The 57,671-nt window shown below is 32.7% G+C and carries 55 protein-coding genes, 2 tRNA genes and 1 pseudogene (1 of these 58 running past the window's edge); 33 read left to right on the plus strand and 25 right to left on the minus strand.

All coding sequences use genetic code 11. The features are described 5' to 3' along the window. Positions 1–337 precede the first annotated feature (337 nt). The 3 genes from B6S12_RS11640 to B6S12_RS03615 form a co-directional block, all read right to left on the minus strand. Entirely contained in the window at positions 338–1,708 is a 1,371-nt protein-coding gene (locus B6S12_RS11640; protein WP_111229448.1) for a methyl-accepting chemotaxis protein, read from the minus strand. Beyond that, positions 1,683–2,189 carry a PAS domain-containing protein gene (locus tag B6S12_RS03610; protein ID WP_111229449.1) on the minus strand — a complete coding sequence of 169 codons (507 nt, stop codon included), beginning with the start codon at positions 2,187–2,189 and terminating at the stop codon, positions 1,683–1,685. Before B6S12_RS03610 ends, B6S12_RS11640 begins: the two co-directional genes overlap by 26 nt. Before the next feature lie 215 nt (positions 2,190–2,404). After that, a complete protein-coding gene (locus tag B6S12_RS03615; protein WP_111229450.1) occupies positions 2,405–3,487 on the minus strand; it encodes an FUSC family protein in 1,083 nt (360 codons plus the stop codon). Between the two features lie 375 nt (positions 3,488–3,862). On the opposite strand from B6S12_RS03615, the gene B6S12_RS03620 reads away from it, so the two are divergent. From B6S12_RS03620 to lpxD, 10 genes are all read left to right on the plus strand, one after another. Beyond that, a complete protein-coding gene (locus tag B6S12_RS03620) occupies positions 3,863–5,572 on the plus strand; it encodes an ABC transporter ATP-binding protein/permease (RefSeq protein ID WP_111229451.1) in 1,710 nt (569 codons plus the stop codon). An 11-nt stretch (positions 5,573–5,583) separates the two neighbouring features. After that, positions 5,584–6,516 carry a glycosyltransferase family 2 protein gene (locus tag B6S12_RS03625; protein WP_111229452.1) on the plus strand — a complete coding sequence of 311 codons (933 nt, stop codon included), beginning with the start codon at positions 5,584–5,586 and terminating at the stop codon, positions 6,514–6,516. Next, positions 6,513–7,628 carry a glycosyltransferase gene (locus B6S12_RS03630; protein ID WP_111229453.1) on the plus strand — a complete coding sequence of 372 codons (1,116 nt, stop codon included), beginning with the start codon at positions 6,513–6,515 and terminating at the stop codon, positions 7,626–7,628. Before B6S12_RS03625 ends, B6S12_RS03630 begins: the two co-directional genes overlap by 4 nt. Then, the gene (locus B6S12_RS03635) at positions 7,625–8,773 is read left to right on the plus strand and encodes a glycosyltransferase (RefSeq protein ID WP_111229454.1); all 1,149 of its coding nucleotides are present in this window, start codon (positions 7,625–7,627) and stop codon (positions 8,771–8,773) included. Before B6S12_RS03630 ends, B6S12_RS03635 begins: the two co-directional genes overlap by 4 nt. Positions 8,774–8,812: 39 nt before the next feature. Next, a complete protein-coding gene (locus B6S12_RS03640; RefSeq protein ID WP_111229455.1) occupies positions 8,813–9,586 on the plus strand; it encodes a HesA/MoeB/ThiF family protein in 774 nt (257 codons plus the stop codon). After that, positions 9,586–10,194: a dethiobiotin synthase gene (bioD, locus tag B6S12_RS03645; protein WP_111229456.1), complete on the plus strand. Its 609-nt coding sequence runs from the start codon at positions 9,586–9,588 to the stop codon at positions 10,192–10,194. The genes B6S12_RS03640 and bioD overlap by 1 nt, the downstream gene beginning before the upstream one ends. A gap of 81 nt (positions 10,195–10,275) precedes the next feature. After that, complete coding sequence (locus B6S12_RS03650; protein WP_111229457.1) at positions 10,276–11,580, plus strand: aminotransferase class V-fold PLP-dependent enzyme; 1,305 nt, start codon at positions 10,276–10,278, stop codon at positions 11,578–11,580. Positions 11,581–11,647: 67 nt separating this feature from the next. Next, entirely contained in the window at positions 11,648–13,339 is a 1,692-nt protein-coding gene (locus tag B6S12_RS03655) for an acetolactate synthase large subunit (RefSeq protein ID WP_111229458.1), read from the plus strand. Positions 13,340–13,341: 2 nt separating this feature from the next. Further along, positions 13,342–13,812: an acetolactate synthase small subunit gene (gene ilvN, locus B6S12_RS03660; RefSeq protein ID WP_111229459.1), complete on the plus strand. Its 471-nt coding sequence runs from the start codon at positions 13,342–13,344 to the stop codon at positions 13,810–13,812. An 8-nt stretch (positions 13,813–13,820) separates the two neighbouring features. Next, the gene (gene lpxD / locus B6S12_RS03665; RefSeq protein WP_111229460.1) at positions 13,821–14,807 is read left to right on the plus strand and encodes a UDP-3-O-(3-hydroxymyristoyl)glucosamine N-acyltransferase; all 987 of its coding nucleotides are present in this window, start codon (positions 13,821–13,823) and stop codon (positions 14,805–14,807) included. A gap of 12 nt (positions 14,808–14,819) precedes the next feature. Here lpxD and B6S12_RS03670 read toward each other — a convergent pair whose 3' ends face one another. From B6S12_RS03670 to B6S12_RS03700, 7 genes are read right to left on the minus strand one after another with little or no spacing between them, the layout of a single operon-like run. Then, entirely contained in the window at positions 14,820–16,019 is a 1,200-nt protein-coding gene (locus B6S12_RS03670) for a potassium/proton antiporter (protein WP_111229461.1), read from the minus strand. A gap of 9 nt (positions 16,020–16,028) precedes the next feature. Further along, positions 16,029–16,487, minus strand: a complete 459-nt coding sequence (locus B6S12_RS03675; RefSeq protein WP_111229462.1) for a low molecular weight protein-tyrosine-phosphatase — start codon at positions 16,485–16,487, stop codon at positions 16,029–16,031. After that, positions 16,487–17,515 (minus strand): aspartate-semialdehyde dehydrogenase, encoded by a 1,029-nt coding sequence (locus B6S12_RS03680; protein ID WP_111229463.1) that lies wholly within the window; start codon positions 17,513–17,515, stop codon positions 16,487–16,489. The genes B6S12_RS03675 and B6S12_RS03680 overlap by 1 nt, the downstream gene beginning before the upstream one ends. 9 nt (positions 17,516–17,524) lie before the next feature. Further along, a complete protein-coding gene (locus tag B6S12_RS03685; protein ID WP_111229464.1) occupies positions 17,525–18,829 on the minus strand; it encodes a sigma-54-dependent transcriptional regulator in 1,305 nt (434 codons plus the stop codon). Positions 18,830–18,841: 12 nt separating this feature from the next. Further along, positions 18,842–19,228: a hypothetical protein gene (locus B6S12_RS03690; protein ID WP_111229465.1), complete on the minus strand. Its 387-nt coding sequence runs from the start codon at positions 19,226–19,228 to the stop codon at positions 18,842–18,844. A gap of 7 nt (positions 19,229–19,235) precedes the next feature. Beyond that, complete coding sequence (gyrA, locus tag B6S12_RS03695) at positions 19,236–21,722, minus strand: DNA topoisomerase (ATP-hydrolyzing) subunit A (RefSeq protein ID WP_111229466.1); 2,487 nt, start codon at positions 21,720–21,722, stop codon at positions 19,236–19,238. Positions 21,723–21,777: 55 nt separating this feature from the next. Continuing rightward, positions 21,778–22,506, minus strand: coding sequence for a hypothetical protein (locus tag B6S12_RS03700; RefSeq protein WP_111229467.1), 729 nt, complete (start codon positions 22,504–22,506; stop codon positions 21,778–21,780). A gap of 90 nt (positions 22,507–22,596) precedes the next feature. Here B6S12_RS03700 and B6S12_RS03705 point away from each other — a divergent pair, with 90 nt between their 5' ends. The 3 genes and pseudogenes from B6S12_RS03705 (at position 22,597) to B6S12_RS03715 (ending at position 24,179) form a co-directional block, all read left to right on the plus strand. Beyond that, complete coding sequence (locus B6S12_RS03705) at positions 22,597–23,085, plus strand: peptidylprolyl isomerase (RefSeq protein WP_111229468.1); 489 nt, start codon at positions 22,597–22,599, stop codon at positions 23,083–23,085. A gap of 251 nt (positions 23,086–23,336) precedes the next feature. Beyond that, the gene (locus tag B6S12_RS03710; protein WP_111229469.1) at positions 23,337–23,768 is read left to right on the plus strand and encodes a hypothetical protein; all 432 of its coding nucleotides are present in this window, start codon (positions 23,337–23,339) and stop codon (positions 23,766–23,768) included. After that, positions 23,765–24,179, plus strand: a pseudogene (locus tag B6S12_RS03715) (type II toxin-antitoxin system VapC family toxin). The gene B6S12_RS03710 and the pseudogene B6S12_RS03715 overlap by 4 nt, the downstream one beginning before the upstream one ends. 23 nt (positions 24,180–24,202) lie before the next feature. On the opposite strand, the gene B6S12_RS03720 reads toward B6S12_RS03715, so the two are convergent. Genes B6S12_RS03720 through B6S12_RS03735 form a run of 4 tightly spaced genes read right to left on the minus strand, consistent with a single transcriptional unit; the run spans position 24,203 to position 27,517 of the window. After that, entirely contained in the window at positions 24,203–25,201 is a 999-nt protein-coding gene (locus B6S12_RS03720) for a hypothetical protein (protein WP_111229470.1), read from the minus strand. A gap of 42 nt (positions 25,202–25,243) precedes the next feature. Then, entirely contained in the window at positions 25,244–26,557 is a 1,314-nt protein-coding gene (locus B6S12_RS03725) for a UDP-N-acetylmuramoyl-L-alanyl-D-glutamate--2,6-diaminopimelate ligase (protein ID WP_111229471.1), read from the minus strand. Beyond that, entirely contained in the window at positions 26,554–27,282 is a 729-nt protein-coding gene (locus tag B6S12_RS03730) for a hypothetical protein (protein WP_111229472.1), read from the minus strand. The genes B6S12_RS03725 and B6S12_RS03730 overlap by 4 nt, the downstream gene beginning before the upstream one ends. Beyond that, positions 27,272–27,517 carry a NifU family protein gene (locus tag B6S12_RS03735; RefSeq protein WP_111229473.1) on the minus strand — a complete coding sequence of 82 codons (246 nt, stop codon included), beginning with the start codon at positions 27,515–27,517 and terminating at the stop codon, positions 27,272–27,274. Before B6S12_RS03735 ends, B6S12_RS03730 begins: the two co-directional genes overlap by 11 nt. 247 nt (positions 27,518–27,764) lie before the next feature. On the opposite strand from B6S12_RS03735, the gene B6S12_RS03740 reads away from it, so the two are divergent. The 4 genes from B6S12_RS03740 to B6S12_RS03755 all read left to right on the plus strand — a co-directional run bounded on the left by B6S12_RS03740 (position 27,765) and on the right by B6S12_RS03755 (position 31,395). Continuing rightward, a complete protein-coding gene (locus tag B6S12_RS03740) occupies positions 27,765–28,496 on the plus strand; it encodes a fumarate reductase cytochrome b subunit (RefSeq protein WP_111229474.1) in 732 nt (243 codons plus the stop codon). Between the two features lie 12 nt (positions 28,497–28,508). Beyond that, complete coding sequence (locus B6S12_RS03745) at positions 28,509–30,482, plus strand: fumarate reductase flavoprotein subunit (protein WP_111229475.1); 1,974 nt, start codon at positions 28,509–28,511, stop codon at positions 30,480–30,482. Continuing rightward, positions 30,479–31,225 (plus strand): fumarate reductase iron-sulfur subunit, encoded by a 747-nt coding sequence (locus B6S12_RS03750; protein WP_111229476.1) that lies wholly within the window; start codon positions 30,479–30,481, stop codon positions 31,223–31,225. The genes B6S12_RS03745 and B6S12_RS03750 overlap by 4 nt, the downstream gene beginning before the upstream one ends. A gap of 82 nt (positions 31,226–31,307) precedes the next feature. Then, a tRNA-Ser gene (locus tag B6S12_RS03755) sits at positions 31,308–31,395 on the plus strand. Between the two features lie 1,812 nt (positions 31,396–33,207). On the opposite strand, the gene B6S12_RS03760 is transcribed toward B6S12_RS03755, so the two are convergent. From B6S12_RS03760 to B6S12_RS03775, 4 genes are all read right to left on the minus strand, one after another. Then, positions 33,208–33,903: a TonB family protein gene (locus B6S12_RS03760; RefSeq protein ID WP_111229477.1), complete on the minus strand. Its 696-nt coding sequence runs from the start codon at positions 33,901–33,903 to the stop codon at positions 33,208–33,210. After that, positions 33,869–34,252 carry a TonB system transport protein ExbD gene (exbD, locus tag B6S12_RS03765; protein WP_111229478.1) on the minus strand — a complete coding sequence of 128 codons (384 nt, stop codon included), beginning with the start codon at positions 34,250–34,252 and terminating at the stop codon, positions 33,869–33,871. Before exbD ends, B6S12_RS03760 begins: the two co-directional genes overlap by 35 nt. Next, a complete protein-coding gene (exbB, locus tag B6S12_RS03770) occupies positions 34,245–34,673 on the minus strand; it encodes a TonB-system energizer ExbB (RefSeq protein WP_111229479.1) in 429 nt (142 codons plus the stop codon). Before exbB ends, exbD begins: the two co-directional genes overlap by 8 nt. Before the next feature lie 120 nt (positions 34,674–34,793). Continuing rightward, complete coding sequence (locus tag B6S12_RS03775) at positions 34,794–35,378, minus strand: ribonuclease HII (RefSeq protein ID WP_425454653.1); 585 nt, start codon at positions 35,376–35,378, stop codon at positions 34,794–34,796. Positions 35,379–35,570: 192 nt separating this feature from the next. On the opposite strand from B6S12_RS03775, the gene B6S12_RS03780 reads away from it, so the two are divergent. The 14 genes from B6S12_RS03780 to B6S12_RS03840 all read left to right on the plus strand — a co-directional run bounded on the left by B6S12_RS03780 (position 35,571) and on the right by B6S12_RS03840 (position 50,431). Then, positions 35,571–36,389 carry a plasminogen-binding N-terminal domain-containing protein gene (locus B6S12_RS03780; protein ID WP_111229480.1) on the plus strand — a complete coding sequence of 273 codons (819 nt, stop codon included), beginning with the start codon at positions 35,571–35,573 and terminating at the stop codon, positions 36,387–36,389. A gap of 19 nt (positions 36,390–36,408) precedes the next feature. Then, positions 36,409–37,788: a glycolate oxidase subunit GlcD gene (gene glcD / locus B6S12_RS03785; protein ID WP_111229481.1), complete on the plus strand. Its 1,380-nt coding sequence runs from the start codon at positions 36,409–36,411 to the stop codon at positions 37,786–37,788. A gap of 147 nt (positions 37,789–37,935) precedes the next feature. Further along, complete coding sequence (fabZ, locus tag B6S12_RS03790; protein ID WP_111229482.1) at positions 37,936–38,397, plus strand: 3-hydroxyacyl-ACP dehydratase FabZ; 462 nt, start codon at positions 37,936–37,938, stop codon at positions 38,395–38,397. Then, positions 38,394–39,197, plus strand: a complete 804-nt coding sequence (gene lpxA, locus B6S12_RS03795) for an acyl-ACP--UDP-N-acetylglucosamine O-acyltransferase (protein WP_111229483.1) — start codon at positions 38,394–38,396, stop codon at positions 39,195–39,197. The genes fabZ and lpxA overlap by 4 nt, the downstream gene beginning before the upstream one ends. Continuing rightward, positions 39,190–40,461 carry an ATP-dependent Clp protease ATP-binding subunit ClpX gene (gene clpX, locus B6S12_RS03800; protein WP_111229484.1) on the plus strand — a complete coding sequence of 424 codons (1,272 nt, stop codon included), beginning with the start codon at positions 39,190–39,192 and terminating at the stop codon, positions 40,459–40,461. Before lpxA ends, clpX begins: the two co-directional genes overlap by 8 nt. A gap of 22 nt (positions 40,462–40,483) precedes the next feature. Continuing rightward, positions 40,484–41,518 carry a rod shape-determining protein gene (locus B6S12_RS03805; RefSeq protein ID WP_111229485.1) on the plus strand — a complete coding sequence of 345 codons (1,035 nt, stop codon included), beginning with the start codon at positions 40,484–40,486 and terminating at the stop codon, positions 41,516–41,518. 3 nt (positions 41,519–41,521) lie between these two features. Further along, positions 41,522–42,349: a rod shape-determining protein MreC gene (gene mreC / locus B6S12_RS03810; RefSeq protein WP_111229486.1), complete on the plus strand. Its 828-nt coding sequence runs from the start codon at positions 41,522–41,524 to the stop codon at positions 42,347–42,349. Positions 42,350–42,485: 136 nt separating this feature from the next. Beyond that, positions 42,486–43,634: a hydrogenase small subunit gene (locus B6S12_RS03815; protein ID WP_111229487.1), complete on the plus strand. Its 1,149-nt coding sequence runs from the start codon at positions 42,486–42,488 to the stop codon at positions 43,632–43,634. 10 nt (positions 43,635–43,644) lie between these two features. Then, the gene (locus B6S12_RS03820; RefSeq protein ID WP_111229488.1) at positions 43,645–45,378 is read left to right on the plus strand and encodes a nickel-dependent hydrogenase large subunit; all 1,734 of its coding nucleotides are present in this window, start codon (positions 43,645–43,647) and stop codon (positions 45,376–45,378) included. 11 nt (positions 45,379–45,389) lie between these two features. After that, positions 45,390–46,064 carry a Ni/Fe-hydrogenase, b-type cytochrome subunit gene (gene cybH, locus B6S12_RS03825; protein ID WP_111229489.1) on the plus strand — a complete coding sequence of 225 codons (675 nt, stop codon included), beginning with the start codon at positions 45,390–45,392 and terminating at the stop codon, positions 46,062–46,064. Next, a complete protein-coding gene (locus tag B6S12_RS03830; RefSeq protein WP_111229490.1) occupies positions 46,065–46,601 on the plus strand; it encodes a HyaD/HybD family hydrogenase maturation endopeptidase in 537 nt (178 codons plus the stop codon). Continuing rightward, positions 46,602–48,248 carry a protein hydE gene (locus B6S12_RS03835; RefSeq protein ID WP_245892514.1) on the plus strand — a complete coding sequence of 549 codons (1,647 nt, stop codon included), beginning with the start codon at positions 46,602–46,604 and terminating at the stop codon, positions 48,246–48,248. A 410-nt stretch (positions 48,249–48,658) separates the two neighbouring features. Beyond that, positions 48,659–48,826, plus strand: a complete 168-nt coding sequence (locus B6S12_RS11030; RefSeq protein ID WP_181450944.1) for a hypothetical protein — start codon at positions 48,659–48,661, stop codon at positions 48,824–48,826. 9 nt (positions 48,827–48,835) lie between these two features. After that, positions 48,836–50,431: a disulfide bond formation protein B gene (locus B6S12_RS03840; RefSeq protein WP_111229491.1), complete on the plus strand. Its 1,596-nt coding sequence runs from the start codon at positions 48,836–48,838 to the stop codon at positions 50,429–50,431. Between the two features lie 73 nt (positions 50,432–50,504). Here the strand turns inward: B6S12_RS03840 and B6S12_RS03845 are convergent, their stop codons facing one another. From B6S12_RS03845 to B6S12_RS03875, 7 genes are all read right to left on the minus strand, one after another. Next, a complete protein-coding gene (locus tag B6S12_RS03845; protein WP_111229492.1) occupies positions 50,505–51,872 on the minus strand; it encodes a phosphomannomutase/phosphoglucomutase in 1,368 nt (455 codons plus the stop codon). 12 nt (positions 51,873–51,884) lie between these two features. After that, positions 51,885–53,111, minus strand: coding sequence for an aminofutalosine deaminase family hydrolase (mqnF, locus tag B6S12_RS03850; protein ID WP_111229493.1), 1,227 nt, complete (start codon positions 53,109–53,111; stop codon positions 51,885–51,887). Continuing rightward, on the minus strand, positions 53,111–53,965 hold the full coding sequence (locus tag B6S12_RS03855) for a mechanosensitive ion channel family protein (protein ID WP_111229494.1): 855 nt from the start codon (positions 53,963–53,965) through the stop codon (positions 53,111–53,113). Before B6S12_RS03855 ends, mqnF begins: the two co-directional genes overlap by 1 nt. 9 nt (positions 53,966–53,974) lie before the next feature. Continuing rightward, positions 53,975–55,213 (minus strand): amidohydrolase family protein, encoded by a 1,239-nt coding sequence (locus B6S12_RS03860; RefSeq protein WP_111229495.1) that lies wholly within the window; start codon positions 55,211–55,213, stop codon positions 53,975–53,977. A 12-nt stretch (positions 55,214–55,225) separates the two neighbouring features. Next, a complete protein-coding gene (locus B6S12_RS03865; RefSeq protein ID WP_111229496.1) occupies positions 55,226–55,930 on the minus strand; it encodes an SIMPL domain-containing protein in 705 nt (234 codons plus the stop codon). Positions 55,931–55,999: 69 nt separating this feature from the next. Beyond that, positions 56,000–56,076: transfer RNA gene (locus tag B6S12_RS03870), tRNA-Arg, on the minus strand. A gap of 61 nt (positions 56,077–56,137) precedes the next feature. Continuing rightward, on the minus strand, positions 56,138–56,425 hold the full coding sequence (locus tag B6S12_RS03875) for an HU family DNA-binding protein (protein WP_111229497.1): 288 nt from the start codon (positions 56,423–56,425) through the stop codon (positions 56,138–56,140). 178 nt (positions 56,426–56,603) lie between these two features. On the opposite strand from B6S12_RS03875, the gene gap reads away from it, so the two are divergent. Both gap and B6S12_RS03885 read left to right on the plus strand, forming a co-directional pair. Then, positions 56,604–57,602, plus strand: coding sequence for a type I glyceraldehyde-3-phosphate dehydrogenase (gene gap / locus B6S12_RS03880; RefSeq protein WP_111229498.1), 999 nt, complete (start codon positions 56,604–56,606; stop codon positions 57,600–57,602). Next, positions 57,596–57,671, plus strand: partial view of a glucose-6-phosphate isomerase gene (locus tag B6S12_RS03885; protein WP_111229499.1) — the 5' portion only. It continues 1,193 nt past the right edge of the window; only the first 76 of its 1,269 coding nucleotides appear in the window; it begins with the start codon at positions 57,596–57,598; the stop codon falls past the right edge of the window. Before gap ends, B6S12_RS03885 begins: the two co-directional genes overlap by 7 nt.

Here is a 57,671-nt window from a genome sequence, read left to right on the forward strand (position 1 = left end):
ATTGCTGGAAAAGTGGATTCTAAAAATGAAACTTATTTAAGTGGAAATGTAGGGGTTAAGTATAGGTTTTAAAAAGCTAGCTAGAAATTAAAGAAATTTGTTTCTAGCTAGTTTAGAAGTTTTAATAAATTTAATTAAGGAATAAAATAAATATAATCCACAACATAAATAAATTCTCTTATTCCCTAAAAACTAAGAGAATTGATAGAATTAATCTTTTAAAGTGTGGGATTGTTTAACTTTTTGGAGGGGTTTATCCCTCCTATTTTTTACTTTTTAAAATTAGAGATTTACAAGTTTCTAGCACAAAAGCTAAAATTGTATCTTTGCAAAATCTTTATGCAATCACTAGCTGTTTGTAAATTTCTTGACTTCTTGTTTCAAAATCTTGATAGAAACTTTCAAGTTCTCTTAGTTTGTTGATATTTTCCTCTTTAGTTGCAAATTCCACAAATTCTCTAATACTGCTATTTAAACTAAAGACACTATTGCATACCTCATGACTAATTCCATTTTCATCATTCACTTCACAATAATCACTAATTGTGGGTTTTACTCCTGTGATGATTGTGGAATATGCACCCGATTTTTTAAGCACACAATCTAGCTTTAAAAGCATAATATAGGAATTTTTATGAGTTTGCAAAATAGTTTTTAACAAATGCTGTGCTTTTAAATCCATTTGTGAGAAAACAGATTGGAAACTTGTAAGCAAATCATTAGAAGAATGAGAAATTTTATTAATACTCTCCACTAAAGTTGCAATATCATTAATCTCTTGGTTAATGATTTTTGTTGTAGAAGAAATCTCTAGTGCTGTTTTTTGCGCTCTTTCTGCTAGTTTTCTAACCTCATCTGCTACAACTGCAAATCCTCTCCCATGCTCCCCTGCTCTTGCTGCTTCAATAGCAGCATTGAGTGCTAAAAGATTAGTTTGATCGGTGATTTCTTTAATTAAAGCCACAAAAGAATCAATCTCTCCAATACGATTTACAAAACTATCAAAGGCTTCTGAAGTTTGCTCCATCGTTAAAGTTAAATTTGAAAAATTATCTGAAATTGCTTCAATACTTGAAATTCCACTTTTAGATTGACTAGAAATATCTTTAGTATCTTCTTTTACGCCATTCATTGCACCAATTACTACATTAAGATCGCTTGATACTATTTTTAAATCTTCATCTAAACTTCTAGAGCTTCTTTTTGAAATATGATTAACAATCAAACCTTTAGCCCCCAATTTATCAGCTTCTTCCATAGATTTTGTAGCTTGATTGATTAATTTTCCTGCATAAGCAAAAGTCCCTCTTAAACCACCTACTGAAAGCTTTCTTAAATACCTGCCCTCACTTGCAGCATTGATTGTCATATAACTTCCCTTAACAAAAGTTTCTACTTGATCTGCTAAACGATTTAGCGACCAAGCAACCTCTCCAAGTCCGCTTTTATCTTTGATATTTACAATTCTAGCTTCCAAATTCCCTTCTGCCATTTGCTTAATACACTCTGCAATATCTTTGATACACTTATCGCGTCTATTACCTGTTATTAGTCCAATAGCACAAAAAATAATTCCTAAAATAAAAATAGCAAATTCTAATAAAAAATGAATATTTAACGCTTCTGCTACAAACAAAGCAACAAAAGTAATAATAAACCCTATACACATCAAACGGAATGAATTATAAAGATAAAATGTATTCTTCATAGCTTGCTCCTTCTTTTTTTAATAGTTCTTCTAAGAGTGTTTGGCTTTTTGCTATTCCACCTTCTTTTTCTGCACTAACAAGTTGTGAATAGATTTTTTCAATTTTTGAAATTGCTTCTTTTTTGGGCTTTAATCTTACAGAATGATAACCCACCACTTTTCCTTCTCCATTAAAAGAAGGACTAACAAAAGCAATCACCCAATAATAAGCACCCTCTTTAGAAAGATTTTTGACATAGGCCACAATCTCTTTGCCATTTTGGATATGCTCCCAAAGAAGCTTAAACACAATGCGTGGCATATCTGGATGTCGCACGATATTATGAGCTTTTCCTAAAAGCTCTTGCTCTTGATAGCCTGAAAGTTCTATAAAAACATCATTGCAATAAAGTATTTTTCCTTTCAAATCTGTTTTAGACACAATTAATTCACCCTCTGGAACATTCCTTTGTTCACTTGTTGGGATTATTTGTTGTTTCATAACTACTCCTTATCTTTAGCTTTAAAGTATCATAATCAATTTGAGGTTTTTAAGAAAGAGACATTTTATTTTACATGTATCAAGAAAGTATCAAGAATATATAAAGTTTATGTGAATTTCTACAAATCCAAATATGGTTAATGAAATTTTACTTTTTAATACTAAATATTATTTATGATTAAGTATATACTACCTAATTCATACATTAAATTAACTTAATCTTGTCCTATCCATTTAAATACTATTTTTCTTGTTACTTTATTTAAAATACTGCGTAAAGCACCCCAATGCATAAACGCTCCACCAAGCAATCCTATAAGGCTTCCTATCACAATATCTTGCACTCTAGCCCTAATAATAATATCTGGATTGTAGTTCATAAAACTTGTAATTTCTGCCAAGTAAGTAGAATAAGGAGTTAAAAAAATCATAGCAAGTGCATAATTTCTCACCACTAAAAATTCCGCACAAAACATAAGCACCATCATCAAAATTGCAAACACTAAAGGTTCAAAAGTAAAATGCAAAAGAAAATAAGCTAGACTAACTCCAATAATTGTTCCAAAAATCCTTTGGAGTTGTTTTACCCAAATTTGCTTAAAAGTAATTGCAGTCATCACAGCAGCACAAGAGATTCCAACCCAATAGCCACGATCTAGCTCTAAACAACTTTGCAAAAACATAGAAGCTCCTACAAAAAATGCAATAATAATAGGATCTACAACAATTACCCCAAACCCAAATTCTCCCACCTTTGGAATAGGTTTTGTAGGATGTTTAAAAAGATAAATCACACTTAGCGCATAAAGTAAAACCATAATATTTGCAACCATTGTCCCTAAAGCAACAAGCCCAATAGCAAAGGGATATTCTTCAAGAGAAAAAGGAATATAAGTGCCTAAAATCGTAGCAAAAGTAAAAAAGAAAAATCCAGGAGCCCCTATACTAAAATAACGCACCACTTGTGCACTCACTAAAGTTACTAGAAATACAATTAAAGGAATAAAGCTAGGAAAAGCCTGCCCTATTAAGCCTAGAGTAAAACTCACAATAATCCCAAAAGCACACGACATACTTAAAATCATTTTATGATAAATTGGAGTATCTGGCACATACAAAAAAATCATTGCCCCTATCACACTCACAAGCCCATATTGAGGATAGCCAAGTTTTGCAGAAATATAAAGCAAAATCGCAACGCAAAGTCCTGCAAAAAATGGCATTTGCCAAAGCCTATCGCTTTTATTCCAAGTAAAAATCAATTTTATTTCATTTTGCATTTTTTGCACAAAAGACATCTGGCTTCCTTAAGTAAATTTTTTGAGATTTTTTCAAGAATCTTAGCATATAAATTTGTTTTTATTTCTAAGAAAAATAATAATAGATATATAAAAATAACAATAGGCAACAAACAATTCTTAAACTTAATGTAAAATTCAACAAAGCCTAGATACACCAAAACACTACACACCACAAAGAAAATCCACAAAAAGCTAAAAGTGCAAAAAATATAGATTATGGCGTTGGTGCGTTAGGGATTATCACAATTAGAGAAAAATAAATGCATTATTAGTGATTAAGATTGCAACAAGACAAAATACTTATACTTAGCATTTATATTACAAAAATTTAATCAATTTTATTTTATAATGTTAAAAAACTATAGGTTAGCTATGATTTCGCAACTAAAAATAATTTTATCTAAAAAAGATAGGCGTTATGTCTTTTTCTTACTTTTTATGTCTTTAGTGATTTCTTTAATTGAGCTTGTAGGTATAAGTGCAATTGCACCTTTTATTTCCATTGCAAGTGATTTTTCTCTCATTACTTCAAAACCTTATTTTGCATATTTTTATCATCTATTTTCTTTCCAAAATCCTTATGATTTTGTAGTTTTCTTTGGTGTGGCACTTTTGATTTTCTATGCTTTTAGAAGCCTTATTAATCTTTTTTACCAACATCTCTTAGCGCGTTTTACTTTTTTCCGCTATCACTTGATTGTAGGGCGTTTATTTGTAAATTATCTAGGTATGAATTATCAAGATTTTATTACAAAAAATACAAGCCATCTCACTAAAACCATCACCACAGAAGCCCATAATTTTACAATTTTACTCTCTGCTTTTTTATTTATGACTTCTGAAGTTTTTGTAGTTTTATTACTTTATGGAACTTTATTGTTTGTAAATTTTAAAATTACTCTAGGACTTACCTTAATTCTTGGTGTCTTTGGACTTTTGATGAGCAAACTCATCTCAAGACGCATTAAAAGTCAAGGTAAAGAAAGAGAATTTTACCAAAAGGGATTTTTTGAAACACTCACAAGCAGTTTTGGAAATTATAAAATTATCAAACTCCAATGCAATGATGCTGTAATCTTAGAAAAATTCAACAATTCTTCTTATGGTTATTCTTTAGCTAATATCAAAAATCAAACTTTTTTCCACATTCCACGCCTTTTATTAGAAGCACTAGGATTTTGTATGATGATTTTAGTAGTGCTTTATCTTTTTATTAGCCAAAATGGCAATATTAGTGGCTATTTGCCCTTGCTTTCTATGTATGTTTTGGCACTCTACCGCCTTTTGCCCTCCATTAATCGTATTTTAGATTCTTATAATAAAATTCTTTTTAATTTCCGCTCTTTAGAGATTATCTATCAAGATGTGCTATTGCAAACCAAACAACTGGGCGAAGAAAAAATTGACTTTAAAAATGAAATCAAACTTATAGATGTTAGCTTTGCCTACACGCAAGGAAAAGAGATTTTAAAACATTTAAATCTTAATATCAAAAAAGGTTCTAAAGTGGCATTTATAGGAGAATCTGGAAGTGGCAAAAGCACTTTAATTGATTTAATCATTAGCCTTTTAGAACCTAAAAGTGGAAAAATCCAAATTGATGGTGTAGATTTAGAACCCAAAAATCTTAAAAGTTGGCGTAAAAAAATAGGCTATATTCCACAAAATGTGTATCTTTTTGATGGGGATATTGCCCAAAATGTAGCTTTTGGGAGAGAATTTGATGAAGAAAAAATCATCTCTTGTTTAAAACTTGCAAATATCTATGATTTTCTAGCCAAAAAAGAAGGGATTTATACGCAAGTAGGCGATGGAGGTATTGCACTTAGTGGCGGACAAAAACAAAGAGTGGCCATTGCTAGAGCACTCTATGGAGATCCTGAAATTTTAGTTTTAGATGAGGCTACAAGTGCGCTAGATAACCAAACCGAGCAAAAAATTATGGATGAAATCTACCAAATTTCCAAAAATAAAACCTTGCTTATCATAGCCCACCGTCTAAGCACAATTAAAAATTGTGATATTATCTATAAAATCCAAAATGGTTTGCCACAAGCCATTAGCTATGATACGCTAACTTAAAGGAGTAGATTATGGATTTATCTCATTTTGGAAATCTCCCAAAAGTTAGCGTGATTTTAACCACATTTGAGAGAGAATATTTCTTCACAGAAGCCATTGAAAGCATACTAGATCAAGACTATCCTAATCTAGAAATCATCATTAGCGATGATGGCTCTAGCGATAATACCTTTAGCATTGCTAGTGAGTATGCTAATGATTATCCTTTCATCAAAGTTGTGCAAAACTCACGCACCAAAGGTTCAGCAGGCAATCGCAATAACGGATTAGATTATGCAAGTGGGGAATTAGTAATGCTTTTAGATGATGATGATTTGCTTTTTAAAGAAGCCATTTCGCAAATGATGGAAGTATATCTACAAAATAATGGAAAATATGGGATTATCACTGCAAATTGCACTAGAAGTGATGATGGCTCACTTTCTGGAAAAGGCGTTATTGAATCGCGAGAAATTAGCTTTGTTGAAGTGCTTTGTGGAGAGTTAAAAGGAGAGTTTATTACTCTTTTTAGGCGTAATTTACTTGGAAAAAGACGCTTTAATGAAAACTTACAAAGAGGTAATATGGGACTTTTATGGCTAAAACTTCATAAGCAAAGCCCCTGTTTTTATCTCCATCGCCCTTTAAAATTTTATAGAATTCACGCAGAATCTCTTACGCAAAACCTAAAATACAAACCCTTAGAAATGGTAAAAAACTACGAACAAGATATTTTACTTTTTTACAAAGAACGCATTAAATACTGCCCTAAACATCTTGCAGAACTTTGTGCGATCGCTGCACTCCTTTATAGACAAGGAGGAGACTATAAAAGATCTTTTAAAAAAATTATTCAAAGTCTCTTTATCTATCCCAATCTACTTGCCCTTAAAGCCTTAGGTTGCCTTGTGCTTCCTGATTATTTCTTGCCTCACTTAAATATCAAGCAAAGAGTAGAAAAATGAGTAATTTTAGACTTCTTCTATCTATCCGTTCTTTAAATTTTGGTGGAGCAGAGAGACAATGGGTTCTTTTAGCCAAAGAACTTGCCAAAAAAGAAGGAATCACACTACTTCTTTGCACGCTTTATGGAGGAGGCACATTAGAAGATGAAATTAGCGGTATCCCTCATATTTGTATCCACAAAAAAGGCAAGGGGGATTTTTTATTTTTAATGCGTTATAGAAAAGTGATTAAAGATTTTAAACCTGATTGCATTTATTCTTTTATGCCTGATATGAATCTTTTTAGTCTTTTTGCAAGTTTTGGATTAAAAACTAAGCGTGTATGGGGTTTTAGAACAAGTGGGATTAATCTTGCAACACTTAGCTTTTTTTCTAAAATCTATTTTTATACACAAAAATTTTTTAGCTCCTATGCTGATAATATTATTTGCAATTCTAAAGATGCTATTAGTTTTTACACACAGCATTCTTATACAATGACAAAAGCAAAAGTAGTTTATAATGGCATAGATACAAAAAGATTCTGCCCCAAAAACACAAAAGAACTTAAAACCTCCCTCAAAATCCCAAGCAACGCCTTTGTCTTTGGAATTTGTGCTAGAATGAATGTAGCCAAAGATTATCCTTTGTTTTGCAAAGGAGCAAGAGAGATTTTAGAGCAAAATACAGATGTTTTTTTTATCTCTTTAGGAAAAAAGGATACGAAAATTCTAAAAACTTGTTTGGAAATTTTAGGAGATTTTCAAGAAAGATTTTTATTTTTAGATACGATTAAAAATGTAGAGGATTATTTGCCACTTTTTGATTGCATTGTATCCACTTCCATAAATGAAGGATTTTCAAACTCCATAGCAGAAGCAATGAGTGCTGGAGCTTTGCCTATTATTTCACGCGTGGGTGAGAGCGAAATGATTGCAGATTTTAACCAACCCTACTCTTTTAGCTTTGAAAAGCAAGATTTACAAGGCTTTATAAACTGCCTAAACTCTCTTTTACAACTAAAAGACACACCAACCTTACAAACCCTAAAACAACACGCACGCACACATATTATAGATAATTTTTCTATTCCCAAAATGGTAGAAAATACTTTGGAGATTTTAAAAAAATGAAACTTACAATCTTACTCTATTCTTTAGGTGCAGGTGGGGCTGAACGCATTACTTCTTTGCTTTTAGAAGAGCTTTGCAAAGAATATGAGATTACTTTGGTGCTTTTAGAAGATATTTTACACTACCCTCTTCCTAAAGAAGTTAAAAAAATCATTTTAGGTAAAAACAAAATGCAAGAAAATGGCATTAAAAAACTTCTTAAAATCCCATTCTTAGCTTATAAATATTCCAAAATCCTTAAAGATTCCACCCATTCACTCTCTTTAATGAATCGCCCAAACTATATCAATATTCTTGCTTCATTTTTAGCTAAAAAACCTAAAATCTTCATTAGTGAGCGTTCTTTCCCTAGCGAACAATATGGCTATAAAAATCTAAATTCCAAAATCAATAAATTCTTAATAAAAACCCTCTATCCCTTTGCTTATAAAATTTCTGCAAACTCTCCACAAACTCTGCAAGATTTGCAAGAAAATTTCAAAATCCATGAGAAAAAACTCACTTTCTTGCCCAATCTTTTTAATCTTACAAAAATAGAACAACTCTCCAAAGAAAATACGCAAGAAAAAAACTTAGTTCTCCAAAAAAAGAAAGAAGGAAAATTTATCTTTTTAAACATAGGTAGGCTAGATTGTGGCAAAAACCACGCACTTTTAATTGAAAGTTTCTCAAAACTCAAACAAAAAGACAAAGCCCATCTTTTCATTATCGGAGCAGGAGAACTTAAAAATAAATTAGAAGAACAAATAAGCACCCTAGGTTTAAAAAACCATATCTCACTTTTGGGTGCTTTAAAAAATCCCTATGCACCGCTAAGCTGTGCAGATTGCTTTGTATTTGCCTCAAACCATGAAGGTTTTCCTAATGTTTTAGTGGAATCTTTAGCACTTGGTGTGCCTATTATTACCACAGATTGTGCTCCTAAGATGATTTTAGAATGCAAAGAAGATTTTTTACAAAGCTCTAAAATTAGCAAATGTGGCATTACTGTGCCTTTAGGAGATACTTTACAAATGTATATGGCAATGGATAAAGTTATGCAAGAACCTTTATTTATTCAAGAAAATATAAAAGAAAGTGCTAAAAGATTTAGCTTGCCACATCTTTTGCCACTTTATAAACAATGGCTTGAAATAAACCTTTAAGTATTTCTTGCTACAATTCTTACAAAAAAGGTAAAAATTATGATTTTTTCAACCGAACAATTAGAACGCTATAATAGAAATATCCTTCTAAGTGGCTTTGGAGAAGAAGGACAAGAAAAACTCCATAACGCAAAAGTCTTAGTAATCGGTGCTGGAGGGCTTGGCTCTCCTGTGCTTTACTATCTAGCAGCTGCTGGAGTTGGCACTCTAGGAATTTGTGATGGAGATGTGGTGGATCTTTCTAATTTGCAACGCCAAATTATCCACACTACAAATGATTTAGATAAACTAAAAGTAATCTCTGCTAAAGAAAAACTCTCAGCCCTCAATCCAGATTTAAAAATCTTCACTTATAAAGATAGAATAAATTCTAAAAATATTTTAGAACTTTTAAGTGATTATGATTATGTGATTGAAGCAACAGATATATTTAGCTCAAAATTTCTCATTAATGATGCTTGTGTTTTAGCCAATAAAACTCTTATTCGCGGGAGTGCTTTACATTTTTGCGGACAGCTTATGAGTATCAAGCCAAAAGAGAGTGCTTGTTATGCTTGTTTGTTTGATACTCCACCCACTGGAGAAGTCCCAACAGGAGCAAGTGTGGGAATCTTAGGAGCCGTTGCAGGACTTTTTGGAACATTACAAGCCAATGAAGCTATTAAAATCATCACAGGAGTTGGAACCCCTTTATACAACCAAATTCTAACTTGTGATGTAAGAGAAATGGATTTTAGAAAAATTGCTATCAAACGCAATGAAAATTGTCGCGTTTGCGGTCAAAAAGGCATCACTTCTTTAAAGGATTATTGATGCAAGTTTTTATAGCAGGCTCGCATACTGATGTGGGTAAAACCTCTGTAAGTGCAGCTTTATGCTATGGATTTGAACTAGATTATTTTAAGCTTATCCAAGCAGGCACACCAACAGATAGCCAAAAAATCGCAACCCTTTGTAAAAATACAAAAATCTACCCACAAGGACAATTTTTAAAAACCCCTGCAAGTCCTCATATAGGAATGCTAAAAGAAAATATTAACTATGAGGGCTTAAAAATCCCCTTGCCAAATTCTAATAATCTTTTAGTTGAAAGCGCGGGAGGACTTTTTACCCCACTAGATTTTAAATATTGTATGATTGATTATGCAAAAGAACACAAACTTAGCACAATTTTAGTAGGAGGCTACTATCTTGGTGGGATTAATCATATTCTTTTAAGTATCCATGCTTTAAAAAGCTATGGCATAGAGCTTTTAGCACTCATTATTAGTGGGGAGCAAAATCCTAAAATGGATCAGTTTATCTCCCAATATGCTGGTGTAAAAATCGCCCATTTAAATACCTATCAAGAAGATTTTTACACTAAATCCTTAGAATTGAAAAAGGAACTAGAACATCTTAATATTTCTTTATCTTCATAAATTTTGCATTTGTGAATTTATTAAAGCATTAGTTATGGTAGAATAAGGCAAAATTTCATATTAATTTCCAAAGGGAGTCATTTGAAAAACGAGTTTTTTAGCCCACTCTTACAAGAAAATTTAACCTCCAAGCAAAAAATTAAATTTCTTAGAAAAAATCGTATTTTAGCTAAAAATACAACCTATTTTGACTGGACTGCAAGTGGGCTTGGACTAAAAGTGGTAGAAAAAAGAATTGCCAAGCTTTTACCCTTTTATGCAAATACCCATTCTGATAATTCTCCCCATTCTAAATTAATGAGCGAACTTTATGAGGGTAGTAGAGAAAATTTAAAGCAAATTTTTGGACTTGATGAAAATTATGCACTGATTTCTTGTGGTTTTGGCTCAAGTGCAGCAATTAAAAAATTTCAAGAAATTATGGGAATTTATATCCCCCCAAAAGCTAAACAACATCTAAATATCAAAAAAGACAATTTACCCTTAGTAATCATAGGCCCTTATGAACACCACAGCAATGAGCTAAGCTTTAAAGAGGGATTATGCGAAGTGAAGAGAATCCCGCTTAATTTAGAAGGACTTGTGGATATAGAAACCTTAAAACAAACCCTAGAAGCAAACAAAGGGCGTAAGATTATCGCCTCTTTTTCTTTATGTTCTAATGTGAGCGGTATTTTAGTGCCTTTTTGGGAGATTTCTTATTGGATAAGAAAATATGGAGGAATTGTATGCTTTGATATGGCAAGCACTTCAAGCTATTTTAATATTCCCTCTTCTTTTTATGATGTAGCTTTTCTTTCCCCCCATAAGCTACTTGGTGGAATTGGTAGTAGTGGAATCTTAATTATTAGAAAAGAACTCATTGATAAAAGCCTCCCACCTACATTTTGTGGTGGAGGAGTGGTAGGCTATGTTTCACGCACCTCACAAATTTATCATTCCAAAGAAGAAATACGCGAAGAAGCAGGAACGCCTGGCATTTTAGAATTTTTGCGTGCTAATTTAGCCTATAGAGTAAAAGAAGAAATTGGAGAGGGGCTTATTTTAGAAAAAAAATCAAAATTAGCTAAGCCTCTAAGAGAATTTTTACAAAATGAATCTAAAATTACTCTTTATGGCAATGAAGCACACAATGCATTAGAAATTTTTTCTTTCAATATCAAAAACCACTCTCCTTATGAAATTGCAAAATTTCTAGGAGAAAAAGGAATTTTAGTGCGTGCTGGCTGTGCTTGTGCTGGTCCTTATGGACATGATTTATTAGGTTTAGAAGATAATGCGATTTTTAAAGAAAAACCCGGTTGGATTAGAATAAGTGTGCATTATACACACAAAAAAGAAGAAATTACTCATCTTTGTGATTGTTTGAAGGCTTTTTTAATTTAGCTTTCATTTTGGATAAAGTATTTTGTAGTAGAATACGAAATTTTACAAGTAAAATTGGGGTAAGAATATGCAATTAAATGGTTCTGAAATGGTAATACACGCCTTAAAAAATGAAGGTGTAAAAGTAGTATTTGGTTATCCAGGCGGTGCTGCATTAAATATCTATGATGAGATTTATAAGCAAAATTATTTTACACATATCCTAACAAGACACGAACAAGCAGCAGTCCATGCTGCTGATGGATATGCAAGAGCAAGTGGAGAAGTAGGAGTAGCTATTGTTACAAGCGGACCAGGCTTTACAAACGCAGTTACAGGAATTGCTACTGCTTATATGGATTCTGTTCCTCTTGTAATCATTAGCGGACAAGTGCCTACAAGTCTAATAGGCACAGATGCTTTTCAAGAAATAGATGCGGTTGGGATTTCACGCCCTTGCACAAAACACAACTATTTAGTAAAAAGTATTGAAGAATTGCCTAGAATCTTAAAAGAGGCTTTTTATATTGCAAAAAGTGGCAGACCTGGACCTGTGCATATTGATTTACCCAAAGATATTAGTGCAACCCTTGGAGAGTTTAATTATCCAAGCGAGATTAAATTACAAACTTATAAGCCTACTTACAAAGGCAATGCAAGACAAATCAAAAAAGCAGCCGAAGCTATTAAGGAAGCAAAAAAACCAATTTTATATTTAGGTGGAGGCTGTATTGCTTCAAAAAGTGCAGATCTCATTAAAGAGCTTTGCACTCTTACTCAAATTCCTGCAGTAGAAACACTAATGGCAAGAGGGATTTTGCCTAGTGGCTGTCCAAACTTACTAGGAATGGTGGGAATGCATGGAAGCTATTGTGCAAATATGGCTATGAGCGAAGCTGATTTAATCATTTCTCTTGGTGCTAGATTTGATGATAGAGTTACAGGAAAACTAAGTGAATTTGCAAAATATGCAGAAATTATTCATATTGATATTGATCCTAGCAGTATTTCTAAAATAGTCAATGCTACCTACCCTATTGTAGGTAATGTTAGCGATGTTTTAGAGGAGCTTTTGCCACTTTTAAGAGAATGCTATGATACCAATACTACTGCACTTTGGAGAGAAACACTTGCTCGTTATGATAAGCTTCACCCTCTAAGTTTTAAAGATAGTGATAATATCTTAAAACCTCAATGGGTTTTACAAAAATTGGGTGAAATTTTAGGCAAAAATGCAATCATTAGCACCGATGTAGGACAGCACCAAATGTGGGCAGCACAATTTTATCCTTTTTCTTTTCCTAGACAATTTGTTACAAGCGGTGGGCTTGGGACTATGGGATTTGGACTGCCTGCTGCTATGGGTGCTAAAAAAGCATATCCTGATAAAATATCCATTAACATTAGCGGAGATGGTTCTATTTTAATGAATATTCAAGAACTTATGACTTGTATGGTTTATGATATTCCAGTGATTAATATCATTCTTAATAATAACTATCTTGGAATGGTGCGTCAATGGCAGACTTTTTTCTATGATAAACGCTATTCGCAGACAGATTTGGAGCAACAACCCGATTTTGTAAAGCTAGTAGAATCTTTTGGAGGTTTTGGAAAAGTTTGCCACACAAAAGAGGAATTTATCAATGCACTTCAAGCTGCAATAGAAAGTAAAAAAGTTGCACTTTTAGATGTTAGAATTGATAGAATGGAAAATGTTTTACCTATGGTGCCAACTGGTGGAGCTTTATTTAATATGATGCTAGATTATAAGGAATAACTATGGAAACCAAAAGAACTATTATTGTAACTGTTCTTAATGAACATGGAGTTCTCTCTCGCATTAGCGGTTTATTTGCTGGAAGAGGATATAATATTGAATCTCTAACCGTTGCCCCTTTATTAGAGAGTAATCTCTCACGCATTAGCATTGTTACAAAAGGCGATGAAAGGGTTTTAGAACAGATTTTAAAGCAACTACACAAGCTTATCCCTGTTTTAAAAGTGTTAGAAGATGAACAAATTAATGAGCTAGAATCTCTACTTGTAAAATTTAGCAGTAGTGAAAATATAGCAGATTTAAATGCTATTTTTAGTGCTTATAATGGAAAAGTTTTAGAAGTAAATGAAAAAAATGCGATTTTTATGGCTTGTGATACTCCAAATCGCATCGAATCTTTACTAAAAGCTATCAAAGCTTATAGGCCAAAGGATATTACTAGAAGTGGAACTTTAGCTATTGAAACAAATTAGGAATAAACATGCTATTAATAGAACTTATTAACGATTTAAAAGCAAAAGGCTTAATAGAGCAAGTAATCTTTTATGAAGAAGAATGGAAAGAATACCAAAATACACACAAAGAAATTACCGCCATTGAATCTCCACAAGTTGCAGAGCATTCTCATATCACTTTTTTAGAAAAAGATAAATACAAAGAAGAGATTAAAAAAAGCAAGGCAGGAGCAGTTTTATTGCGTTCTTGCGACATAGAAGCACTCAATAAAGAAGCAATAGGTTTAATAAGTCCTGCTCCCTATCTTGCTATGGCTTATCTTACAAGATTTTTTCAAAAACCACTTTTTCATAAAAAAGAAGAGGCAATCATCTCAAGCAGTGCAGAAATCTTCCAAAATGTAGTGATAGGAAAGGGGAGTAGCATTGGTGCTGGAACGATTCTAATGGCTGGAGTGGTAATTGGAGAGAATGTAAGTATAGGAAAAAATTGCATTCTTTATCCTAATGTTTGTGTTTATAATGATACGCTCATAGGCGATGATGTAACAATCCATGCAAATAGTGTAATTGGAAGTGATGGCTTTGGCTATGCACACACACAAAATGGAGAGCATATTAAGATTTATCATAATGGAAGAGTTGTGCTAGAAGATTGCGTGGAAATTGGCTCTAATACTTCCATTGATAGGGCTGTTTTTGGGGAAACCCGTATTAAAAAAGGGGTTAAAATTGATAATCTCGTGCAAATTGGACACAATTGCATAATCGGGGAGCATAGTATTATTGTTTCTCAAGCTGGGATTTCTGGATCTACAACTACAGGACGCAATGTGGTGCTTGGAGGGCAATCAGGTAGTGCAGGACATCTACACATCGGAGAATTTACTCAAGTAGGAGCAAGAGGAGCTATCTCAAAAAGTCTTCCTCCTTTTGGAAAATTTTCAGGACACCCACTCTTGCCTATTAATGATTGGCTAAAATTACAAGCTAAACTTAAAAAACTCATTTAAGGCTCATAAGCCTTAGTTTTTAGAAATTTTTAATATTTTTGCCACCCATTTAAGACTCATTCCTTGCAACAATACAGAAAGAATAACAGCAAAAAAGACAATATTAAAAAACATAGAAGAAACTTCTAGCTGATAAGCATAGGGATAAGTAGCCAAAATAATAGGCACAGCACCTCTTAATCCAACCCATGAGATAAAAATCTTTTCTTTAGTATCATAAGGACTTCTACAAAGCGAAATAAACACACTAAGTGGGCGTGCTACAAAAATTAAAACCACTGATAAAATCACCGCTTGAAGCGTAACAGAACTAAGCTGCGAAGGAAACACAAGCAAACCTAAAACCAAAAATACAACAATCTGCATAATCCAAGCACTACTATCATGAAAAGCGATAATATTGTCTTTATGAGGAAAGATGTATTTATTAGTTAAAATCCCTGCAATATAAATGCTTAAATACCCATTTCCATAAAGTAAAGAAGAAATTCCAAATACAAGCAAAAGCCATGCAAGACTTAAAAGCGGATATAACCCTGCTTGTGCTATCTTCACTTTTGCACAAATTTTAGGAAAAAGATAGCCACAAACCAATCCAAAAATTCCACCTACAATAAATTGTGCAAAAAACTGAATCACCCACTCCAAAATAGAAGCCTCATGAGGCATAACAATTATTTGCAAAATAGTAATGGTTAAAAAAATTGCCATAGGATCATTGCTTCCAGATTCTAACTCTAATAGATAATCAATATTATTTTTTAATTTGATTTTAGAAGAACGCAAAACCATAAACACGGCTGCTGCATCTGTGGAGCTTACAATCGCACCTAAAAGTAAAGACTCTAAAAAGCTAAAATCTAGCATAGTATAAATACACAATGCCATAACCATTGTAGTTAAAAGCACGCCCAAAGTAGCTAACAAAATACCACTTTTAAGCACGGGTTTAATTTCTTTGTAATGTGTATTAAGTCCTCCACTATACAAAATAAACACTAAGGCTATTGTGCCTATAATTTGTGCTAAAATTGCATTAGAAAACTCAATACCTCCAATCCCCTCGCTTCCTAGTAGCATACCAATACCCAAAAACACAAGCAAAAGAGGAATACCAATTTTTTCAGAGATTTTAGAAGCATACGCACTAAAAAAGAGCACACCTCCTAATAGTGCCAAATAAAGATTAAGATTAGAAGCTAAATCTCCCAAAATTATCCTTTAAGTGAGAATTTTTTGCTTGAATAATTCTTGAATACTATTTTCTAGCATTGCATAAATCTTTTCAAACCCTTCTAAATTAGGATAGTAATAAGGATCGGGAATATCTTGTCCTTGAAGAGCAAAATCTCCCATTAAAACCACTTTTTCTTTTGGAAAACCAAGCCTTAAAATATCGCTCAAATTTTGCCTATCCATCGCCACAACTAAATCAAAGTCTAAATCTGTGTAGCTATTGATTTTACGCCCTCTTAAATGCGATATATCAATACCTTTTTGCTTAGCTATTAAAATAGACTTCTCACAAGGTGGCTCATTAATATGCCATCCACTTGTCCCAGCAGAATCTATTTTTAAATCTAGATTTTGTTTAGTAGCTAAATCCTTTGCAATCCCCTCAGCCAAAGGAGAGCGACAAATATTCCCCAAACATACAAATAAAATTGAAGCAATTCCCATTACTCTCCTTGCATTTTAATCCATTTTTGCGCAATTCTTACTGCATTTGTAGCAGCTCCTACACGCACTTGATCAGCCACACACCATAAATGCACGATATTTTTATCATAATTATCCACTCTAATACGCCCTACATAGGTTTCATCTGTATCTGTGGCAATAAGCGGCATAGGATAAGAATTTTCTTTTGGATTATCCATAAGCACCACAGATTCTGCATTTTTTAGCACCTCTTTAATCTCTTTAGCGCTCACTTCTTTATTAAATGCAATAGTAATAGACTCACTATGGCTTCTTAAAACTGGAACCCTCACACAAGTTGCACTCACAGCAAAGCTACTATGCATAATCTTATTGGTTTCATTGACCATTTTCATTTCTTCTTTTGTGTAGTCATTATCCAAAAATACATCAATATGCGGAATAACATTTAAAGCAATTCTATGTGGAAATGCCTTAGGCTCTACACTATCTAAACTAAAATCAAAAAACTTTTGCATTTGCATAATTAATTCTTCCATACCCTTTTTACCTGCACCCGATACGGCTTGATAAGTGCTAACATCTACCCTTTTAATCCCAAATGCTAAATGCAAAGGCGCTAAAACCTGCACCATTTGAATGGTAGAGCAATTTGGATTTGCAATAATGCCTTTTTTCTCCCATAGTGCAATATCTTCTTCATTCACTTCTGGAACTACTAAAGGCACATCTTTATCCATTCTAAAATGGCTTGTATTATCAATCACAACCGCACCTGCTTTTGCTGCACTAGGTGCAAATTCTGCACTTATGCTACCACCTGCTGAAAAAAATGCAATTTGTATATCCTCTTTTTCAAACACATCATGGGTTAGCTCCACCACTTTATGACTTTCTCCTTGAAATTCAATCTCTTTACCCACGCTTCTAGCACTCGCAAGTGGCAAAATTTTTGCCACTGGAAAATTTCTCTCTTCTAAGATTCTAAAAATCTCCTCACCTACTGCCCCAGTTGCACCCACAACCGCTACATTATATTTTCTCATTTTTACTCCTTACAATTTAATTTGATAGTGTTCCATTTTCTTGCTTAGAATTTCTTTTTTCATTCCTAAAATCTCACAAGCTCTATCTAAATCTGAATCGCTTGCTTTTAGAGCTTCAATAATAAGTTCTTCTTCTAGCGAAGCAATCTTCTTCTCTCCTGCACTCTCACGCGAGGTTAAAAATAAATCTTCTGGCAATATTTTATCTTCTTCACACAAAATTGCAGCTCTCTCTACTACCGATAAAAGCTCTCTAATATTTCCTGGCCACCTATAAGATAAAAGTTGCTCTTTAGCACCCTCACCCCAAGTTTTTTTACCCACGCCATATTGGCTATCTACCTGCTCTAGCTTCCATTCACTAAGAGGGATAATCTCTTCTTTTCGCTCACGCAAAGGGGGAATATGGATAGGAATGGTTTGCAATCTAAAATACAAATCCTCCCTAAACTCTCCTCTTTTAATCTTTTTTTCAATATCTGCATTTGTAGCAGCAATAAGGCGTATGTCTATTTTAATGGGCTTATTAGAACCAAGCCTTACCACTTCTTTTTCTTGTAGCACTCTTAAAAGCTTTGCTTGAAGTCCCATAGGCATTTCACCTATTTCATCTAAAAATACACTACCACCATTTGCACACTCAAACTTCCCTGCTCTTCCTTCTGTCGCATCTGTAAAAGCACCTTTTTCATATCCAAAAAGTTCCGATTCTAGCAAATTTTCTGGAATTGCTGCCATATTAATAGCCACAAAAGGCTTATCCAATCTTGTAGAATTTTGGTGGATATAATTTGCAAAAAGCTCTTTGCCTACTCCACTCTCCCCTAAAAATAACACAGAAGCATCTGTTTTAGCAGCTTTAGAAGCCAACTTTAAAGCACCCTCTAATGCAGGAGAAGTCGCAATAAAAGAATTTTTCTCTTTAGTTTTTTTGGTGCTTTTCTTTTCAGCCTTACCTATTACTTCTTTTGCTTTTTTGGCTCTATGAATTGCTTCTACCAAAGTTTCAATTTCAAAAGGTTTGGTTAAAAAGTCTTTTACACCAAGCCTAATAGAATCAATAGCTTTATTCAAAGTTGCATTTCCTGTGATAATCAACGCCTCATACTTGCCATTTAATTCACGCAAAAACTCTAGCCCATCCATTTGTGGCATATTAATATCCGTAATGATTAAATCCACAGAATCATCTAGCTTTTTTAAGGCATCTTTAGCACTTTTAAAGCTAATTACTTCAAATTCATCATATTCACCTAAAGCAATTTCAAGCGATTTTCTCATATTAATATCATCTTCAACAATGGCAAGCTTCATTTTTTCTCCTTTTTAGGGTGATAAATAATAAATTTTTGCAATCCCTCGCTCAAATTCCACATAAATGCGTGTAGGAGGAATACTTAAAACACTCACAAAATTCCCAACTAAATTCGTTGCTTTACTCCTATCTTCTAGCCTCACACCCCATTTAAAAAAGCACTCTAAAATCTCTTCTTTATAAGTTTTTAAAAACTCATTTTCGCTATTTGCCTCATGCAAAATCTCACAATTCCTATAAGGACTAAGCTTCCTTTTTCGCTCTTGCATGATGGGGGAAAAATAATAATCCTCATTTAAAATCACTCCATCTTTAATCGCTAGACGGTAGGAAAATATAAGCTCTCTTGCATTTAAAATCCCACCCACTAGCAGAAAAAGACAAAGAATTTTAAACATTACAAAACTACTCTCCTAAAAGCCCCATATCTTGATTTTGCTCTTCAATCTCCTCTTCTTCTTTTTCCTCTTTAGGACATCTAGCAATGGATACTACTTTTTCTTCAGCTACATTGACAATAATAACACCACTTGTAGCACGCCCCGCTTTTCTAATGGAGTGCATATCTACTCTTATCATTTTGCCACTTGAAGTTAGCACCATTAAATCCATATTTTCATCCACATTGACTACACCCACAAGCTTTCCAGTTTTTGGTGTGAGCTTCATAGCTATTACACCCTTTCCACCGCGTTTTGTGATTCTATATTCATTTGCCTCTGTGCGTTTTCCAATTCCTTTTTCACTTACACTTAAAATCTCTTCATTTTCACTAGAAATCACAGTTGCACCGATTACAAAATCTTTAGGCATTTTAAACTTGATAGCTGTTACCCCTCTTGCTACACGCCCAATCTCTCTTGCATCACTCACTCCAAACCTCACACACATTCCCTCATAAGTAACCACCAAAATTTCTTGAATACTAGGAGTGATGATTTTTGCAGTTACTACCTCATCATTTTCATCTAAATTAATCGCTCTAACTCCCACACTTCTAATGTTTTTAAACTCGCTTAAATTCGTGCGTTTAATAATTCCATTACGCGTAAAGAACGCAATAGACTTATCTTCATTAAAGTCTTTTGTAGTAATGGTTGCCATAATTTTCTCATCAGGAGCAAGATTGATTAAATTTACCACTGCTTTACCAATGGCTGTGCGACTTGCCTCTGGGATTCTATATACTTTTAACCAATAAAGTTGCCCTTTGTTTGTAACAAACATAATCGTATCATGCGTATCTGCAACAAAGAAAGATTCAATAAAATCATCATCATGCGTATTTGCAGAAATCTTACCCTTACCGCCACGATTTTGCTTCTCATAAGTCCTTACAGGCACGCGTTTTACATAGCCTCTATGGCTCATAGTTACCACTACTGGTTCATTTGGAATTAAATCTTCCATATCAATGCTTTCATAGTCTTCCTCAATAGCGGTTAAGCGTTTGGAGGTAAATTTGTTTTTAGATTCTTGAAGCTCTTCTTTAATAATTCCATTTAGCATTGATTCACTTTTTAAAATAGAGCTTAGATATTCAATTTCTTTTAATAGCTCTTGGTATTCATTTTCAATTTTATCTCTTTCTAAACCTGTTAATCTTTGAAGTCTCATATCCAAAATTGCTTGGGCTTGTATCTCGCTTAGATTAAATTTCTCCATCAGAGCATTTTTAGCCACTTTTGGATCACTACTAGAACGCACCAAAGCTACAATTTCATCAATATTTTCTAAGGCAATTCTTAAGCCCTCTAAGATATGTGCTCTAGCTTTTGCTTTTTCTAAATCAAAAATCGTTCTTCTAATAACAATGCTTTTTCTATGGGACAAAAACAAATGCAACAATTCTAAAAGATTAAAGATTTTAGGCTCTTTATTGTAAATTGCCAAAAGAATAATCCCAAAAGTGCTTTCCATCGGGGTAGATTTAAAAAGATGATTTAACACAATTTCACTCATTGCTTCTCTTTTTAGCTCAATTACAACCCTAATCCCTTCTCTATCTGATTCGTCTCTAACTTCAGAAATCCCTTCAATCACCTTATCTCTTGCAAGCTCTGCAATCTGTTCTACAAGTCTTGCTTTATTCACTTGGTAGGGAATCTCATCAATTACAATAATATCTTTTGTTTTAGTTTTTTCAATATGGGTTTTTGCTCTTATTTTAATGCGTCCTCTACCGCTTTCATAAGCTTCTCTTATCCCACTTTTTCCATAGATAATCCCACCTGTTGGAAAATCTGGCCCCTCAATAAATTGCATAATTTCATCTAAAGTTGCATTTTTATTATCCACCAGATAAATAAGTGCGTCTAAAATCTCATCACTTCTATGTGGAGGGATATTTGTAGCCATACCCACTGCAATTCCATTAGAACCATTAATCAATAAATTTGGCAAACGGCTAGGTAGAATATCTGGCTCTGTGGTTGTATCATCATAATTTGGGATAAAATCCACAGTATCTTTTTCAATATCTCTTAAAATCTCTTCAGCTGCCTTTGTCATTCTAGCTTCTGTATAACGCATAGCAGCCGCACTATCACCATCAATACTTCCAAAGTTTCCTTGTCCATCTACTAACTCTAAACGCATTGAAAAATCTTGTGCCATTCTAACAAGTGCATCATACACCGCTGTATCGCCATGTGGATGGTATTTACCTATTACATCACCCACAATTCTTGCAGACTTCAAATGCTTAGCTCCCGCAGTCGCATTTAGCTTTGACATTGCATAGAGGATTCTCCTATGCACTGGCTTTAGCCCATCTCTAGCATCTGGAAGCGCACGCCCCACAATAACACTCATAGAATAATCAAGATAACTTTCTTTAATCGAATCTTCAATATTAACATTTTGAATATCTTGGTTTAATAAATCAGACATTTCTTCCCTTTTGGTAAGCTTTTTTGTATTTTAGCTTTATTTTACTTTAATCTTGCTAATAATTTGCTACACAATAATCTTGTATTTGTGGATAATTTTCATAAATAGAGGTTTTTTTCAAATTGCAAATGAAATTTAAAATATCTTTTTGCGTTAAAATCTTTGCATGAGTTTTACCCCCCTCCTCTTCACCCTTACTTAAAATCCCATAAAATTCATCATTAATAAACAAAGGCATTCCTAAAAGCTTTTTAATTTGTGGCTCTTGCATAGCCTTAAGCTCCAAGAAAGTCATTTGCTCTTTTGCAAATTCTAGCCATTCTTGCTCCAAAAAATAATCCAAAACATCTTTATCTATCAAATCTCTTTGCAAAGGTTTTGTCAAAATATCTAAAAAACGCGTTTTATAATGCAAAGAACGAAAATTTTGCTCTGGAAGATCATTGCAATAAATATCTGTAAATTTTGTAGGTTCTAAAATCGCTAAGCCCATATTCTTATCAAATGCAAGTATTTTTGTATGCATAAGACAAGCTATAGGCTCATCTCTAGCCTCACTCACATACAAAATAATGTCTTTAGGATAAATAATTTCTTTTTCATGATAGGAGACATTTTGTGCATGTGTTAAAACTAGTCCTTCATTAATAATAACTCCATACCCACTCTTAAAGCGACTTTCACCAAAATTTGAAATAACTTTCACACCTTCTTTAATCCACTCTGGATAATCTTGTGCATAAACTTGAAGCCAAAAACACAATAAAAACATAATCCGCATCATTTTGTAGCCTTAAGTGTATTAAAATTATTTTTAATACTTTTATACTACAATAAATTTGCTATAAAGATTTTAAATTTTAAGGATTTTTAAATGGAATTAAAAGAATTCAAACCTACACAAGAAGAACTGTTATCTTATGCTTATGCTATTATCAAAACAGAAAAAGGCGATATGAAGTTTGAGCTTTTTGCAAAAGATGCACCCAACACCGTAGCAAACTTCGCTACTTTGGCAAAAGATGGCTTTTATAAAGATCTTAATTTTCATAGAGTAATTGCAGGGTTTGTAGCACAAGGTGGTTGCCCCAATGGAGATGGCAGAGGAGGGCCTGGATATAGAATAAAATGTGAGCTAGAAAATAATCCCAATAAACATCTAAAAGGATCGCTTTCTATGGCACATGCAGGAAGAGACACAGGAGGTAGTCAGTTTTTTATCTGTTTTGCTCCACAACCCCATCTAGATGGAGAACACACAGTATTTGGAGCTATTAACAAAGAAGATAAAGAAAGCCTAAAAGTCCTAGATTCTCTAAAACAAAATGATAAAATTTTAGAAATTATTATTAGTGATAAGTAATTTTTCTAAAAAATAGTATTAAAAATTATAAAAAATTTTGCTTTTGCTAAAATTTAGCTATATTTTATAAATTTCTTTATAATTTTGCTAAAAACAAGCAGGAGCAAAAATATTATGGATACCAAAAACCTTAAATTTACCCAAACACAAAAATTTAATTCCAAAGAAGAGCTTTTAAAATGCTTAATTGATGAGAGTGCAATATGTGTTGATGGATTATCTAAAATTGCAAAAAAATATTGTTTGTCATTATGCAAAATTTAAACGACAAAAATATTTTGCAATACAATGAAAATCTCATTTCTTTTTTTCAATCTCAAATTAATTTAAATCAAGCCTCTATCTATAATGCTTTGCGAGAATTACAAAAAAGACAATTATTCAAAAATGTCAATCAGACTCTCATAGATTCCTACTTTATAAATCCAAATATTATGGGTAATAATCCCTACAAAAGTAGCAAAACATTTAGGCGAGAAATTGCTAATGAAAGTGATTTTATTAATAAAAGTATAATAGTTAAAATTGGTAATTTAGAAGAAGTAAAAGAAACCGACAATGGAGCAAAAAACTTTATAGATAAATTTGCAGGTTCGCTAACTGGCTCTTTCCACCCCACAAAAACTGCCAAAGAAATGAAGCAAAAAGCTCTAAAAAAAGATATTCAAGAAGGAAAAATATGAAAAAAGTCTTTTTAGATACAAATATTTTTATTGATTTTTTTGATAAAAATAGAGCTTGTCATTTGCAAGCTAGAGAGTTATTTCATTTTTTAATTTCTAATAAAATCCAAATAGTTCTCTAAAGATATGCTCTCAACCATAGCCTATATTTTAAAAGATAATAAATTAGAAAATTTTATACTATTTATGAAAGAAATTATTTTAAATGAGAAATTTAAAATTGCTTCTTTTGGAAGCTTTGTCATCTATGAAGCAAGTAATTATTTTATACATAATAAAGGAGATTTTGAAGATTATCTGCAATATTTTTGCGCCCAAAAAGAAGAATGTTGTGCTATTTATACAATGCATAAAAAATTCCCACAACTAACTGCTATTCCCATAAAACATTATGGTGATTTTAATCTTTAAGTCCCCTTTTAAACTATCCTTGGTTAAGTCTTTAGCGATAAATACACAGCCTGCAAAAGATTTTCATAATCTCTTTGCATAGCTTCTTTATTACCCTGAAGCATATAATAATGCAAAACTATTGTGTAGTTATCTGTAATAATTACACTTTGATAAGCCATTGCTCCCATTTGTTTATAGCCTGTGAGAGCATGCGTTTGTGCGGATACCCCAAAATATTTTTCTGAAAGTTTATCTTCTCCTAAATATTTTGGTTTTAACTCATTTTGATCTTGAATATTATTTAACATAACCGACTTTTCCCATTGCTTAGCAATTACTTCTTTGGAAAAATTTTTATTATTTATAAGTGCAATTCCTCTTTGTAATTTTCCACCTTTATCTAGCAAATAAGCGTATTCGTCCATTAATGTTGTGCTTTCATAAACCGCTTCTCTAACCTTTTCAAACTTACCCGTAGATGAAATTTGCTTAATATTCTTCTCTAACTCTTTAATATCAAAAAAATCTTCAAGTTTATAATATTTTAACTCTCCCAAACATTGCCTTTTCTTTATGGGAGCATTAGGAGTAATTGCTTCTTTTATTAATTCTAATGTTTCCAAATAATCTTTACTTGTTCCATTAGAGCTCACTATTGACATTTTTACTTTATCAAAAAACAATTGATTTTTTCTTACTAACTCTCTCCTATAATTTCTTGCAAATTCATTAGAAATTTGCCCTAGAATCTCTTTGCTTTCTTCATTTTTTCTTATAAACTGATATTTTTCCTTTAGAGATTGTTGATAAAATCTTTTCTCTGCTATTTTTGGAGTATCTCCTTTTTCATAATCAGAAATATCTATATAAATATCTTTTTGTTTATTATAAACTTTTAAAAAATGATTTTTATCAATCTCTTCTTTGGTAAGTTCCCAACCACAAAACACTTTTTTAATTCTTTGTGCATCAAAAACATAATTATCTTTTGCATATATATATGAGAATAACACAACCGCAGCCAACAAAAACTTTTGCAATTAACCCTCCATAATAATTATTATAAAATATTATAGTAAAAATTATTTTAAATTTTCTAAAACCTTTTGTATTTCTTCCACATCATCAAAATGCAAAGTTTCTTCTTTAAGAATTTGATAATGCTCATCACCTTTTCCAAGCACGAGCAATACCTCATCTTCTTTTAAATCTAAAATTGCTTTTTTAATTGCTTCTCTCCTATCCACTTCTATAAAAATTTCTTTTTTTTCTTTTAGTTCTTGTGGGATTCCAAGTAAAATTTCATCAATAATGCTTTGTGGCTCTTCACTTCTTGGATTATCACTTGTGATATAAATTTTATTTGCATATTTTGCAGCAACAAATCCCATTTTAGGGCGTTTGCTCCTATCTCTATCTCCTCCTGCCCCAAAAACAACTGCTATTTTTTGGTAAGCAAAGGATTGAAAAATCTGCTCCATTCCATCATGTGTATGTGCAAAATCTACAATAATAAGTGGCTTTTGATTTACAATTTGCATTCTTCCTAAAACCCCACCAAAATTTTCTAAATGCTTAGAAATTTCCTCTAAAGGTGCATTTTCTAAAATCTTCACTGCCGCAACTGCTGCTAGTGCATTATAAAGATTATGTTTGCCAAAAAGATTTAAATCCAAAAGTGCTTCTTCTTTACCATAAGAGATTTGTGCAGTAATGCCATTTTTTAAGCTATAGGCTTTCACACTTAAAGTTGCAGGATTTTCAATACTATAAGTGATACAATTTTGCAAAGCATAGCGTGCGTTTTCTTCATCTTTATTTACAAGCTTTAAATCCAGCGCATTAGCAAAAAAAGAATTCTTTACATCTCTGTAATTTTGTAAGGTTTTATGATAATCTAAATGATCACTTGTAATATTTGTAAGTATCCTTAAAGCAAAATCTATCCCAAAAATGCGTTCTTGCACAATAGAATGCGAACTAACCTCCATCACAAAATATTCACAACCCTCACTTTTGGCTTCATGTATTGCAGTATAAATCTCTAAAAGAGAGGGGGTTGTAAGCCCCTTTTCTCTTCTTTGCTCTTCGTTAATAAAAAAACCTCTTGTGCCAAGCAAACCCACTTTATAACCCATATCCAAAAGAATAGAATAAATCATAGCTGCTGTTGTAGTTTTACCATTTGTCCCAGTAATCCCGACAACTTTTAAATCCAAGTCTAAATATTTTTTCAAATCTTGTGGGGTTAAAAAATACTTAAATCCCTTTTCTTTAGCATCTTCTAAATATTTTTGTGAAGATTGTGTGATTAAAAACGCACAATCTTTAGAACAATCTTTAGAATTATCGCTAATAAAACTAAATTCTTTTGCATTTTTGATTTGTATTTTCATTTTCCACTCTTTTGTAAAATCATCTTATAAAGATTCACAAAATCCTTATCATAAAAGATAGAATTTCCTGCACTTTCAAAATAGTTTAATGCCACCTCACTAAAACCATTTTTTAGCAAATCTTGCATAAATTTTAAAAACTCTCTTTTACTTGTGATAATAATTTTAGAACTAAACATCAAGTTTGTAAAAGCTTCTTTAAATCCTACTTGCTCTACAAAGCGTGTAAAATCCTCATACATCACACCGTCATTTTGCTCAATTTGGTGATTTTGAAAATTCTCAAGCACAAAATTAAGCTCATACACACTTGTATCAAAATTTTCAATCATAGAAACAATTTGTCTAATAGCATTTATCCCTTTACTTTTTAAACTTTGATAATAATCAAAAAGTGCTCTTGCCTCATCTTCATGTATTAAAGCCATATCTGCTAATTTACTATACATTAAAATCTTTTCAAGCTCTATTTCCTTAAGAGTTGGAAAATTCTCAGCCTTAAAAAGTGGATTTTTGATTTCATTTTTTAAAGGTTTTGTGCTAAAGTGTGTAAATTTCGGAACTTTTATAGAATTTTTAGAAAGAAAATTTTGCGTAAAACTTTTTTCCATAAACTCTGAAAAAGCAAAGGAAAAATATTGCAAAGCCTTATGATAATTGCGATTTGTAAAAGCTTCTTTTGCTTGCTGTTTAAAACTTAAATAAAGCTCTAAATTATGGGACATTCACAACCTCAATATCAGGATGAATCTGTATTTTTAGTTCTCTTTCAATCCCTTGCTTTAAAGTAATAGAGCTACTAGGACAGCCCTTACAAGCCCCTTCTAATCTCACATAAACCTTTGCATTTTCTATTTTAATCAAAGTAACATTCCCACCATCTAAAATAAGAGTTGGGCGAACTTTATCCAAAACCATCTTTACGGGCTTTTCTAACTCTGTATCACTAAATGGAAACATATTTACTTTCCTTTCTTACATAATTTAAAAATACACTCTTCTTTAAGTAAGAGATAATTGGTAGAGGATTATACTTTATTCTATCTTTAAAAAGAAATATCCATAGAAATTTTCTTAGTTTTAATTTTTATTGAAAGATATTTAAAATAATTTTATAAATTTTATCTTATAATTTATCAATGAAAATTAAACGGATTGGCGTTGTGCATTCTTGCACTCATATTTTATTCTACTTTAGGAGGGTTTTATGCAAAATGATGAAGTAGTGATTCAAAGTTATTTAAAAGTAACTTCTGAAAGAAAAAAAAGAAGAAATCCAGCAAGATGGGATAAATGGCAAAGTATTACAGGTGTAGTTTTAGCTATTTTTATACTTTTCCATATGTGTTTTACTTCTTCTATACTTTTTGGAGAAGATGCGTTTAATGCAGTAGTTGCATTTTCTGAAGGCTCATTTATCTTTGGTGGGCATGGTATTCCTTGGATTACAACGATTGTTGTTGCTGTGATTGGTATTTTCTTTGTTGCACATGCATTTTTAGCTATGAGAAAATTCCCAGCAAACTTCCAACAATTAATGATTTTTAAAACCCATAAAAATCTTATGAAACATTGTGATACCACTCTTTGGTGGGTGCAATTTATTACTGGTTTTATTCTTTTCTTTATGGGAAGTGCACATCTTTTTACCATTCTTTTTGCTTCCACAAACATTAATGCAATCACTTCAGCTACTCGTTTTGTGCAAGGCAATTTAGCAGAGTTTTATTTATTTTTGCTTGTTGTAATGGTTTTACATGCTAGTGTTGGATTATACCGCGTAATTATCAAATGGGTTCCTCTTGAAGCTCCCACAACTGCACAAAGTAATATTAAAAGACGCAATGTAAAAATCGCTGTTTTTACAATCTTTATCGTTCTTGGTGTGATTGCATTTATCGCTGATTTTACTTGGATTGCTCTTGGAAAAAGTTTATAAGGAGTGTGAAGGATGAAAATAGTTTATTGTGATTCATTGGTTATTGGTGGAGGTTTAGCAGGACTTAGAGCAGCAGTTGCCTGTCAAGAAAAAGGTCTTAGCACAATTGTTTTAAGTTTAATCCCAGTTAAAAGAAGCCACTCTGCGGCAGCTCAAGGTGGTATGCAAGCATCTTTAGGAAACTCAAAAATGAGTGATGGAGATAATGAGGATTTACACTTTGCAGATACTGTTAAAGGAAGCGATTGGGGTTGTGATCAAAAAGTTGCTAGAATGTTTGTAACCACTGCCCCAAAAGCAATTAGACAACTTGCAGCTTGGGGTGTGCCTTGGACTAGAATTCAAAAAGGTGATAGAACAGCAGTTATCAATGCTCAAAAAACAACAATTACTGAAGAAGATTTTAGACATGGCTTAATCCATTCAAGAGATTTTGGTGGAACAAAAAAATGGAGAACCTGCTACACAGCAGATGCTACTGGACATACAATGCTTTTTGCAGTGGCAAATGAAGCACTAAAGCATGGTGTAGATATTCATGATAGAAAAGAGGCAATTGCAATTATTCACAAAGAAGGTAAATGCTATGGAGCTATCGTAAGAGATTTAATCACAGGAGAGCTTATTGCTTATGTAGCCAAAGGAACTCTTATAGCAACAGGTGGATATGGAAGAATCTATAAAGACACTACAAATGCTGTAATTTGTGAAGGTATTGGAACTGCAATCGCACTTGAAACAGGTATAGCAAAGCTAGGAAATATGGAAGCAGTTCAATTCCACCCAACAGCACTCTTCCCAAGTGGAATCTTGCTTACTGAAGGTTGTAGAGGTGATGGTGGTATTTTAAGAGATGTAGATGGATACCGCTTTATGCCAGATAAAGAACCAGAGAAGAAAGAATTAGCAAGTAGAGATGTTGTTTCTCGTAGAATGATTGAAAGAATTAGAGAAGGCAAAGGCGTAAAATCTGTATATGGAGAACATTTGTGGCTTGATATTTCAATTTTAGGTAGAAAACACATTGAAACAAACCTAAGAGATGTGCAAGAGATTTGTGAATGTTTTGCAGGAATTGATCCAGCAGAAAAATGGGCTCCCGTTAAACCAATGCAGCACTACTCAATGGGTGGAATTAGAACCGATTATAGAGGTGAGACTGCACTAAAAGGACTATTCTCTGCAGGTGAAGCTGCTTGTTGGGATTTACATGGATTTAACCGCTTAGGTGGAAATTCTGTGTCAGAAGCTGTAGTTAGTGGTATGATTATTGGGGATTATTTTGCTGAATCTTGCCAAAATGCCTATGCAGATATTGAAACTAAGCTTGTAGAAGAATTTTTACAAAAAGAACAAAATTATCTCAATAGCATTTTAGAAAACAATGGCAATGAAAATGTTTTTGAAATCAAAAACAGAATGAAAGAAATTATGGGCGATAAAGTTGGAATCTTCCGCGATGGACCACACTTAAAAGAAGCGGTAGATGAGCTAGAACAACTTTATATTAAATCTAAAAATATTAGCATCCAAACAAAAAGACTTTCAGCAAATCCAGAACTTGAAGAAGCCTATCGTGTGCCAAAAATGCTAAAAATTGCATTATGTGTTGCAAAAGGTGCATTGGATAGAACAGAATCAAGAGGTGCTCATAGCCGTGAAGACTACCCAAAAAGAGACGATGTAAATTGGTTAAAGAGAACTCTAGCTTCTTGGGAAGATCCAAACCAAACACTTCCTACGCTAACTTATGAACCACTAGATATTTCCACAATGGAAATTGCACCTGCATTCCGTGGATATGGTGCTAAGGGTATGATTATTGAAAATCCTGAAAGTCTAAAAAGACAAGAGGAGATTGATAGAATAAGAAGTGAAATGGAAGCACAAGGTAAAGACAGATATGAGATTCAAGAGGCATTAATGCCATTTACTTTACAGCCTCAATACAAAGCTAAAAATGAGAGAATAGGAGATAAACAATGAGTGGAGCAGTAGAAAATAGCGGAAGAGAACTAACCATTAGAGTTTTAAAGTTTGATCCAAATAGTGCGGTTTCTAAACCTCATTTCAAAGAATACAAACTAAAAGAAGCACATTCTATGACAATCTTTATTGTTCTTAATATGATTAGAGAACAATATGATTCAGATCTTTCTTTTGACTTTGTATGCCGTGCTGGTATCTGTGGAAGTTGTGGTATGATGATAAATGGTCGCCCTCGCCTTGCATGTAGAACCTTAACAAAAGATTTTCCTGATGGAATTATCACACTTATGCCACTTCCTGCATTTAAGCTAATTAAAGACTTATCCGTAGATACTGGAAATTGGTTTAATGGTATGAGCAAAAGGGTAGAGAGCTGGATTCATGCTCAAGAAAAAAGCGAAGAGCATATGAGTCAAATTGAAGAACGCGTAGAACCTAAAGTAGCACAAGAAGTTTTTGAACTTGATAGATGTATTGAGTGTGGTTGCTGTATTGCTTCATGCGGAACTAAACTAATGCGTGAAGACTTTGTAGGTGCCGCTGGATTAAATAGAGTAGTAAGATTTATGCTAGATCCTCATGATGAAAGAAGCGATGAGGATTATTATGAGCTAGTGGGTGATGATAATGGCGTGTTTGGTTGTATGAGTTTGCTTGCTTGCCATGATGTATGTCCTAAAAATCTACCATTACAAAGCAAAATTGCTTATCTAAGACGCAAAATGGCAAATGTAAAATAATTTAAATCCCTTTTAGGGATTTAAAAACTTCTTTTAATCTTTAAGATGATAAAATTCGCACTTTCAATTTTACTGATTTTATAGAGAGGTGTCCGAGTGGTTGAAGGAGCACGCCTGGAACGCGTGTAAGGTGCAAGCCTTCGAGGGTTCGAATCCCTTCCTCTCTGCCACATAATTTTTATTTCTTTTGATATTAATCCTAAAAACTTAATTTACTTAACTTCTTGCATAATCTAAAAATTCCATTAGCTATTATGCCATATTTACTACAAACAATAATTAGCATTTAAAATAAATCTTTTTAGAAATTTAATAAATATTATTAAAATCTACAAACAAACTTAAGATTTTAAAAGCATATAAAACACTCTTTAAATATCTATACCAATGATATTTACGATTATAAAGTTTCACAACCTTTCAAAATTAAAATAATAACTAACTTAATATTTTTATTTTAATCCTCCCACTATTTAATTCTTTAATTCTATAATTTAGACAACAAATTATACACAACCAATAAAAATTAGAATGGTTTATCCGATTAAAAATAAAGACAAAACACAAAAACTCTTAAAATATATAGCAATAAAAACTACTATCCTAATAATACTTTTATCTTATAGATTTTCCACAACCCTCTAATGTTTCCTACACAAATTCATATAATAGATTATATCAATTAATTTTATACAAAATTTTACTTATTTATACAATTTTAAACCCAATAAAAAACCTAAAAATACGAAAAAAATAAGCCCCTAAACTAATTAAAAACAAAAAAAGAAATAATTAAAAATATAAAATATAAGCAAGCTAACTATTAAACGAGTTATTATAAGAGTATTTTACTTGCTCTTTAGATAAATAGTGTGCAATATTATAAAACTCTAAAAAATATAAAAGTATTAAAAAATATAAAACAAGAAATATTAACCCAATACAAACCAATATAGAATGATTTTAATATTTATAGAGCTCAATGCAATAAGTCTTACGATTATAAACCACAAGTGCATATAAAAACTTATACAAAAATCTAAAATATCCAAAAAATAAATATACAAGAGGACTTTGTTAAAGTTAATAACTCTTTAAAGGTTATTTTAAATTAATCTACTTCAAAAGAAAAACTAAAAAAACTAGATAATCTACCACCATATGCTTTAAATATGCTAATTTCTATTAATAATTTCTAAATTTTGCTTTCATTGAATTTCTTATTGTTTGTTTCTCTTTTTTAAATCATCATAATTTTTAATATTGACTTTTATATATTCTAAAATCATTTTACTTTCTTATTATTTTTAAAAGTCTTATATTTCTATATTCTAAAAATTTTCAATATATTAATTTTTGCATTCCTTTTGGAAACTCTTTATATTTACTTATTTCCTTAAAAGTATCAAATAACCTATCAAACCTCAAATTAAAAAGCTTACTAAACTTAAAACTATCACGATCCTTAAATCAAAAATAATTTCTCCAAACTATTAAGTTTATTAGGCTTTAATATTTTATTAAGTTTTTACTTTAAACAAATCATTTTACTTTATAAAGCCACAAGCAAGAACCTACTATTGTTTTTTGATAAACTTATTATAAAAAACTTTTTAATGATTTTCTAAAAAGATTTTAAAATAGCATTTACTTTAATAATCTAAAAATTCTTTTCTAGAAAGCAGGATACTAACCAAAAGACTATATAGCTTTGACTAATCCTGCTAATATTCTTGCAGACTTTGCAAGCTCTAGCATTTGCATAAGACACAGCTTATACACCTATCAATAAAAAGTTGTAAAATCAGCACAACACTCCCGCAAAATTCATTAAAGCTTAGCATAAATTTTGCAATTTTATCTAGATTTAACAAAATTCCCCCTAAGTATAAACCTATCATTCTATTCTTCTATTATGCTAGCAAGGAACATATCTCCCTTACTAACATAAACTTAGAAAATTGCAAATACTATTTTATTCCCTACCCTTGTCTTAAATTATATTCAATAGGAATTCTTATTACTACATCTTTTTTAGGTGTCGGAAAAGATTGTGAAGCTTTTTTAATAGTTTTAATAGAAGAATTATCTAAAATCGCATGTGTTGAACCTTTAATTACACGGATATTTTCCACTCCACCACCACCTAAAAGCCTAAATTCTACCAAAACAGTCCCAACAGCCCTCATCATTCTAGCTTTTCTTGGATAATCTAAATTTGCATCAATAGCCTGTTTAATTGCTATTAAAAAAGGATCATTATTTTTTCCAAAAGTTAGCACAGAACTGCTTTCTTGACTTTGGTTAAGTGCATTTTGATTTGTAGGAAGATTTTGCTGTGTTACTTGCTGTTGCTTAGGAGCTTGTATGGGTTTTTTAGTAGATATTACTTTAGAAACAGGCTTTTTTTCTATAGGTTTTGCAATAGGTTTGATAATAGGTTTTTCTTTGATAGGTTGCGGTTTTACCATCTCTTGTTTGGAAGCTTGCGTTTGTTTTATTTCACTAAACTGCTTAAGAGAAATAGCAAGAGTAGTTGTCTGCAAACCAACATCTTTAGGTATAAAATGTTTTTGTGCTAAAAACACCATCATAAAAATCCCAAAATATATACCACATGTAAGCAAAAAAGAAATTTCTGTGCTATTGTTTTTTGGTTGCAATGCTGAAGTTCTCATGAGAATTTCCTTTTAAAATATCAATAATTTGTATAAAAATTTCAAATCTAGCATCTTTATCGCTTTTTAATTCCACAAGCGTCTTAGGATCAATTGTGCTTAATTGCTCTTTTAGTCCTTCTAGTGAAATTTCTTTATCTTCAAGATAGATTTTATCTTCTTTGCTAATTAAAATTTGCACCTTTTTTTCATCTTTTTGTTGCTGTGCCGAACTTGCCTCTGGTAGCTCTATTTGTATTTTCCCTTGTGCTATAAAGGTAGAAATACTTAAAACTATGGCAAGTAACACCAACATAATATCAATAAAAGGGACAATATTTAAAGATTCATTTTTAGGGATTTTAACCATTTTTTACCTCTGCTTTATAGCGATTGCTTAAGAGAGTGATTTTTCTATAAAGCCCATTGTATGCAATTAAAGTAGGAATTGCAACTGCCAAACCAAGTGCAGTAGCCTTTAATGCTAGGGATAATCCTGTCATAATACCTTTAGTGTCAATAGAACCACTAAGTCCCATTTCATAAAAAGTAATCATAATCCCAATAACTGTTCCCAAAAGCCCAACATAAGGTGCATTAGAATAGATTATATAAAGCGTAGTGAGGTTTTTTGTAATCGCATCTTCAAAAGCTTCTTGTGTAGCATAATCCTTAAAATTAACCTTAGAAAAAAACAAAACGCGTTCAATGCTAAACCATAACGCTATAAAACCCATTAATCCCAAAATGCCAAAAATTGCATAATCAATACTCTCTTTTAAAAATTCCATATTTGTCCATTCCTTGAAATAAATAAAAATTGTTATCACTATTATAACAAAAAATATTGATAATGAGAAATATTTTTAAAATTTTGTCATATTATAACTTAGTTCAAAAAAATAAAATCTCTAAAACAAAGAGGGTTGTATAAGGGATTTTATCTTGTAAGTTTTACGATGTTCTTCACACATTCCATATTCCAAAATAGCAGAAATATGAGCTTTTGAGCCATATCCTTTATTTTTGGAGAAGTGGTATTTGGGATAAAGTTTATCAAGTTCTTGCATCTGTATATCCTTTGCATTTTTTGCTAAAATGCTAGCAGCACTAATAGCAGATACTTTATCATCTCCTTTGATTAAAGTTTGTAAATTTTTCACACCAAAAGTAGAATTTCCATCAAAAAGATAAATGTCTGCACACACTTTTTCTAAAATCTCTTCTAACGCACTCTTAATACACCAACTCAAACCCCTCTCATCAATTAAAATAGCACTCTTTTCTACAAGATGATAGTTTGCATATTTTTTAATAAGAGGTGCTAAAATATCCCTCTTATTTTGTGAAAGTTTTTTGGAATCTCTTAATTCTTTTTTTAAATCTTGCGGGAAATCATCGCCCAATACCACTCCACACATAAACATAGAACCTGCCAATGATCCTCTTCCAGCCTCATCTATACCACAAATCAAAGCATTCTCCAAAAATTCCATATTCTCTCTTTATAGAAATTCACAAATCCACATCTTAAATTTGTTAAAAATTAGCAATATTTAGCTGTTAATTCAATAAAAGCCCTCTTTTTATTTTTGAAAAGTATCTTACAAATATTTACCAAATAATCTTGTAAGTTTTAAGCAAAAATAATCTATAATCGTGAAATTTTAATTGTTTTAAGGGCGATAATGAAGCGATTATTTTTTATCATGTTTTTAGTATGTGCTTATTTTTCTTTAGGATTTAGCACACCTTTTGGCAATAGACTTGCTGTGCCTATTATTGAAATAGATTCGCAAAATCCAAATTTTGCCTATGTGCCTGCATTTGATTTAAAAGTGGGCGAAAGTGGTGAAATTATCCGTTGGTTTGACAAAGAACATTCTGGAATTGTTGCAAGAGCTGCTGTTATTGAAGTTAAAGATGGGAGAGCCAAAGTTGCTTTTGAGGCTTATCAAGGACTAAATCAAGACGCTTTCCCTATTCCCCTCTTAACCCCTCAAAAAAACGATGAAGTAATTTTTAGAACTTTTAATGATCGTGCATTTTTAATTGCTCCTAATCAAGAAATTTATGATAAAATCCAATCTGCCTACCCTGAAGTTACTTGGCTACACCCCGATCTTTTTGCTGCTTACTTAATGGATATTGGACATCTTGCACCTGTAAAGGGGGATTTTAGAAATATTTGTTCTCAATATTCTGCTGGAGTTGTCTATATTGTAAATCTCAATGAAGGTCAAGCACTAGATTGCCAAACTTTTAGTCTTATCAAAAAAGATTACATTACTGGACGCGTAGCTCCAAAAGATCGTATGCGTCCTTTTTATTCACGCATAGGTAATGCCAATCAAGATTGGTTTACCTACCTTGTGAGTGGAATTAGTGTAAATGACTATTATCTTTATTATCAAGCTCTTCTAAAAGGAGAAATTGAAGATTCAGATGCTACTTTCTTTGGAAAAATCACAAGATACTTTAAAGAAACGATTAAAGAAAATTTTTAGAATTTGAAAGGTTTATGCAATGACAACGCAGAATTTTGAAGATTTAGCACAAATTGTCGGCAAAGAAGATTGCTTCAATGATAAAGCACATTTAAGTGCTTACTGCTATGATGCAACTAAAGAAAGAAAATATCCTGAATGCGTTATTTTTCCACACAATGAAGAAGAAGTGAGCAAAATTTTAAAATACTGTAATACCCATAAAATTCCTGTAATTCCGCGTGGTGCTGGAAGCGGATTTACTGGAGGAGCATTAGCGGTAAATGGAGGCGTTGTCTTAGCATTAGAAAAGCATATGAACCAAATTTTGGAAATTGATATGGAAAATATGGTAGCACGCGTCCAACCTGGTGTTGTCAATATGCAACTCCAAAAAGCAGTAGAAGCAGTGGGCTTGTTTTATCCACCCGATCCTGCAAGTGAGCACTACTCCACTCTAGGAGGAAATGTAAGTGAGAATGCTGGAGGCATGAGAGCAGCAAAATATGGAATCACTAAAGATTTTGTAATGGCACTGCGTGCTGTATTGCCTAATGGCGAAATTATTCGTGCTGGAAAAAAGACTATTAAAGATGTTGCTGGATATAATATTGCAGGTATTCTTATTGCGAGCGAAGGGACTTTAGCAGTCATTACTGAAATCACACTAAAACTTCTAAGCAAACCCAAACTTTCCCAAAGTGCTATGGGAATTTTCCCAAGCATTCAATCTGCAATGAATGCAGTTTATAAGACTATGTCAAGTGGTGTTACACCTGTTGCTATGGAATTTTTAGACAATCTTAGCATTAGAGCCGTAGAAGAAAAATTTAAAAAAGGACTGCCAAAAGATGCAGGTGCTATTTTAATTACCGAAGTTGATGGAAATTTGCAAGAAGAAATTGACTATCAAATCTCAAAAATCGAAGAAAAATTTTACGAAAATGGTGCAAATAATTTCATCAAAGCAAATTCTAAAGAAGAGGCACAAGACTTGTGGTTTGCTAGAAAAAATGCAAGCCCTAGCATTACCATTTATGGAAGCAAAAAGCTTAATGAGGATATTACAGTTCCACGCTCAAAGCTTCCAGAACTTTTAGAAAGAATTAATGAAGTTTCTAAAAAATATGGTGTAGTCATTCCTTGCTTTGGGCATACAGGCGATGGGAATGTGCATACAAATGTTATGGTAGATGGTTCTAATGAGGAAGAGCTCAAAAAAGGACATGCTGCAATAAAAGAAATCTTTGAAATTACTGTAGAGCTTGGTGGAACGCTAAGCGGAGAACATGGAATTGGTCTTTCTAAAGCTCCTTTTATGGAGCTAGCTTTTAGCAAAGAAGAAATGGATCTTTTTAGGAGTATCAAAAAAGCATTTGATCCTAACAATATTCTAAATCCAGGCAAAATGAATCTCTAAGCAGTTTCATTTTAACCTACACAAGCAAGTCCAATATTTTTTAAAAATTTTTTGCAGAAATTGCAATGCAATAAGGGCAAAATAGCTTAAAATTTATATTATTTATGCTACAATAGAGTAGATTTTTATTTTTTAGGATTCCTTAAAATGATATACGATGTTCAAAAAATTAAAGAAATTTTACCGCACCGCTATCCTCTTTTATTGGTAGATAGAATCACTTCTTTAACCAAAAATGAAAGTATTGAAGGCTTTAAAAACATTACAATCAATGAAGATGTATTCAATGGACACTTCCCTACCCAGTCTGTTTATCCAGGCGTTTATATTATTGAGGGTATGGCACAAACTGGAGGAGTTTTAGCCTTTGTAAGTATGTTTGGCGAAGATGCTTCTAATAATGGCGATAAAATTGTTTATTTTATGAGTATTGATGAGGCAAAATTCAGAAATCCTGTAACCCCTGGAGATAAACTTGTTTATAAGCTAGAAGCTCTCAAGCAAAAAGGTGGAATTTGGGTTTTACAAGGCTATGCTTATGTAGATGAAAAGCTCGTAGCACAAGCTGTTTTAAAAGCTATGGTAGTTGATAAAAAGGACTCTAAGTGAGTATTGCAAAATCTGCCATCATTGCTCCTAGTGCTATCATAGAAGAAGGGGCTATTATTGGTGAAAATACAAAAATTGGCGCCTATAGCGTTATTGGAAAAAATGTAAAAATTGGCTCTAATTGCACAATTTATAACCATGTTACTCTTACAGGAAACACAACTTTAGGTGATTATAATGAAGTTTTTCCCAATGCAGTTTTAGGCACTATTCCTCAAGATTTGAAATTCCATGGAGAAGAAAATTTTCTTATTTTTGGCAACCATAATAAAATTAGAGAATTTACGATGATAAACCCTGGCACAGAGGGTGGAGGAAGCAAAACTATTATTGGCAATCACAATCTTTTAATGGCTTATGTGCATATTGCGCATGATTGCATCATAGGAGATCACTGCATTTTAGCAAATGGTGCAACTTTAGGAGGACATATTGTCTTAGGTAACCATATTAATATTGGAGGTTTAACACCTATCCATCAATTTGTAAAAGTGGGTGATTATGCTATGATTGCAGGTGCAAGTGCTTTAGCACAAGATATTCCACCTTATTGTATGGCAGAAGGAAATCGTGCTGTAATTAGAGGCTTAAACCTCCATCGCCTAAGAAAAAATTTTGAACACCATGAAGTTGATAAAATCCATAATGCCTATAAAAAATTATTCTTTGGTAACCAACCTATTAAAGAAATTGCACAAGAAATTCTAGAGCAAAATTGCGATGATAATGTTGCCAAAATGTGCAATTTTATTATCCAATCTACAAGAGGGATCCCATTTATAAGGAAAAATCATGAGTGAGCGCGTATGTAATTTTTGTAAATCTAAAGAATCACGCAAAAATCCTCTTATTGCGGGGAATAATGTTTGTATTTGTAAAAATTGTGTGATTGCTTCTTATAAATTACTTTTCGCAGAAAGCGAGGGGGAAGCACTCCACAATGAAGCACTAGAAGCTTTACAAGAGCTAGAAGAATCCACTACTCTTTTGCCACCAAAAGAACTAAAAGCGGTATTAGATGAATATGTTATTGAACAAGAAAAAGCCAAAAAAGTCTTTAGTGTAGCTGTATATAATCACTACAAAAGGATATTTTCTCAAAATCACAGCGATAATGATGATACAGAAATTGCAAAATCCAATATTTTACTGATAGGACCCACTGGAAGTGGTAAAACCCTTATGGCACAAACTCTTGCAAGATTTCTAAATATCCCTATTGCAATTTGTGATGCTACAAGCTTGACAGAAGCAGGATATGTAGGAGAAGATGTAGAAAATATCCTAACAAGACTTTTGCAAGAAGCAAATGGGGATGTGCAAAAAGCACAAAAAGGTATTGTTTTTATTGATGAGATTGATAAAATCTCTCGCCTTTCTGAAAACCGTTCTATTACGCGTGATGTTTCTGGTGAAGGCGTGCAACAAGCACTTTTAAAAATCATTGAAGGTAGCGTTGTAAATATCCCGCCAAAAGGCGGAAGAAAGCACCCAAATCAAGACTTTATCCAAATTGATACTAAAGATATTTTATTTATCTGTGGAGGTGCATTTGATGGGCTAAAAGATATTATCCAAAGACGCAAAGGAAATAACACTTTAGGCTTTAACCACAAAAAAGAAAATAAAGAAAATTTAAAAAACAATCTATTAGAAGAAGTAGAGCCTGATGATCTTGTAAGCTATGGACTAATTCCTGAGCTTATTGGTAGATTACATATGATTGCCACACTTGATGAAATTACAAAAGAAGCAATGGTAAATATTTTAATTAAACCTAAAAATGCACTTACTAAACAATACCAAAAGCTCTTTAGTCTTGATGAAGTGCAATTAACTTTTGAAGATGAGTCCTTAGAAGCCATTGCAGAACTTGCAATTCAAAGGAAAACGGGAGCTAGAGGACTAAGATCTATCTTAGAAGAAATTATGTTAGATATTATGTATGAATTACCTGAACTTAAAGGCTATGAGGTAATCATCACAAAAGATGTTGTTAAAAATAAAGCTAAGCCTATTTTGCTTAAACAAAAACAAAACAAAAAAAGCAAAAAGACTGCCTAAATCCATATAAAAGAGAGGAAAAATGCTATTAGATAAAGTTATTGGTTGGTTTTCACATGATATTGCAATTGACTTAGGAACTGCAAACACACTTGTATTAGTTAAAGGACAAGGGATTATTATCAATGAACCCTCTGTTGTAGCCATACAAAATGATAGGTTTATGAAAAATAAGGTTTTAGCCGTAGGACAAGAGGCTAAAGAAATGGTAGGTAAAACCCCAGGAAGTATTCAAGCGGTGCGTCCTATGAAAGATGGTGTGATTGCTGATTTTGATATGACAGAGAAAATGATTCGCCACTTTATTGAAAAAGCACATAAAAGAAAAGCACTAATGCGTCCTAGAATTATCGTTTGTGTTCCCTATGGATTAACTGGAGTTGAAAGAAAAGCAGTTAGAGAATCTGCAATTAGTGCAGGAGCTAGAGAAGTATTTTTGATTGAAGAACCTATGGCAGCTGCCATTGGTGCAGGACTTCCCGTAAAAGAACCTAAAGGAAGTTTGGTTGTAGATATTGGAGGGGGAACTACCGAAATTGGTGTAATCTCTCTTGGCGGCTTAGTTATCTCAAAATCCTTAAGAACTGCTGGAGATAAATTAGATAATGCTGTAGTAGATTATGTAAGACGCAAATATAGCTTGCTAATTGGCGAGAGAACTGGAGAAGAAATTAAAATACAAATAGGTTCTGCAATTAGCCTTAGTGAGCCTCTTTATATGCAGGTTAAAGGACGCGATCAAGTAAGCGGGCTTTTAAATACTATTGAACTTACTAGCGAAGATGTAAGAGAAGCCATGAAAGAACCCTTAAAAGAAATTTCAAATGCGCTAAAAGATGTGCTAGAGCAAATGCCACCCGATTTAGCTGGCGATATTGTAGAAAATGGTATCGTGCTAACTGGAGGCGGAGCACTCATTAGAGGATTGGATAAATATCTTTCTGATATTGTAAAACTTCCTGTATATATTGGCAATGAACCGCTTTTATGCGTTGCAAAGGGAACTGGACAAGCCCTAGAAGAAATTGATGTATTACAACAATTAACTTACGAGTAGAGAATGAAAAAAATCTTTCTTTGGTTTATCTTTTTATCTATTGTATTTTTTATCTCTACGCAGATTTCCAAAGAATTTCATTCTAAAGTTCTCTACATCACGCAAGGTATTAAAATTGGTTTTTTAAATCTCAATAATAATATTTCTAATATCCTAGAACGCCACTTTAATCAAGCACAACAAATCAAAGAATTAAGTGCTGAAGTGGCACAAAAAAAAACAATAGAACACGCTTATCTTGCTTTAGAAGATGAGTATAAAAAATTACTTGCAAACCTTCAAGCTCCTATTGAAGCAAGCCAAAATAATGCATATTTAGTGCGCACTATTTCCTATGTAAAAATGAATGATTACAAAAAGATTTGGCTTGAATTTAAAAACCACAAAAACTATAAAGAAAACTTTATTTTTGGGCTTGTTGGAGAAAACCAAGTAGCAGGAATTGCCATTTTAGACAATAATAGATTAATGGGCTATCTAAATGGTGATGAAAAATGTAGCTATAGCGTCATCATAGGAGAGAAAAAAATACCTGGAATTGCTAAATACGATTTAAATAAAGGTTTTGTTGTAGATTATATCCCTCTATTTGCAAAAATTGAGGTAGGAGAGAAAATTTACACAAGTGGTTATGATTCTATTTTTTATCCTGATATTTATGTAGGAGAAGTTGCCTCCATTCAAGAGCGTCAAGGACATCAAATTGCAACTATAAAAAATGAAATTTCACAAACCTCACAATTTTATTGGATTATTGATGTTGCACAAAAAATGCCTATAGATCTCATTGAAGATGAAAATACTGCTACAAATACAGCCACAAATGAATAAGTTTAAATCAAAAAAACACAAATTTTATTTAACTTTTTAACAAATAGTGCTAGAATAAAAGCGTTAGAAAGTTGCTTTTTAGCCTATTAAAGCATTTTTTCAAAATTTTGAACTTCCCAAAATAAAGGAGTAACCTATGGAGTTAGAACACACTAAACTTGAACTGGCAAAACAAAGGCTAGATGAAATATCTAAGCTTCCCCCTCTAAAAAAGGGACAAAGCATTAAAAAAATGTTACAAAAAAATGGTATCTCAAGAAGAGATTTTATGAAATGGGCAGGTGCAATGACTGCAATGCTTTCTTTACCTGCTAGTTTTACCCCACTTACTGCAAAAGCTGCTGAAGTTGCAGACAGACTTCCTGTAATTTGGCTACATATGGCAGAATGCACCGGCTGTAGTGAAAGTCTTCTTAGAAGTGATGGCCCTGGAATTGCAAGCTTAATTTTTGATTATATTTCTTTAGAATACCATGAAACCCTTATGGCAGCTTCTGGTTTTCAAGCAGAACATAATTTAGAAACCGCAATTGAAAAATACAAAAACCAATACATTTTAATGGTAGAAGGCGGTATCCCAACAGGAGAAAATGGAGGGTTTTTAACAATTGGAGCACATGGAAAAAGTGGATTAGAGAGTGCAAGAGAAGCTAGCGAATATGCAAAAGCTATTTTTGCAATTGGAAGCTGTTCGAGCTTTGGCGGGATTCAAGCAGCAAATCCTAATCCAACTGCCGCAAAGCCTCTTAGTGAAGTCATTTCAAAACCTGTTATTAATGTCCCTGGTTGCCCTCCTAGCGAAAAAAATATTGTAGGAAATGTTATCCATTTTATCCTCTTTAACACATTGCCTAGCCTTGATGCTTTCAATCGTCCAAAATGGGCTTATGGACACAGAATCCACGATTTATGCGAAAGAAGAGGACATTTTGATGCAGGAGAATTTGTCCAAACATTTGGTGATGAGGGAGCTAAAAATGGTTATTGCCTCTATAAAGTAGGCTGTAAAGGTCCTTATACTTTTAACAATTGCTCTAAACTTCGCTTCAACTCCCACACAAGCTGGCCTATTCAAGCAGGACATGGCTGTATAGGTTGTAGTGAGCCAAACTTTTGGGACAGTATGGGTCCTTTTGAAGAGCCTCTTGCTAGCAAACTCTATAATGCTCCGCTCTTTAGTGGTGCAGATAGAACAGCAGATAATATTGGTATTACACTACTTGGTGCAGCCGCTATTGGTATGGCAGCCCATGCACTCTTATCCAATATCAAGAAAGAAAAATAAGGAGGAATAAATGTCAAAAAGAATTATCGTAGATCCTATCACAAGAATTGAGGGACATTTAAGAATTGAAGTAATTGTTGATGAAGACAATATTATTAAAGAGGCTTATTCTAGTTCTACTCTTTGGAGAGGTATAGAAGTAATCGTAAAAGATAGAGATCCTAGAGATGTGGGCTTTATGGTGCAAAGAATTTGCGGTGTTTGCACTTACTCTCACTATAAAGCAGGAATTAGTGCAGTAGAAAATGCTCTTGGAATTAAAGTTCCTTTTAATGCTGAAATGGTGCGTTCTTTAATGAATGTTTCTTTAGTATTACATGATCATTTGGTGCATTTTTATCACTTACATGGTCTTGATTGGTGTGATATTACCTCTGCACTTAAAGCAGATCCTAAAAAAGCAAGCGAGCTTGCCTTTAAATACAGTAAAAATCCTATCGCAACGGGAGCTGATGAGCTTAAAGCTGCGCAAGAAAAAGTTGCAAAATTTGCAAGTGCAAAACAAGGATTAGGACCTTTTGCTAACGCATATTGGGGACATAAAACTTATCGCTTCTCTCCTGAACAAAACTTAATTGTTCTTTCACACTATCTAAAAGCACTAGATGTGCAAAGAGTTGCTGCACAAATGATGGCAATCTTTGGTGCTAAGCAACCCCACCCACAAAGCTTAACCGTTGGTGGTGTAACTTGTGTGGCTGATATTTTAGATCCATCAAGATTAGCAGATTGGAAAACAAAATACGAAGAAGTTGCAGATTTTGTAAATCGTGCTTATTATGCCGATGTTGTAATGGCTGCTGAAGTGTATAAAAATGAGCCTAGCGTATTAAAAGGCTGTGGCGTTAGAAACTTCCTATGCCATGCTGAAATTCCAATCAACAAAACAGAAACTCTTTATAGCACTGGTATTGTAAGGGATGGAGATATTTCTAAACTTCACCCACTAGAAGAAGCACTTATTACTGAAGAAGCTACACATTCATGGTATAAAAACGATAAAGCACTCCACCCTTATGATGGAGAAACAAATGCAAACTATACTGGTTTTGTAGATACTAAAACTATAGGACCTGAAGGCACAGAGATTGACACAAAAGCACTAGACATTAAAGGAAAATATAGCTGGATTAAATCTCCACGCTACAATGGTGATGCTATGGAAGTAGGACCACTTGCAGCAATTGTAGTAGGGCTTGCTGCAAAAAATCCTAGAATTACAGAAATTGCAACACAATTCTTAAAAGATACAGGATTGCCTATTGAAGCACTTTTCTCCACTTTAGGAAGAACAGCTGCTAGAGTATTAGAGTGCAAACTTTCTGCAACTTATGGAATTGAAGCTTTTAATTCACTTGTAGAAAATTTAAAAAGCGATCAAAGCACTTGTGCTCCTTATAAAATTGATAATAATGCAGAATATAAAGGACGCTATATCGGAAATGTGCCTAGAGGAACTTTAAGCCACTGGATTAGAATTAAAAATGGTGTGGTTTCTAACTACCAATGCGTCGTTCCAAGCACTTGGAATGCAGGCCCTAAAGATGCTAAAGGGCAAATGGGGCCTTATGAAGCTTCATTAGTAGGAACAAAAATTGAAAACCTCACGCAACCTTTGGAAATTATTAGAACCATTCACTCTTTTGATCCTTGTATTGCTTGTGCGGTGCATGTTATGGATACAAAAGGTAATGAGCTATCTAATTACAAAATCAATCCTATTGCTCTTAATTGTGGGATTTAAAGGAGGAAACTATGGCTTCTTATAAACCCATTTATGAGTTTTCAAAACTTACAAGGATTTTCCACTGGATTAGAGCAATTGCTATTTTTGCTCTTATTGCAACTGGCTTTTATATTGCCTATCCTTTTTTAGCTCCTGATAATTTTAGCGGTGAGCCAACAGGATTTTTGTATGCACTCATGAGAAGTTGGCATTTAATTTTTGGTTTTTTACTCATTGCGATTTCTATTTTTAGAATCTATCTTTTTGTATTCACAAAAGAATGCAGTTTTGAGCGAAAATCTTTTTTAGATTTTATCAATCCTATTGTATGGATTAAGATTTTAAAAACCTATATGCTTTTAGGCGGACATCCACATATGAAAGGTGCTTATAATCCTTTACAACTTGCCACTTATATGTTTGTGATGTTTTTGATTGTAGCAATTTGTCTAACTGGGTTAATTTTACACGCTAATGTTTATCATGAGGGGCTTGGTGGCTTTATTGCTCCTGCTATGAAATCTTTAGAAGTGGTGTTTGGTGGAATTGCAAATGTAAGATTGTGGCACCATATTTTAACTTGGGCTTTTGTTATTTTTATCCCTATTCATATTTATATGGCTTCTTGGAATGCAACAAGATTCCCTGGATCTGGGATTGACACCATTGTAAGTGGTGTAAAATTTGAAAAAGAAGAGCAGTAATTGAAAATCCTCATTTTAGGCATAGGTAATATCCTATTTGGGGATGAGGGGATTGGGGTGCATTTAGCCAATCTCCTTAAAGTCAATTATTCTTTTAACACTAGCCACACTTTAGACATCATAGATGGAGGAACGATGGCACAACATCTAATTCCCATCATTACACAATATGATAGAGTTTTAATCTTAGATTGTGTAGATGCAAATGATGCAGAAATTGGTGCGGTGTATTATTTTGATTTTAAGGAGATTCCACACAATATCACATGGGCTGGAAGTGCACATGAAGTAGAAATGCTTCAAACTCTTCAAATGATTGAAATGCTAGGCGATTTGCCACCCACTAAAATCTTAGGCATTAAACCTGTAATTATCGGAACTGATCCAACTTTTGAACTTTCCTCCAAAGTTTTAGAAGGTGCTAAACTTATGGAATTACAAGCTTTAAATTTTCTAAAATCCTTTGGAATATCTTATACAAAAAAAAGTGATAAACCCTTACAAGAAATTGCAAATTTATCCTATAAAGGTTTTTAAATGATAATCTCTTTGGTCTTTAGCAAGATTAATACCCTTAAAGAAGATATGAAAGTGAGAGACTTCTTCTTACAAGCCATCTTTAAGAGTGCTCACAATCTCTCCCCTACTTTCTCTTTTAATGAAACTTCTTTGCAAATTTGTCTAGAAGGTGAAGAAAAGGAATTGTTAGAATTTTGTAATACACTACAAAATATAATCCCTCTCTCACTGCAATGGACTTTTAAAGAATTAATTCAAGTTACAACTCCCTATGAAAACTCCCAACTAGATTTTAAAAACTTCTCTTATTTTAGCCCACAAGAACTAGCCAACATCACCCAAAAAAACTCTTCAAACTTTTGCAATCTTTGGCAAAATTTCATAGGTTACCAACAAGAAAAACTCACCCTTATAGAAAATGGAGAGAAAATTCCTATCCAAAATGCTAAGGATTTACAAATTGCTCTAGACAAAATCTCTAAAAAACTTATAGCAAAAGAAGAAGTATTTATTAAAACCTCTATGGGCAAGAAATCTCTAGTTTTACTAGATGAAAATACACCAACACCTATCAATGAAGACTTTACTTTTATGCCTTTTTGCCTCAATAGTGCCCAAACTTTTTTTGTAGCCTCCAAAGAAGAATTAGAAGCATTAGCCACTCTTGAAAAGCCTATCATTTCTTTGCGTCACAAAAGCATTTTTAAAGACTTCTTTCCTACTAGAGAAGTATCTTGCATTCTTCCTTACGATCCTATTCTCTTACTTTTGGCTCAATTCTTAGAAAATTATAATGGACTTTACTTGCTCCCTATAGGAGAAGAAAAAATCCAAAATGGAATTTGCGCCTTTTTTGCTAAAGATATTCCCTCCCCCAAAATTACTCTTGGTTCTAATGCTATCATTATCCCCCACATTTTTAAGCAAACTAATATTCTACAAGCCTTCAAGCATAAAATAGAAGAGGAAGAACTTCATAATATCAATGCACTCTATCTTGGCAAAGAAGAAAGTTTGGTTTTAATGTATTTACAGCAAACTTTCAAGCTAACGCTACCTATAAGCTTTCAAACTAATCCAAAACTTATTTTAAAAACCCTAAATACCTTTAATGAAACCACTCAAAAATTAGTAAAAAATTTTACCACTCCTAATGAAACTACTATCCATTATCTCCAAAGCTTTCAAGAGGAAAGTAGAATTTCAAAAAATATTTTGGATTTAATAGGTGTTTGTGGTTTATTTTTAGGATTTTCCACAAAAGAAAATTTAGAAGATGCACTCAAAGAAGCTTATAACAACCTACTTTTAAATGCTAAAAATTTTATGGGAAATAAGGGTCCAAGAATTGATTTTAAACTAGAAAAAAATGAAGAAGGCATCTTTTTAAATCCATTAAAAACTATTTGTTCTACAATGAGCTTCCATCTAGCAGGTGTAGATAAAGAATTACTAAGTTTTGGGATTTTAGATTCCTTAGCAGAATTTTTTGCAAACTTCTTACGCGATTTAGAAGAAAACTACCAAACAAAAAATGTCCTCATCTGCGGAGAACTCTTTGCAAACAAGCAATTCTTAGATCAATTTATCCACTATTATCCCAAATTTTCAGAAATTTTACCACTTGATTTTTGTGATACAATCCCTACTAAAGTATTTAAATGATTTTATATCCCCCCAAATACTAAAGTTTAATTTACTTAAATATCACAAAGGCTTTCAAGCTTCTTTGAAGCTTTATTTTAAGTATTAAGATTTTATTATTTTGCATTTTATCTTTTTTGCTCAATCCTTCAATACTTTTTTTAATCTTAATTTTATTACAAACAAAAAAGTATTTAAAATTAAATTTGCAAAGATTAAAATTTGAAAAAGATTAGAAAAATTAGATTTCCAAGCATTAAAAGAAAAATAAATTCTTCCATTTTTAAGCTAAAAACATTAAATTATTAAATTTATATTAAAACTTATACTTATATATTATTTTTAAAATTTATAATTATATTTATAAAAAATAAATATTTTTTAAATAAAAACTACATATAATTTTACCACTTTAATATTAGGAGGATATTATGGAATTTACTATACTTGTTTTATTAGCAATTTCTATATTGCTGATTTTGATTAAACCCCAAAGAGAAAAATTAATTTTTGGTATTTTTCTTGCAGGAGCTTGCCTTAACTATTTTATGTATTTAGTTGCAAGTTTTGACTCTGTTATTCCTAGTGGAAATTGGTAAGGAGTTGGTATGAATACATATATGAGTAAAAATGATCAATATTTTTATCTTTTTATGGCTACAGCTGTATTGCTAATACTTGCTATTCCTGTAGGATTTGCCAACATATATTTAGGTTATTTTCACAACGAATCTCCCTGCACTCTTTGCTGGTTTGAACGCATTGGAATGGTAGTTATTGGAATTTTGGGTATGTTTATCTTGCGTTATGGTCCCCAAATAAAATATATAGTATGTGTATTTTTATTTGCAGGGTATGGGATATATATGGGTGTCCGCCATACTGCTAGTTGGTGGCAAAGAGATATTGGCATAGGACTTGGCGATAAGTTAGTGGGGGCACATACTTATACTTGGGCTGTTGTAGTTTATTGGTGTGTTGTGGTGGTTATGGGATTAGCCCTCCTTTTTATCCATAAAAAAAGCTCTATGATGCGTGATTTAAGTCATGAGAAAGTAGAGGCAAAACCTCTAAACACATATTCTAAAATAGTTATCATTGCTTCTTTTTTAGTGGTTTGTTCTAATGCTTTTCAAGCTTTAATTATAAATGGTATCCCACCATTTACTGGCAAATCTAATCCTGATCGCTTAACTTTTGATATGAGTATTATGACTAAAACTTGGACAACTGAAGTTTGGAGCAGACTTTTTAAATTCAATCTACTTGGAAAAAATACTCCCGAAAATGTTTATATTAAAGATTTAATAGAACCTAGTGGTTTGCAAATCCAAAGAGATAGCTCTGAAGGTGCATTTGAGCTTCATAAAAGTATTACCCCTCTTAGTCAAGACTATGAAATTTCTATTCCTAAGCTTAGCAACTTTAAATCACTCAATGCAATTGCCTACCATAAAGAAAATGATGAATTTGCACTCATTAGCAATGAAATGGCAGTAGCCTACACTAAGGATTTTAAAAATTCTACTGGCTATGTTTTGTTTGATAAAACTAATGGTTATGATATGAAATATATCGTCGATGCAACTTTTATAGGAGATAAACTAATTATAGGAGCTTTCAATAAAACCTTTAGTGGCATTCAAAAAGTAGATACAAATACCACAATCGATCCTATGTTAGAATGGCAAGCCTTTAAAGAGACAAGTGGTTCTATCATGCCTGCTTTTTACACAAATAAAAACAATTGGCTTGAACCTTCAAGAAAATATATTCTAACCATTAGAGCTAAACAAAACTATGTGCATTCTTATGCAAGTGATGGAGAATTTTTATATCTTCTTAGCATACCCAATAAATTTAGTCCTAAACTCATTTTATCCTATGCAAGCACTAAAGACTATATGCTAAGTGGCGAAACACCTTTAAGTGTGGCTCCCCATTTAAAGCTTAAGGATAATAGGAGTATTAATGACTACTATATTGTTGCAAGCAGTATCGTAGGGGATAAAATGCTTGCTTTAAGTATGCGTTATAGCACAATGCTTGTGATTGATTATAAAAATGCCAAGATTATAGATGCCTATGAAATTCAAGGTTTAGATAATCCAAAATCTATGGCAATCAAAGAAGATATACTTTATATTTTAGACAGAACTAACAACAAAAAAGATATTATAAAAACCTACAAAAATCCACTTTAAGAGTTATAGGGAAGTCCCCCCTTCCCACCTCTTTTAAGTATAAATACTATACTTATTCCTTATTTTTAAACCTTTATCCCACATTTTCTAAAAGTTCTAAAAGCTTCTCTTCATAAAAGTCCATTTTTTCTTTAGATTTTGCTTCAAAGCGGGTAACTAAAACTGGGGTGGTATTACTTGCTCTAATAAGCCCCCAACCCTCTTTAAAAATCACTCTTACTCCATCTATTTCTACAATCTCTACTATTTTGGGAAAATCTTTAGGAGGATTTTTAAGGGCTTCTTTTAGCCTATCAATAAGGATAAATTTTTTCTCATCTGTGCTTTCTATCTTTTTTTCATCTGTAGAATATAATTTAGGCAAATCTTCTAAAACCTTATCAAATGCCATTCCATCTTTTTTCACAAGCTCTAAAAGCCTCAAAAGTGCATAAGTAGCATCATCATAACCAAAATAACGATGCTTAAAGAAAATATGTCCTGAAACCTCAAAAGCCATATCTGCATTTTGTTCTTTTAACATCACTTTTAAATTGCTATGCCCTGTTTTATACATCAATGTCTTGCCGATTTTTGAAATTGCCTCATACATATTTAGCGAACATTTTACCTCGCCTATCACATAAGGATTTTCAATACTATTTGCAAAAATAATAGCAAGCTCATCACCTTTATAAATTTTATCCTTTTTAAGCACTGCCAATCTATCCCCATCTCCATCAAAGGCAAATCCGATTCCACCACTTTTTTGCAATTCTTCTTTGATAAAACTTAAGTTTTTCTCTTCACTAGGATCTGGATGGTGGTTTGGAAAATTCCCATCTGGCTCCATAAATAAGCCTTTATAGTTGATTTTAAGTCTTTTAAATATCTCTGCAACTCCAAGACTTGCCACGCCATTCCCACAATCTATACAAATAGGCACATCTAAACCTTCTAAAGAGCCAAATTCCTTTACCATAAATTCTATATATTTTTCTAATGCGGGTAAAAATTCTGGCTTAACCTCTTTAGTTTGCGGTAAATCTAGCTTGTAAAATTCTTCTTCTAATTTATAGATGTCCTTACCATAAAAAGGTTCTTTTAAAAGCGTAATTTTAAAGCCATTATATTCTTTTGGGTTATGAGAACCTGTAATCATCACGCTTCCATCAAGCCTAATTCCATCAAACTCTTGATAAAGTGCAAAGTAAGCAACCGGCGTAGGAATCTCCCCTAAAGTATAAACCAAAACTCCTGCACTTGCTAAACCTTGAATAAGATAACTAAAAATCTCACAAGAATGTAATCTTGCATCATAGCCCACCGCTATTGTTTTTCCTCCACGCCTTTTTAGTTCTAAACCTATTAAATACCCAATCTTTACAACATTTTCAAAATTTAGCTCTTTAGGATACACTCCTCTTATATCATACTCTCTAAAAATAGATAATTTTTCCATTCTCTTTTTCCTTTAAAGTTCAATCTTTTTACCTGCAATATAAAGTGCCTCTACCTCTTTTGCATAAAGGATTAATTGCAATGCAATTTGATCTTTTGCCTCTAATTTAAAAAGTGCAAAATCGCTCACATAACCCTTTTGCAAAATCCCTGCTTGTATTCCCATAGGATTATCTTTAAAAGCATAATTACTCACCCCCAAAATAAGTTCTTGTGCTAAAGTTTCTAATGGCTCATTTACATAAGCATATAAAGCAATTCTAAGCTCATCTAAAAGACTTAAACTATCATTGGAACTTAAGCCATCTGTTGCAAAAATGGTTTTAAATCCATTTTCTTTAAAATCCTTTAAAGAAAGCATTTTATTATTTAAAAGACGGTTGGATCTAGGACAACTAATTACCTTTGCATTAATTGCTTTTAGCACCTCTCTTATCTCTTGATTTGCTTCTAGTAAATGCACAAAATATGCCCTATGCTCTTTAAAATATTCCAAAAATTCTAAAGGAGTATAAAAAGGCTTACAAGCCTCTCTAAAAAACTTTTCAAAAAACTCCAAAAAATATCCACTCCCCTTTTGCAGCCATTCTAATTCTGCACTAGATTCCAAAAAATGCACACTAAGAGGTAAATTTCCCTCACTTGCTAAAGTAAGAACATCTTTTAATAGTTTAGGATGCACTGAATAAGGAGAATGGATAGCAAGTGCTGGATAAAAGCGATTAGAACTAAATTTTTGACTTTGGGTTAGCCTTTCTTTTAAATTAGAAAATAAAAAAGGTAAAGCCTCTTCTTTGGATCCTATTGCTTCATTAAAATACAGCACACGCAAAGGAGAATTTGCCAAAATCTCTAAATCATATCCATAGCTAGAAATAGCCCCCACAAAGCTCACACCACTTTTTAAATTATCTCTAATGGCTTTTTTTATGCTATCTTCTAGCCCTTCATCCATCAAATATTCTCTATTTTGTATTACACTATCTAGCCAAGATTCAAAACTACCATATTGCAAAATTCCTGCATTTTGGGAAAATTCAAAATGTGTATGTAAATTTGCAAATGCGGGTGTTAAAATACATTTCTCATAAAAAGTAGAGGTTTTTGGATTTTTAGCTAAAAGCTCTTGATAATTCCCAACCTCTAAAATACCTTCCTCATCATATAAAACTCCACCTTCTTTAAGAATACTAAAAGCATCATCACAAACTAATACATGACTTGCACCTATAAGCTCCATTACTCTCCCTTTAAAAGTGGCAAGACTTGCGAAGATTGTGCATTATTAATATTAATATCTAGCTTATTATAAGGTATTTCAATCCCTTGTTTATCAAAAGCAAGCTTAACTTTCTGTGGCAAATTAATCTTTGCACTAAAATAATCTTCACTTTTCACCCAAAATCTTACAAGCAAATCTACACTGCTTGCACCAAGATTATTCACCCCAACAACAGTGGGAGGCTCTTGTAAAACTATTGCATCCTCTTTAAAAATCTCTTCTAAAATTGTCTTTGCTTTTTGCAAATCACTTGTATAAGAAATCCCAAAAATTAAATCCATTCTACGCGTTCTATTAGCATAAATATTTGTAATAGGAGCAGCCACTATGGAAGAATTAGGCAAAATCACTACTTGATTATCTGGGGTAATAAGCTTAGTATGGAAAAGATTGATACTCTCTACAATCCCCATAATTCCCGCTACATTAATCAAATCTCCCTTTTTAAAATGGCGTAAAACCACCAAAATAATTCCACCCGCAAGATTAGATAAAGAATCTTTTAAAGAAAGTGCAATAGCAAGTCCTGCTGTTCCTAAAACTGCAATAATTGAAGTAGTTTTTACTCCTAAGTTACTTAATGCTGTAATAATCACCAAAATCAGCAAAGCTACAAAAGCTACATTTTTAAAAAAGCTTCCAAAAGTTTCATCTTTAGTTGCTTTAATCACTGCCTTTGAAAGATATTTAGAAAGAATTTTTGCAAGATAAAATCCCACAATTAAAATTAAAATTGCACTGATTAAATTAGGCAAAAAATCCACCAACCAATCTAGCATTTTATCCAAAATTAACATTATTCTTGCTTCCATATCTCTTCCTTAAAGAATTTCTCCATCAATGAAGACTTTTTTAACTTTCCCATTTAAAATCCAATCATAATAAGGAGAACTTACCTCGCTAATCACTTCACTCTCTTTAGGATCTAGTAAAACCAAATCCGCATCATATCCTACTTCAATAAGACCTTTATTTTTCTCCACTCCCAAAACTAAAGCAGGGTTATAAGAGATAATCTTACTCATTTCTTGCAAACTTAAATGCATTTCTTTTACAAGCGCACTATAGCATAAAGAATAATAATGCTCTATCATATCCACACCAAAAGAGGCTTCATCAAAAGCTAAATCTTTCTTAGACAAAGAACTTTCTGATTGCAAAGAAGTGATTAAATCAATTTCTCCTTTTTTTAAGCGTTTGACAAATTTTTGTCTTGTTTCTTCACTTTTTAGAGGTGGCTTAATCTTGGCTGCACTGTTATAACCATTGCAAAGATTTTCTGTAAGCATTAAATGATGGATAGAAGTTTGGATAAAAATATCTTTATTTTTTCGCTTTGCTTCTAATAAAATTTCCATAGATCTATCCGCACTTACACTTAAAAATACCGATTTTACCCCCATAAAACAAACTACTTCACTAATCTTTGCCACTTCTTTTGTTTCGCTTAAAGTAGAAATTGCAGGTAGTCCCAATCTCCATGAAAGTTCTCCATCATTCATTACACCATTTGCACTAAGACTTTCATCTTCACAAGCAAAAAACATTGGCATTTTCAACATCAAAGAAAATTCACTTGCACGCTTAAGAATATTTCCCTCTTCACTAGATTGTGTATAAATAGCACAAGCACCTTTTTTATATAAAGTGGATAATTCATTAATACCATAATTCCCACTTGATAGCTTCTCTCCACAACTTGCAACTGCTGGAATAATTTTTGCCTTAAAATCCTCTTTTAAAGCATTTAAAAGCTCCACTCCCATTTCTGTGCTAAGAGCAGGATAACAATCTGGCATTAAAACCCCTAAGGTTACCCCGCCTTTTGCCGCTTTATTAGAAAGCTCAACAAGATTATTTTTAGTAAGTTGAGAATCTTTTACTCTTATATTTAAATCAATCGCACCTGGCAAAAGTATCATACCCTCTGCATTTAAAATCTCTTCCTCTGCATTAGGCAAAATACTTCTAGCCACCTTTGTAATCTTGCCTCCCTCAATCCTTACATCTCCTCTTTGCTCTTGCTTAGCATCACAAATCATCGCACCTTTAATAATCATTTTAATCCCTTATCAATCTTTTAAATAATATTCTATGGTAGAAACAACACGCACACTTTTGACATAAGGAGTATTATTATCGCGATTTGTTATGCTAAATTGCCCCTGCGTTGCACTTTTAATCTTTCCCAATGTGCTTTTAGAATCTTGTGCAAACTTATTGGCAACCTCTCTTGCATTAATCGTAGCTTCTTCAATCATTTGTGGTTTAAGCTCATTAAGCTTAGTATAAAGATACTCTACTTCATAATCATTTATTTTAATGATTATTCCTTCTTTTCCTAATTCTGCAAGTTTTGTTAAAATCTCTCTACCCAATTCTACTTGTTTAGTATAGAGCAATACCTTTCCAGTTCCCAAATAACGATAAGTAACATTTTTATCCTCACCATACATATTGCCAAGCCTATCTGTTACTACAGGAGTTTTTAAAGTAATTTCACTAGATTGGATTCCATTTTTTACAAGGAAATCCATAAGTTTTTTAGAATCTTGATCTAAATCTCTATAAAGTGCATTCAAATCATTATTTGTTTTACTAAATTGGATAGGCAAAATCATCACATCTGCATTGACTTCTTTTTGACTTAATCCCTTTACCACAACGCTTCTTTCTTTTTCTCTAAACTCAAACGCTATCTTGCCTATGCCATACACAAACACCACACTACTTAGTAACAAAAAAATCCCAAGTATTCCTGCACTTAGCTTTCCCATCTTGTTTCCTTGCAATAAATTCATTCTTTGTTATTTTACAAAAAAAATTATAAAGTTTTGCTATAAAGGTGGTGTCCACGATGCGATTCGAACGCATGGCCTCACGATTAGGAATCGTGTGCTCTATCCAGCTGAGCTACGAGGACTAATGTAAGATTTTATATGTGTTTTAGATTTTAGAAAGCTCCTCCAAAGGAGGAAAAGAAGTTATTTTTTTGCAGCTGCAACAGCGTCTTTAAGACCTTTTCCAGCTTTGAATTTTGGAACAAACTTATCTTTAGTTTTGTATTTTTTGTTTGTTCCTGGAACTGTTCCTTCTTTACCTTTTTGAAGAACTGTTTCAAATTTACCAAAGCCTACAAGCTCAATGCTTTCTTTTTTAGCTAAAGCTTTCTCAACTGCTGCTACAAAAGAACTGATTGCTCTTTCTGCTTCTTTCTTAGTTTCAAACTCGCCTACTTCTTTTACTAGATCGACAAACTCTGACTTGTTCATCTTTAGAACCTCCGTTTTTTAAAATAAAACATCGTTATTGTAGCATAAAATTAGCACTTTGCAACAAATCTTAATTAAAAATTTAAAAAATAACACCATAATTTTGCCTTCTTTAATAAAATTTACACTACAATCAAGCGTTTTTTCCATCTTTAAAAAATAATTAAAAGGAATTTTAATGGCATTAAAAGTAGCAGTAAATGGAACAGGAAGAATTGGACTTTGTGTGTGTAAAATCTTAGCAGAAAGAGAAGATTTGGAGCTTGTAGCTATCAACTCAACTACACCCATAGATACTCTTATTCATCTTTTAAAATACGATTCTGTGCATAAAAGTAGTGAAGTTACAAAAATAGATGAAAATACACTAAGTATCGGCAAACAAAAAAATATTGCACTCATTAGCACAAGAGAAATCAAAGAAATAAACTTTGGAAAATATGGAGCTAAAGTAGTCTTAGAATGCACAGGTGCATTTAATGATTTACAAAAAGCAAGTGCACACCTTTATGGAGGAATAGAACGCGTTGTTATTTCTGCACCCGCGAAAGATACTCCTACATTTGTTTATGGTGTTAATCACACAAAATATAATAATGAACCTGTAATTTCTAATGCAAGTTGCACTACCAACGCACTTGCTCCTCTTGTAAAAATATTGCATTCTAACTTCAATATAGAAAGTGGCTTAATGACAACTATCCACAGCTACACAAACGATCAAAATCTAGTAGATTCTAAACATAAAGATTTAAGAAGAGCAAGAGCTGCTGCACTCAATATGATACCTACTTCAACAGGAGCTGCCAAAGCTATTGGGCTTGTTATGCCAGAACTTGCAGGAAAATTAAACGGCTTATCCATCCGCGTTCCAACTCCTGATGTAAGTTTAGTGGATTTAACTTGCATTCTTAGCAAAGAAGTAAGCAAAGAACTCATTAATGAAACTTTCTTACAAGCTTCCAAAAATGAGTTTAAAAATCTCCTTTTAATAGATGAAGACAAAAGAGTATCTGGTGATTTCATAGGTGATAGCCATAGCAGTATTTTTATTCCTGATTGCACTTTTGTTGCTACACCAAATCACATAAAAGTGAGTGCTTGGTATGATAATGAGTGGGGATATTCTTGCCGTCTTGTAGATATGGCTTATTTTGTTGGAGAAAGCATTTGCTAAAACTTTGGGATAATTTCAATAACTTTCTTGGAGATAGGCCTAATCTTTTTGCACCCAAAAATTTAGAAT

This window comes from Helicobacter valdiviensis (assembly GCF_003245365.1).
GTDB classification, from domain to species: domain Bacteria; phylum Campylobacterota; class Campylobacteria; order Campylobacterales; family Helicobacteraceae; genus Helicobacter_D; species Helicobacter_D valdiviensis.

Coding starts and splice junctions, on each gene's coding strand:
- B6S12_RS11640 (WP_111229448.1), bottom strand. CDS start 1,708: ATGAAGAATACATTTTATCTTTATAATTCATTCCGTTTGATGTGTATA.
- B6S12_RS03610 (WP_111229449.1), bottom strand. CDS start 2,189: ATGAAACAACAAATAATCCCAACAAGTGAACAAAGGAATGTTCCAGAG.
- B6S12_RS03615 (WP_111229450.1), bottom strand. CDS start 3,487: ATGTCTTTTGTGCAAAAAATGCAAAATGAAATAAAATTGATTTTTACT.
- B6S12_RS03620 (WP_111229451.1), top strand. CDS start 3,863: ATGATTTCGCAACTAAAAATAATTTTATCTAAAAAAGATAGGCGTTAT.
- B6S12_RS03625 (WP_111229452.1), top strand. CDS start 5,584: ATGGATTTATCTCATTTTGGAAATCTCCCAAAAGTTAGCGTGATTTTA.
- B6S12_RS03630 (WP_111229453.1), top strand. CDS start 6,513: ATGAGTAATTTTAGACTTCTTCTATCTATCCGTTCTTTAAATTTTGGT.
- B6S12_RS03635 (WP_111229454.1), top strand. CDS start 7,625: ATGAAACTTACAATCTTACTCTATTCTTTAGGTGCAGGTGGGGCTGAA.
- B6S12_RS03640 (WP_111229455.1), top strand. CDS start 8,813: ATGATTTTTTCAACCGAACAATTAGAACGCTATAATAGAAATATCCTT.
- bioD (WP_111229456.1), top strand. CDS start 9,586: ATGCAAGTTTTTATAGCAGGCTCGCATACTGATGTGGGTAAAACCTCT.
- B6S12_RS03655 (WP_111229458.1), top strand. CDS start 11,648: ATGCAATTAAATGGTTCTGAAATGGTAATACACGCCTTAAAAAATGAA.
- ilvN (WP_111229459.1), top strand. CDS start 13,342: ATGGAAACCAAAAGAACTATTATTGTAACTGTTCTTAATGAACATGGA.
- lpxD (WP_111229460.1), top strand. CDS start 13,821: ATGCTATTAATAGAACTTATTAACGATTTAAAAGCAAAAGGCTTAATA.
- B6S12_RS03675 (WP_111229462.1), bottom strand. CDS start 16,487: ATGGGAATTGCTTCAATTTTATTTGTATGTTTGGGGAATATTTGTCGC.
- B6S12_RS03680 (WP_111229463.1), bottom strand. CDS start 17,515: ATGAGAAAATATAATGTAGCGGTTGTGGGTGCAACTGGGGCAGTAGGT.
- B6S12_RS03685 (WP_111229464.1), bottom strand. CDS start 18,829: ATGAAGCTTGCCATTGTTGAAGATGATATTAATATGAGAAAATCGCTT.
- B6S12_RS03690 (WP_111229465.1), bottom strand. CDS start 19,228: ATGTTTAAAATTCTTTGTCTTTTTCTGCTAGTGGGTGGGATTTTAAAT.
- gyrA (WP_111229466.1), bottom strand. CDS start 21,722: ATGTCTGATTTATTAAACCAAGATATTCAAAATGTTAATATTGAAGAT.
- B6S12_RS03700 (WP_111229467.1), bottom strand. CDS start 22,506: ATGATGCGGATTATGTTTTTATTGTGTTTTTGGCTTCAAGTTTATGCA.
- B6S12_RS03705 (WP_111229468.1), top strand. CDS start 22,597: ATGGAATTAAAAGAATTCAAACCTACACAAGAAGAACTGTTATCTTAT.
- B6S12_RS03710 (WP_111229469.1), top strand. CDS start 23,337: ATGCAAAATTTAAACGACAAAAATATTTTGCAATACAATGAAAATCTC.
- B6S12_RS03725 (WP_111229471.1), bottom strand. CDS start 26,557: ATGAAAATACAAATCAAAAATGCAAAAGAATTTAGTTTTATTAGCGAT.
- B6S12_RS03730 (WP_111229472.1), bottom strand. CDS start 27,282: ATGTCCCATAATTTAGAGCTTTATTTAAGTTTTAAACAGCAAGCAAAA.
- B6S12_RS03735 (WP_111229473.1), bottom strand. CDS start 27,517: ATGTTTCCATTTAGTGATACAGAGTTAGAAAAGCCCGTAAAGATGGTT.
- B6S12_RS03740 (WP_111229474.1), top strand. CDS start 27,765: ATGCAAAATGATGAAGTAGTGATTCAAAGTTATTTAAAAGTAACTTCT.
- B6S12_RS03745 (WP_111229475.1), top strand. CDS start 28,509: ATGAAAATAGTTTATTGTGATTCATTGGTTATTGGTGGAGGTTTAGCA.
- B6S12_RS03750 (WP_111229476.1), top strand. CDS start 30,479: ATGAGTGGAGCAGTAGAAAATAGCGGAAGAGAACTAACCATTAGAGTT.
- B6S12_RS03760 (WP_111229477.1), bottom strand. CDS start 33,903: ATGAGAACTTCAGCATTGCAACCAAAAAACAATAGCACAGAAATTTCT.
- exbD (WP_111229478.1), bottom strand. CDS start 34,252: ATGGTTAAAATCCCTAAAAATGAATCTTTAAATATTGTCCCTTTTATT.
- exbB (WP_111229479.1), bottom strand. CDS start 34,673: ATGGAATTTTTAAAAGAGAGTATTGATTATGCAATTTTTGGCATTTTG.
- B6S12_RS03775 (WP_425454653.1), bottom strand. CDS start 35,378: ATGGAATTTTTGGAGAATGCTTTGATTTGTGGTATAGATGAGGCTGGA.
- B6S12_RS03780 (WP_111229480.1), top strand. CDS start 35,571: ATGAAGCGATTATTTTTTATCATGTTTTTAGTATGTGCTTATTTTTCT.
- glcD (WP_111229481.1), top strand. CDS start 36,409: ATGACAACGCAGAATTTTGAAGATTTAGCACAAATTGTCGGCAAAGAA.
- fabZ (WP_111229482.1), top strand. CDS start 37,936: ATGATATACGATGTTCAAAAAATTAAAGAAATTTTACCGCACCGCTAT.
- clpX (WP_111229484.1), top strand. CDS start 39,190: ATGAGTGAGCGCGTATGTAATTTTTGTAAATCTAAAGAATCACGCAAA.
- B6S12_RS03805 (WP_111229485.1), top strand. CDS start 40,484: ATGCTATTAGATAAAGTTATTGGTTGGTTTTCACATGATATTGCAATT.
- mreC (WP_111229486.1), top strand. CDS start 41,522: ATGAAAAAAATCTTTCTTTGGTTTATCTTTTTATCTATTGTATTTTTT.
- B6S12_RS03815 (WP_111229487.1), top strand. CDS start 42,486: ATGGAGTTAGAACACACTAAACTTGAACTGGCAAAACAAAGGCTAGAT.
- B6S12_RS03820 (WP_111229488.1), top strand. CDS start 43,645: ATGTCAAAAAGAATTATCGTAGATCCTATCACAAGAATTGAGGGACAT.
- cybH (WP_111229489.1), top strand. CDS start 45,390: ATGGCTTCTTATAAACCCATTTATGAGTTTTCAAAACTTACAAGGATT.
- B6S12_RS03835 (WP_245892514.1), top strand. CDS start 46,602: ATGATAATCTCTTTGGTCTTTAGCAAGATTAATACCCTTAAAGAAGAT.
- B6S12_RS11030 (WP_181450944.1), top strand. CDS start 48,659: ATGGAATTTACTATACTTGTTTTATTAGCAATTTCTATATTGCTGATT.
- B6S12_RS03840 (WP_111229491.1), top strand. CDS start 48,836: ATGAATACATATATGAGTAAAAATGATCAATATTTTTATCTTTTTATG.
- B6S12_RS03845 (WP_111229492.1), bottom strand. CDS start 51,872: ATGGAAAAATTATCTATTTTTAGAGAGTATGATATAAGAGGAGTGTAT.
- mqnF (WP_111229493.1), bottom strand. CDS start 53,111: ATGGAGCTTATAGGTGCAAGTCATGTATTAGTTTGTGATGATGCTTTT.
- B6S12_RS03855 (WP_111229494.1), bottom strand. CDS start 53,965: ATGGAAGCAAGAATAATGTTAATTTTGGATAAAATGCTAGATTGGTTG.
- B6S12_RS03860 (WP_111229495.1), bottom strand. CDS start 55,213: ATGATTATTAAAGGTGCGATGATTTGTGATGCTAAGCAAGAGCAAAGA.
- B6S12_RS03865 (WP_111229496.1), bottom strand. CDS start 55,930: ATGGGAAAGCTAAGTGCAGGAATACTTGGGATTTTTTTGTTACTAAGT.
- B6S12_RS03875 (WP_111229497.1), bottom strand. CDS start 56,425: ATGAACAAGTCAGAGTTTGTCGATCTAGTAAAAGAAGTAGGCGAGTTT.
- gap (WP_111229498.1), top strand. CDS start 56,604: ATGGCATTAAAAGTAGCAGTAAATGGAACAGGAAGAATTGGACTTTGT.